This is a genomic window from Methanocaldococcus sp. (genome assembly GCF_024490875.1).
Taxonomy (GTDB): domain Archaea; phylum AGJL01; class Methanococci; order Methanococcales; family Methanocaldococcaceae; genus Methanocaldococcus.
On record NZ_JACCLX010000021.1, the window covers coordinates 1 to 57,671 of the forward strand.

General features: G+C 28.7%; 62 protein-coding genes, 1 rRNA gene and 1 pseudogene (1 of these 64 running past the window's edge). 44 read left to right on the forward strand and 20 right to left on the reverse strand.

What is annotated here, in order from left to right; translation table 11 throughout:
• Nucleotides 1-112: ribosomal RNA gene (gene rrf, locus HZY31_RS03795) — 5S ribosomal RNA — on the forward strand; the annotation flags it as partial.
• 81 nt (nt 113-193) lie between these two features.
• On the opposite strand, the gene cdhC is transcribed toward rrf, so the two are convergent.
• Genes cdhC through cdhA form a run of 4 tightly spaced genes read right to left on the reverse strand, consistent with a single transcriptional unit; the run spans nt 194 to nt 4,851 of the window.
• Nucleotides 194-1,615, reverse strand: coding sequence for a CO dehydrogenase/CO-methylating acetyl-CoA synthase complex subunit beta (cdhC, locus tag HZY31_RS03800; protein ID WP_297318134.1), 1,422 nt, complete (start codon nt 1,613-1,615; stop codon nt 194-196).
• 20 nt (nt 1,616-1,635) lie between these two features.
• Nucleotides 1,636-2,091, reverse strand: a complete 456-nt coding sequence (locus HZY31_RS03805; protein ID WP_297318135.1) for a 4Fe-4S dicluster domain-containing protein — start codon at nt 2,089-2,091, stop codon at nt 1,636-1,638.
• Nucleotide 2,092: 1 nt separating this feature from the next.
• Nucleotides 2,093-2,533 (reverse strand): CO dehydrogenase/acetyl-CoA synthase complex subunit epsilon, encoded by a 441-nt coding sequence (gene cdhB, locus HZY31_RS03810; protein ID WP_297318136.1) that lies wholly within the window; start codon nt 2,531-2,533, stop codon nt 2,093-2,095.
• A 29-nt stretch (nt 2,534-2,562) separates the two neighbouring features.
• Nucleotides 2,563-4,851 carry a CO dehydrogenase/acetyl-CoA synthase complex subunit alpha gene (cdhA, locus tag HZY31_RS03815; protein ID WP_463671219.1) on the reverse strand — a complete coding sequence of 763 codons (2,289 nt, stop codon included), beginning with the start codon at nt 4,849-4,851 and terminating at the stop codon, nt 2,563-2,565.
• 326 nt (nt 4,852-5,177) lie between these two features.
• Here cdhA and HZY31_RS03820 point away from each other — a divergent pair, with 326 nt between their 5' ends.
• The gene (locus HZY31_RS03820) at nt 5,178-5,783 is read left to right on the forward strand and encodes a TIGR00296 family protein (RefSeq protein WP_297318137.1); all 606 of its coding nucleotides are present in this window, start codon (nt 5,178-5,180) and stop codon (nt 5,781-5,783) included.
• Here HZY31_RS03820 and HZY31_RS03825 read toward each other — a convergent pair.
• From HZY31_RS03825 to mfnD, 5 genes are read right to left on the reverse strand one after another with little or no spacing between them, the layout of a single operon-like run.
• Nucleotides 5,780-7,099 (reverse strand): vWA domain-containing protein, encoded by a 1,320-nt coding sequence (locus HZY31_RS03825; protein ID WP_297318138.1) that lies wholly within the window; start codon nt 7,097-7,099, stop codon nt 5,780-5,782. The genes HZY31_RS03820 and HZY31_RS03825 overlap by 4 nt on opposite strands.
• Nucleotides 7,100-7,102: 3 nt before the next feature.
• Complete coding sequence (locus HZY31_RS03830) at nt 7,103-8,224, reverse strand: AAA family ATPase (protein ID WP_297318139.1); 1,122 nt, start codon at nt 8,222-8,224, stop codon at nt 7,103-7,105.
• Nucleotides 8,225-8,240: 16 nt separating this feature from the next.
• Nucleotides 8,241-8,993: a precorrin-3B C(17)-methyltransferase gene (cobJ, locus tag HZY31_RS03835; protein ID WP_297318183.1), complete on the reverse strand. Its 753-nt coding sequence runs from the start codon at nt 8,991-8,993 to the stop codon at nt 8,241-8,243.
• Between the two features lie 11 nt (nt 8,994-9,004).
• Nucleotides 9,005-10,024 carry a deoxyhypusine synthase gene (locus tag HZY31_RS03840; RefSeq protein WP_297318140.1) on the reverse strand — a complete coding sequence of 340 codons (1,020 nt, stop codon included), beginning with the start codon at nt 10,022-10,024 and terminating at the stop codon, nt 9,005-9,007.
• 11 nt (nt 10,025-10,035) lie between these two features.
• Nucleotides 10,036-10,917: a tyramine--L-glutamate ligase gene (mfnD, locus tag HZY31_RS03845; protein ID WP_297318141.1), complete on the reverse strand. Its 882-nt coding sequence runs from the start codon at nt 10,915-10,917 to the stop codon at nt 10,036-10,038.
• 78 nt (nt 10,918-10,995) lie between these two features.
• Between mfnD and HZY31_RS03850 the strand changes: the two genes are divergently transcribed.
• The 5 genes from HZY31_RS03850 to dacZ all read left to right on the forward strand — a co-directional run bounded on the left by HZY31_RS03850 (nt 10,996) and on the right by dacZ (nt 16,404).
• Nucleotides 10,996-12,078, forward strand: a complete 1,083-nt coding sequence (locus HZY31_RS03850; protein ID WP_297318142.1) for an SLC13 family permease — start codon at nt 10,996-10,998, stop codon at nt 12,076-12,078.
• Between the two features lie 9 nt (nt 12,079-12,087).
• A complete protein-coding gene (gene mfnA / locus HZY31_RS03855) occupies nt 12,088-13,266 on the forward strand; it encodes a tyrosine decarboxylase MfnA (RefSeq protein WP_297318143.1) in 1,179 nt (392 codons plus the stop codon).
• A 26-nt stretch (nt 13,267-13,292) separates the two neighbouring features.
• Entirely contained in the window at nt 13,293-14,534 is a 1,242-nt protein-coding gene (gene hisS / locus HZY31_RS03860) for a histidine--tRNA ligase (protein ID WP_297318144.1), read from the forward strand.
• A gap of 70 nt (nt 14,535-14,604) precedes the next feature.
• On the forward strand, nt 14,605-15,471 hold the full coding sequence (gene cofF / locus HZY31_RS03865) for a coenzyme gamma-F420-2:alpha-L-glutamate ligase (protein WP_297318145.1): 867 nt from the start codon (nt 14,605-14,607) through the stop codon (nt 15,469-15,471).
• 9 nt (nt 15,472-15,480) lie between these two features.
• The gene (gene dacZ, locus HZY31_RS03870) at nt 15,481-16,404 is read left to right on the forward strand and encodes a diadenylate cyclase (protein ID WP_297318146.1); all 924 of its coding nucleotides are present in this window, start codon (nt 15,481-15,483) and stop codon (nt 16,402-16,404) included.
• Here the strand turns inward: dacZ and purQ are convergent, their stop codons facing one another.
• The 6 genes from purQ to HZY31_RS03900 all read right to left on the reverse strand — a co-directional run bounded on the left by purQ (nt 16,405) and on the right by HZY31_RS03900 (nt 23,176).
• Nucleotides 16,405-17,097: a phosphoribosylformylglycinamidine synthase I gene (gene purQ, locus HZY31_RS03875; RefSeq protein ID WP_297318147.1), complete on the reverse strand. Its 693-nt coding sequence runs from the start codon at nt 17,095-17,097 to the stop codon at nt 16,405-16,407.
• A 34-nt stretch (nt 17,098-17,131) separates the two neighbouring features.
• Entirely contained in the window at nt 17,132-17,425 is a 294-nt protein-coding gene (locus HZY31_RS03880; protein ID WP_297318184.1) for a histone family protein, read from the reverse strand.
• Nucleotides 17,426-17,438: 13 nt separating this feature from the next.
• A complete protein-coding gene (locus tag HZY31_RS03885; RefSeq protein ID WP_297318148.1) occupies nt 17,439-18,062 on the reverse strand; it encodes an orotate phosphoribosyltransferase-like protein in 624 nt (207 codons plus the stop codon).
• Between the two features lie 237 nt (nt 18,063-18,299).
• The gene (locus HZY31_RS03890; protein ID WP_297318149.1) at nt 18,300-19,031 is read right to left on the reverse strand and encodes a 7-carboxy-7-deazaguanine synthase QueE; all 732 of its coding nucleotides are present in this window, start codon (nt 19,029-19,031) and stop codon (nt 18,300-18,302) included.
• 36 nt (nt 19,032-19,067) lie between these two features.
• Nucleotides 19,068-22,577, reverse strand: a complete 3,510-nt coding sequence (gene smc / locus HZY31_RS03895; protein ID WP_297318150.1) for a chromosome segregation protein SMC — start codon at nt 22,575-22,577, stop codon at nt 19,068-19,070.
• A 14-nt stretch (nt 22,578-22,591) separates the two neighbouring features.
• Nucleotides 22,592-23,176 (reverse strand): molybdenum cofactor guanylyltransferase, encoded by a 585-nt coding sequence (locus HZY31_RS03900; RefSeq protein WP_297318185.1) that lies wholly within the window; start codon nt 23,174-23,176, stop codon nt 22,592-22,594.
• Between the two features lie 96 nt (nt 23,177-23,272).
• Between HZY31_RS03900 and HZY31_RS03905 the strand changes: the two genes are divergently transcribed.
• From HZY31_RS03905 to HZY31_RS03940, 8 genes are all read left to right on the forward strand, one after another.
• On the forward strand, nt 23,273-24,925 hold the full coding sequence (locus HZY31_RS03905; RefSeq protein ID WP_297318151.1) for an ABC transporter ATP-binding protein: 1,653 nt from the start codon (nt 23,273-23,275) through the stop codon (nt 24,923-24,925).
• A 922-nt stretch (nt 24,926-25,847) separates the two neighbouring features.
• Nucleotides 25,848-27,440, forward strand: a complete 1,593-nt coding sequence (gene lysS, locus HZY31_RS03910) for a lysine--tRNA ligase (RefSeq protein WP_297318152.1) — start codon at nt 25,848-25,850, stop codon at nt 27,438-27,440.
• 64 nt (nt 27,441-27,504) lie between these two features.
• The gene (locus tag HZY31_RS03915; protein ID WP_297318153.1) at nt 27,505-28,290 is read left to right on the forward strand and encodes a hypothetical protein; all 786 of its coding nucleotides are present in this window, start codon (nt 27,505-27,507) and stop codon (nt 28,288-28,290) included.
• Between the two features lie 66 nt (nt 28,291-28,356).
• Nucleotides 28,357-29,178, forward strand: coding sequence for a 2-oxoacid:ferredoxin oxidoreductase subunit beta (locus HZY31_RS03920; RefSeq protein ID WP_297318154.1), 822 nt, complete (start codon nt 28,357-28,359; stop codon nt 29,176-29,178).
• A gap of 98 nt (nt 29,179-29,276) precedes the next feature.
• Nucleotides 29,277-29,813: a 2-oxoacid:ferredoxin oxidoreductase subunit gamma gene (locus HZY31_RS03925; protein WP_214400526.1), complete on the forward strand. Its 537-nt coding sequence runs from the start codon at nt 29,277-29,279 to the stop codon at nt 29,811-29,813.
• 9 nt (nt 29,814-29,822) lie between these two features.
• On the forward strand, nt 29,823-30,833 hold the full coding sequence (locus HZY31_RS03930; protein ID WP_297318155.1) for a histone deacetylase family protein: 1,011 nt from the start codon (nt 29,823-29,825) through the stop codon (nt 30,831-30,833).
• A gap of 29 nt (nt 30,834-30,862) precedes the next feature.
• Complete coding sequence (locus tag HZY31_RS03935; protein WP_214400524.1) at nt 30,863-31,033, forward strand: 4Fe-4S binding protein; 171 nt, start codon at nt 30,863-30,865, stop codon at nt 31,031-31,033.
• Nucleotides 31,034-31,035: 2 nt separating this feature from the next.
• On the forward strand, nt 31,036-32,211 hold the full coding sequence (locus HZY31_RS03940; protein WP_297318186.1) for an NAD(P)/FAD-dependent oxidoreductase: 1,176 nt from the start codon (nt 31,036-31,038) through the stop codon (nt 32,209-32,211).
• 3 nt (nt 32,212-32,214) lie between these two features.
• On the opposite strand, the gene HZY31_RS03945 is transcribed toward HZY31_RS03940, so the two are convergent.
• Nucleotides 32,215-32,652 carry a universal stress protein gene (locus tag HZY31_RS03945; RefSeq protein ID WP_297318156.1) on the reverse strand — a complete coding sequence of 146 codons (438 nt, stop codon included), beginning with the start codon at nt 32,650-32,652 and terminating at the stop codon, nt 32,215-32,217.
• A 157-nt stretch (nt 32,653-32,809) separates the two neighbouring features.
• Entirely contained in the window at nt 32,810-33,409 is a 600-nt protein-coding gene (locus HZY31_RS03950) for a ZPR1 zinc finger domain-containing protein (protein ID WP_214400522.1), read from the reverse strand.
• Nucleotides 33,410-33,591: 182 nt separating this feature from the next.
• On the opposite strand from HZY31_RS03950, the gene HZY31_RS03955 reads away from it, so the two are divergent.
• From HZY31_RS03955 to HZY31_RS04045, 19 genes are read left to right on the forward strand one after another with little or no spacing between them, the layout of a single operon-like run.
• The gene (locus tag HZY31_RS03955; RefSeq protein ID WP_297318157.1) at nt 33,592-34,230 is read left to right on the forward strand and encodes a helix-turn-helix domain-containing protein; all 639 of its coding nucleotides are present in this window, start codon (nt 33,592-33,594) and stop codon (nt 34,228-34,230) included.
• A gap of 4 nt (nt 34,231-34,234) precedes the next feature.
• Nucleotides 34,235-34,501, forward strand: a complete 267-nt coding sequence (ehaA, locus tag HZY31_RS03960) for an energy-converting NiFe hydrogenase A subunit EhaA (RefSeq protein WP_463671217.1) — start codon at nt 34,235-34,237, stop codon at nt 34,499-34,501.
• Nucleotides 34,501-34,995, forward strand: coding sequence for a hypothetical protein (locus tag HZY31_RS03965; RefSeq protein WP_297318158.1), 495 nt, complete (start codon nt 34,501-34,503; stop codon nt 34,993-34,995). Before ehaA ends, HZY31_RS03965 begins: the two co-directional genes overlap by 1 nt.
• Complete coding sequence (locus HZY31_RS03970) at nt 34,995-35,240, forward strand: DUF2109 domain-containing protein (protein ID WP_214400519.1); 246 nt, start codon at nt 34,995-34,997, stop codon at nt 35,238-35,240. The genes HZY31_RS03965 and HZY31_RS03970 overlap by 1 nt, the downstream gene beginning before the upstream one ends.
• 16 nt (nt 35,241-35,256) lie before the next feature.
• A complete protein-coding gene (locus HZY31_RS03975; RefSeq protein WP_297318159.1) occupies nt 35,257-35,535 on the forward strand; it encodes an EhaD family protein in 279 nt (92 codons plus the stop codon).
• A 12-nt stretch (nt 35,536-35,547) separates the two neighbouring features.
• On the forward strand, nt 35,548-35,817 hold the full coding sequence (locus tag HZY31_RS03980) for an EhaE family protein (RefSeq protein ID WP_297318160.1): 270 nt from the start codon (nt 35,548-35,550) through the stop codon (nt 35,815-35,817).
• A gap of 17 nt (nt 35,818-35,834) precedes the next feature.
• Nucleotides 35,835-36,296: an EhaF family protein gene (locus HZY31_RS03985; protein WP_297318161.1), complete on the forward strand. Its 462-nt coding sequence runs from the start codon at nt 35,835-35,837 to the stop codon at nt 36,294-36,296.
• A 9-nt stretch (nt 36,297-36,305) separates the two neighbouring features.
• Complete coding sequence (locus HZY31_RS03990) at nt 36,306-37,001, forward strand: EhaG family protein (protein ID WP_297318162.1); 696 nt, start codon at nt 36,306-36,308, stop codon at nt 36,999-37,001.
• Entirely contained in the window at nt 36,998-37,654 is a 657-nt protein-coding gene (locus HZY31_RS03995) for a proton-conducting transporter transmembrane domain-containing protein (RefSeq protein ID WP_297318163.1), read from the forward strand. Before HZY31_RS03990 ends, HZY31_RS03995 begins: the two co-directional genes overlap by 4 nt.
• 9 nt (nt 37,655-37,663) lie before the next feature.
• Nucleotides 37,664-37,864, forward strand: a complete 201-nt coding sequence (locus HZY31_RS04000; protein ID WP_214400513.1) for a hypothetical protein — start codon at nt 37,664-37,666, stop codon at nt 37,862-37,864.
• 32 nt (nt 37,865-37,896) lie between these two features.
• Nucleotides 37,897-38,775 carry a respiratory chain complex I subunit 1 family protein gene (locus HZY31_RS04005; protein WP_297318164.1) on the forward strand — a complete coding sequence of 293 codons (879 nt, stop codon included), beginning with the start codon at nt 37,897-37,899 and terminating at the stop codon, nt 38,773-38,775.
• Nucleotide 38,776: 1 nt separating this feature from the next.
• Entirely contained in the window at nt 38,777-39,022 is a 246-nt protein-coding gene (locus HZY31_RS04010; protein WP_297318165.1) for a hypothetical protein, read from the forward strand.
• 12 nt (nt 39,023-39,034) lie between these two features.
• Entirely contained in the window at nt 39,035-39,325 is a 291-nt protein-coding gene (locus HZY31_RS04015) for an energy-converting hydrogenase subunit EhaL family protein (RefSeq protein WP_214400510.1), read from the forward strand.
• A 17-nt stretch (nt 39,326-39,342) separates the two neighbouring features.
• Nucleotides 39,343-39,756 (forward strand): DUF1959 domain-containing protein, encoded by a 414-nt coding sequence (locus tag HZY31_RS04020; protein WP_297318166.1) that lies wholly within the window; start codon nt 39,343-39,345, stop codon nt 39,754-39,756.
• Between the two features lie 2 nt (nt 39,757-39,758).
• Nucleotides 39,759-40,205, forward strand: a complete 447-nt coding sequence (locus HZY31_RS04025; RefSeq protein WP_297318167.1) for an NADH-quinone oxidoreductase subunit B family protein — start codon at nt 39,759-39,761, stop codon at nt 40,203-40,205.
• A gap of 22 nt (nt 40,206-40,227) precedes the next feature.
• Nucleotides 40,228-41,358, forward strand: a complete 1,131-nt coding sequence (locus HZY31_RS04030; RefSeq protein ID WP_297318168.1) for a hydrogenase large subunit — start codon at nt 40,228-40,230, stop codon at nt 41,356-41,358.
• A gap of 10 nt (nt 41,359-41,368) precedes the next feature.
• On the forward strand, nt 41,369-42,586 hold the full coding sequence (locus HZY31_RS04035; protein ID WP_297318169.1) for a 4Fe-4S binding protein: 1,218 nt from the start codon (nt 41,369-41,371) through the stop codon (nt 42,584-42,586).
• Complete coding sequence (locus HZY31_RS04040; protein WP_297318170.1) at nt 42,564-43,055, forward strand: 4Fe-4S binding protein; 492 nt, start codon at nt 42,564-42,566, stop codon at nt 43,053-43,055. Before HZY31_RS04035 ends, HZY31_RS04040 begins: the two co-directional genes overlap by 23 nt.
• A 5-nt stretch (nt 43,056-43,060) precedes the next feature.
• Complete coding sequence (locus tag HZY31_RS04045; RefSeq protein ID WP_297318171.1) at nt 43,061-43,813, forward strand: 4Fe-4S binding protein; 753 nt, start codon at nt 43,061-43,063, stop codon at nt 43,811-43,813.
• 3 nt (nt 43,814-43,816) lie between these two features.
• Here the strand turns inward: HZY31_RS04045 and HZY31_RS08150 are convergent, their stop codons facing one another.
• Both HZY31_RS08150 and cfbD read right to left on the reverse strand, forming a co-directional pair.
• On the reverse strand, nt 43,817-47,212 hold the full coding sequence (locus HZY31_RS08150) for a replication factor C small subunit (RefSeq protein WP_463671218.1): 3,396 nt from the start codon (nt 47,210-47,212) through the stop codon (nt 43,817-43,819).
• A 67-nt stretch (nt 47,213-47,279) separates the two neighbouring features.
• Entirely contained in the window at nt 47,280-48,341 is a 1,062-nt protein-coding gene (cfbD, locus tag HZY31_RS04070) for a Ni-sirohydrochlorin a,c-diamide reductive cyclase catalytic subunit (RefSeq protein WP_297318172.1), read from the reverse strand.
• A gap of 105 nt (nt 48,342-48,446) precedes the next feature.
• On the opposite strand from cfbD, the gene endA reads away from it, so the two are divergent.
• Genes endA through HZY31_RS04120 form a run of 10 tightly spaced genes read left to right on the forward strand, consistent with a single transcriptional unit; the run spans nt 48,447 to nt 57,565 of the window.
• Complete coding sequence (endA, locus tag HZY31_RS04075) at nt 48,447-48,971, forward strand: tRNA-intron lyase (RefSeq protein ID WP_297318173.1); 525 nt, start codon at nt 48,447-48,449, stop codon at nt 48,969-48,971.
• Between the two features lie 27 nt (nt 48,972-48,998).
• Entirely contained in the window at nt 48,999-50,036 is a 1,038-nt protein-coding gene (comC, locus tag HZY31_RS04080; RefSeq protein WP_297318174.1) for an L-sulfolactate dehydrogenase, read from the forward strand.
• Nucleotides 50,037-50,054: 18 nt separating this feature from the next.
• A complete protein-coding gene (locus HZY31_RS04085) occupies nt 50,055-50,519 on the forward strand; it encodes a CBS domain-containing protein (RefSeq protein ID WP_297318175.1) in 465 nt (154 codons plus the stop codon).
• 56 nt (nt 50,520-50,575) lie between these two features.
• Entirely contained in the window at nt 50,576-51,574 is a 999-nt protein-coding gene (locus HZY31_RS04090; RefSeq protein ID WP_297318189.1) for a beta-ribofuranosylaminobenzene 5'-phosphate synthase, read from the forward strand.
• 4 nt (nt 51,575-51,578) lie between these two features.
• The gene (locus tag HZY31_RS04095; protein ID WP_297318176.1) at nt 51,579-53,300 is read left to right on the forward strand and encodes a tetratricopeptide repeat protein; all 1,722 of its coding nucleotides are present in this window, start codon (nt 51,579-51,581) and stop codon (nt 53,298-53,300) included.
• Between the two features lie 20 nt (nt 53,301-53,320).
• The gene (locus HZY31_RS04100; RefSeq protein WP_297318177.1) at nt 53,321-54,826 is read left to right on the forward strand and encodes an ATP-binding protein; all 1,506 of its coding nucleotides are present in this window, start codon (nt 53,321-53,323) and stop codon (nt 54,824-54,826) included.
• A 13-nt stretch (nt 54,827-54,839) separates the two neighbouring features.
• The gene (gene hisI, locus HZY31_RS04105; RefSeq protein WP_297318178.1) at nt 54,840-55,220 is read left to right on the forward strand and encodes a phosphoribosyl-AMP cyclohydrolase; all 381 of its coding nucleotides are present in this window, start codon (nt 54,840-54,842) and stop codon (nt 55,218-55,220) included.
• Between the two features lie 20 nt (nt 55,221-55,240).
• Nucleotides 55,241-56,317 (forward strand): 5-amino-6-(D-ribitylamino)uracil--L-tyrosine 4-hydroxyphenyl transferase CofH, encoded by a 1,077-nt coding sequence (cofH, locus tag HZY31_RS04110; RefSeq protein WP_297318179.1) that lies wholly within the window; start codon nt 55,241-55,243, stop codon nt 56,315-56,317.
• Nucleotides 56,318-56,334: 17 nt separating this feature from the next.
• Nucleotides 56,335-56,823, forward strand: a complete 489-nt coding sequence (locus HZY31_RS04115; RefSeq protein WP_297318180.1) for an RNA-binding protein — start codon at nt 56,335-56,337, stop codon at nt 56,821-56,823.
• A 1-nt stretch (nt 56,824) separates the two neighbouring features.
• Nucleotides 56,825-57,565 (forward strand): hypothetical protein, encoded by a 741-nt coding sequence (locus HZY31_RS04120; protein ID WP_297318181.1) that lies wholly within the window; start codon nt 56,825-56,827, stop codon nt 57,563-57,565.
• A gap of 31 nt (nt 57,566-57,596) precedes the next feature.
• On the opposite strand, the pseudogene HZY31_RS04125 reads toward HZY31_RS04120, so the two are convergent.
• A pseudogene (locus tag HZY31_RS04125) lies at nt 57,597-57,671 on the reverse strand (IS6 family transposase) (its annotated part continues 69 nt past the right edge of the window); the annotation flags it as partial.

Here is a 57,671-nt window from a genome sequence, read left to right on the forward strand (position 1 = left end):
GGCGGTCATAGCGGGGGGGATACACCCGAACCCATACCGAACTCGGAAGTTAAGCCCCCCAGCGATGCCCCGAGTACTGCCATCTGGCGGGAAAGGGGCGACGCTGCCGGCCTCCCATTATTTATTATACTACCTTTTATTGATTAATTTGGATTAATAAATATAGAAAAATTTAAAAATAATAAAAGAATGTTTATTTATTTTTTTTCTTTTCAAAATTTTCCTTAGTAATAACAATTTTCTCTGCCTTAATCACAGCATTATATAACACTATTTTTATCCCTGGTGGTAGACCTGCAAAAGTTCCTGGTAAGGTCATAGTTGGAATTCCTATACTTTCAACTTCTTTATTTTCTTCTGTATCTTCTGTTTCAGAAATTTCAGTAACTTCTTGTTCTTCTACTTTGGTTTCAGTAACTTCTATTCTTTTTGTACATGGATGTTCTTTCTCTTTTAAGAATTTAATTAATTCATCAGTATTAGAAACATCTTCTTCGGTAGCAATTTTATCATATAAATCTTTTGGTATAGCCTCTTTTACTCTTTCCTTTAACTCTTTTGGTAGCCATACAATTCTTTCCCATCCCTCATCTCCTTGCAAAAACTTTGGAGACATCATGTAGGCAATAGAAACTCCTAAAAATCCTGGAACTTGTTTACCTCCACTACATTGTCCTGCAAGAGATGAAAATGGAAGCCCTACTGGGGTTTCTCCTTTGAATCTTCTATGGACTACACCAAATCCATCTACTTCTGGAATATAGAATACAACAGCTTCAAAACAACCACAGGATGTACAAGGATTAACTAAGGCACTATGTAGAGATACTTCCTCAATAGCACCTTGTGATTTCTCTTTAACAACTTCATTAACTCCTGAATATACTCCCAATTTTTCATCTATTAACTCTCCCTTAGGAACTTCAAAAATTGGTCCATTAGGATCTATCTTTGATGCTGCTCTTGCATCTAAATAATTAATTCCTCCACATAAAGCAGGCCTATCAGGAGTTATAATACAGACATGAGTTGGAGCAAAACTCTGACACATTATACAACCATAAAATACATCTACATCCTCATCTCTTATAGATTTTGTTTTTTCATCTCTTTTTTTATAAATTTCTCTGGCTTTTTCTAACTCTTCCTTAACTTTCTCGGCATCTGTTATTAATATTACATCACATTTTTCTATAAATGGAAACTCTGCCTTAAACAATCTTTGAATAACATATCCTATATGTTTTAATCTTAAACCTTTATTAAATGAATCTTTATTTATCCTAATCCAAATCTGGTCTCTTTGGTTTAGGTGCATAACTCCTTCTATGTAGTTTATAAATTCATGAACCCTTCTTTCTAAAACACCTTCTAAATCCTCTTCTAAATTACTTCCACTAACTTTAATAATTATTGCAAAAGGATATCTACCTTTTTCTTCCATCTCATCTAAATCTTTTCCAACAACTTCTACTTTATCTTCTACATTTTCTACAACTTTAACCAATTCAAAACCATAACTCTTAGGTCCTGCTAATTCAACATACATATCTGGGCTTCTAACTCTCTCCCCTTCATTCATCGGTCCTACGGATACTGGAATACCATCAAACATAATTTCACCCATTTTATTTTTTAAATTTCATTTTCATCTTTTTTTCTTAAAATTTCAAATATTTTTTTTCTTTTTTCGTCTTTTAACATGTCAAGTGTTTCATCTGATACTAACATTAAAGCGTTATCTTTACAAACCTCTATACAGGCAGGAGTTATTCTATCAACATCTAAACAAAGTGTGCATTTGTGAGCCACCTTATTTTTTATAAATATTGCTCCAATAGGACATGCAATTGCACACATTCCACAGGCAATACATTTTTCTTTATTTACTATTGGAATATTTTCTTTAAGATAAATAGCATCTACTGGACAAATTTCCATACATGGGGCTTTTTCACACTGCATACAGAATAAAGGGACTCCATTAACTTTTCTTATTCTACTTTCTCCATGAATTTCTTTACATTTATTAATACAATCATAACATTTTGTGCATTTTTCAGGATTTAAAACAATTATTTTGGGATTCATCTTATCCCTCCAACAGTTTTTTTAAATAATCTATATATTCATCATTACTAAGATTTGGAAATGAATACAAAGTGTTTGGTTGATAATATTTGTCTATGGAAACTGTTACTATATTTGAAAACTGTTTTAAGTGTGTAACTGCTTGAGCCAAATAGTAGTAAGTTATCCCAGTAAATAATGCCAAGTCATAATTGCTATTTGCTAAAAATTTCATTATAGCCATTAAATTCATTTCCTCAGGTGTTTTAATTACTTTTAAATTATATTTCTCAATAAATTTATCAATAAGTTCCATTTCATCTTTGCTGAGATTTTCTCCTAAGATTAGAATAGGTTTTTTAGATCTCTTAATCATCATTTTTACAAGAGTGGGAGTAGTTATCTCAGCATGAGCCATATTACTTCCAGCAGTTGGAATGTAAGGAACAAACCTTTCATCCATTATCTCACCAATAGAAAAATTTTAAAAATTTAAAGTATCGTTGGGTTTTTAGGATATTTCTCAAATGGTTTCCATCCTTTTTCTTCTAAATAATTCATTATTTTGTCTTTCATCATAAATGGAATGTCTTTTTCAGTTCTGACAAATTTCTCTAAGTCAGGAGGCATTCTTCCAAAGTATTTCTCGTAGAGATCTACATAATGATAAATCTTATTAGCCCTACCTTTTGGAGTATCATTAGGTCTCATACACAACTTTGGAATCATACAGATACATTCTTTGTAATTTTCAGCAGTTACAATTAAATGTTCAGGAACTGGATCTATTTCCACTATTTCTCCAGTGGTTTTATCTTTAACTTTAAACTTCTCTCCATTGCTTAGATACAGCCTCCTATATTTAGCCCCATGAGGTCCTACAATTACAGGAATTCCCCATCTATTAACTCCTGTTGCTATTGCCGCGGCTTTTTGACTCATAGCCCCCCACGCAACTCCAACAGCTCCAACCTTGTTTAATATATAGTCGGCAACCTCAGCATAGTTTCCTCTTAATGGAACCTTAGCAAAGATGTTGGCTATTTTTATAGCCGCTCCAGTAATGTGACAGTTTGATAAACAGGAACCGCAATTTACCAATCCTCCTGCCCTAAATTCTCCAGGATATTTTTCATACAATGTCTTTCCATCCTTATCTTTCCACATTCCTATGGCCATTGCCGCACATCCTGTTGCTACAACTATATACTTTCTCTCTAAGAATTCCTTAGCCATTAAAGCAACTTCTTCCTCTCCATTTGGATGATTTGAACATCCAACGAATGCAACAACTCCTGGAATATCCCCAAATACAATTGGAGCTCCAACACTTCTAATTTCTACATCTTTAATTGGTCCTCTACCCGCTCTCATTCTGAATTTTAGATCTTTATAATATGCCTCTCCAACCTTTGTAGTCATACTAACTATTGGTAAATTTCTTTCACAGATAGTTTCACATCTACCACAGCCATAACATTTTTTATATAAATCAATGAATCCTTCAAAATTTCCATGTTTTGCTAAAACCATTGCCTCTTTAACATTAAATGCATTAGGACAGTTTCTATTACACCAACCACACTCAGTGCATTGTTTTGCCAATTCGATAACTTCATTTAAATCTGGCAATGTTTTTCTGTTCTTTCTCTCCTTGGCAACTAATTTAGCAACTTCAACTGCAACTTTACCAACTTTTTCTTCATCCAATATTAAACCAGCCCTATTTCTTATCAGATAACTAATAATTTCATCTTCACTTAAATGGGATATATCCTCTAAACCTAAGCACATTTTTTCGTTTGTTGCTATCAACACAGCTCCAGTTTTTAAAACCTCCTCTAATATATCTGTTCTAATACACTGTTCATCTATTACGACAACATCTGCAACTCCACATCTTACAAACATTAATTGCCTTGATAATGGTCCAACAATTTTTGGCTTTTCAGAAACTCTTGTAATATCTATGGCTGTACAGCAAATTCCACAAACTTCTATTTCATCCTCTAAATTATTCTCTTCTAAATATTCTAATATGTAACTTCCAGGAACTACATTATGCCCAATACATAAAATTACTGGCTTATTCTTATCTATGCAACCAAATCCCAATTCAATTAAAGGAGCATCCTCATTTCCTTTTGGCATGTTATATGCCACTATTTGTGCAATATCGCCTGCTTCTCTTGCTAAGTCATCAATCATTCCTGCATGTAACGCTTTACTTTCAAAATCTAAATAATCTCCTTCCTGTCCAGTATGTGCCGCTGATAAGAGGTGAGTTATTTGCTCTTCACAATAATCTAAAATTTTTTCTAAATCTCCTAAGGTCTTTGGTCTAATTCCAGTAACTGTTCTTGCTATTGGGGCCTCAACTTCTATTTCATTACTTAAGTTTATTGGATAATCTCTTCCTAATGTTTCAATTAGGTGATGAACTAAATGTCTACTATGTCCTGTATGACACGCTGCTCCAATACAACAAGCTATTAAAACAATCCTTCCCTGTTGAGCCTTTATATTTAAACCACAAGCTCCCTTTTTTCCTTTACTTAAATCACACTTTCCAAAGGTACAGAGACAACACAAATCACAAATTGGCATATAAAACGGAGGATACCTATCTAATAATTTAAAATCCCAATGTCTTAATGTAGGGATTTTTGGCATTGGTGTAGGTCCCATTGGCTCCCAATTATCATCTTCCTCAGTATTTTCTCCAAATTTTATAGTTCCAGAGATTTTAACATTTTTTAACTTTAATAATTGAGAAGTCATTGATTTTATATCCCCTTCAAATCTCACGATATCACCATAACTCATACCCAAATTTATCATTATTAATCATTAACGATTTTAATTGTATTTAATTCTATATGTTTCATATAAATACCTTGTTATGAAAAATTTTTATAGAGTATTACTCTTTCAAAATTTTAAATATTCAGTAGATTTAATTATATAAAATGTAAAAAAATTTTTATGTATATAACTTAATAATATTATTGAGACTAAACGCGATGATGAGTGCCGACTTCACTGAACTGTGATGATACCTGGGACATCTGAGCGTATTATTTTTTAATTTAATAGTAGGTGAAAATATGAGATTATTAACATTAGAAGAGGGAACTTTTGCTGTAAAATTTGCAAGGGCTGTTATTGAAAACCATTTATCTGGTAAAGAATTGATAGTAACTAACTATCCTGAGGTATTTAACGAAAAAAGAGGATGTTTTTGCACTTTACATACTTATCCTGAGAGAGAACTAAGAGGATGTATTGGAATTCCTGAACCAATATTACCATTAATAAAGGCATTAGAAGAAGCAGCAATAAGTGCGGCTACAAAAGACCCAAGATTTCCTCCGGTAACATTAGAAGAAATGGATTATATAGTTATAGAAGTTAGTATATTAACTCCTCCAGAACTTATAAAAGTTAATCATCCAAGGGAGTATTTAGAAAAAATAAAAATTGGTAGAGATGGATTGATTATAAAATATGGGATACACTCTGGACTTTTATTACCTCAAGTTCCTGTTGAATATGGTTGGGATGTAGTGGAATATTTAGCTCATTTATGTTTAAAGGCTGGATTGCCCCCAGATATGTGGTTAGATGAAAATGCAAAAATTTATAGATTTGAGGCACAGATATTTGAAGAAGTTGAGCCAAGAGGAGAGGTCGTTGAGAAAAAGTTAATTTAAATTAAACTTTTATAAATCTTTTTTGTTTCTTCATCTGCCAAGTCATAAACTTTTATAACTTCATCAGAAATCATTTTTAAGGTTTCTGTTGGAAAGGTTTCTACAAATACAGAGATTAATTTAACGTTATTTTCATTTTTAAACATATTAAATTCTTTTAAAAATTTATTACTCACTTCTGCATAACCGTCAGTTATAAATAAAATGTCAGCATTTTTAAAGGTGTTATTTTCTTTTATTATATTTACAGCCCTATATAATGGCTCCTCAAAGTTTGTTCCTCCTCCAAAGTATATTGAGGCAATTTCAATTATTTCATCAATATTTATATTTTTAGGGTTTATCTTTTTTTCAAATCTAACGCCGTCATCAAAGGCAATATAATAAAGGTTTCTATTTTCTCTTTTAGCAATTTCTATTAAGGATATTGCAACAGCCTTTCCCCATATCTCCCTTTCTCCATACATTGAACCACTGTGATCTAACAAAACTATAATAGGTCCTTTTTGTTTTTCCAATTTGTTGTATATATCATAAATTAAAAGTTTTTTATCTACATATCTCCTCAAAAAATCGTAGTATAATATTTCATCAGAAAAATTAACTATTTCTTTAGGCAATAACTTCTTTAAGTCTCTACCAATTTTTATTGAATAAACTTCTCCTGAATAGTGTCTAATTTTTGACTTATATTCATTTATTGCAATTAATCTTAACTTTCCTAATTTTTTTATTATTTCTTTAATTTTTCTATTTTGTAAAATTTTATCCGCTAACCTTATTTTATCTTCAACTGACAGTATTTTTTTATCTCCTTTTCCTTTACCATAGTTTTTAATTGATTTATAACCCTGTATCACTTCAAAAATTTCGTTTGAGATTTCTTTCATAGTTTCCTTTGCAGTTTCTTTTAATTTCTCCTCTAAATCTTTACTTTTTCCATTAGTTATAAAATTTTTTAATTCTTTATTTAATTTTTTAAGTTTTAAATTTTCGAAAAATTTTTCACAGAACATTATTGTGGCTGTTCCTGCATTAACTTCATCCAATTCAGTTAAAAGTTTGCTTTTCTCATACTCAATATTTTTCATTGCACCCTCTAAAATTGCCTTATTTATTTTAAATTTTTCTTCAATATGCTCGTTGAATTCAACAACATATTTAAAGAATGCGTAAAATGTATCTTCTACCAATTTTTCGTGAATTGGTTGATATTTTGAATAATAATCAAGAAGTTTTTGTAAATATTTACTGTTCTTTAAAAACCTCTCAAAACTTTTTTTATCATATGCATCATGTTTTATAACATTTTTCATAATCTAACCCTTTAACAACTCTTCAACATACTTTTTGACTCCTTCAACCTCTTTTAAAACATCATCAACTAATTCATAAGGTTTATTTTTTTCAATTGCCTTATTTTTAACATCTTTTAATGATATAACCATACTATTCAACTTACCTAAAATTTCAAGGCATTTTCTATACTCTATTCCACCCAATTGTATTTTATCTTTATCAATTTTTTTTATTTCGTTTATAAGATTATCTAATATTTCTCTCTGCTCTAATGCAAAACCAGCGTAATGATTAGAAACTTTAAAAATCTCAACAGAAACCTTAAAGAATTCATCTGGCTCGTTCCAATATATATGCCTTAAAATGTCTAAATCATTTACATCTGCCTTTTCTTTTTCATTTAAGTATGCAAAACATTTAACAGCCTTCACTGACTTTTTAAATCTTCTATCTGAAATTTTTATACCTTCACTTTCTAACGATATTTTTATTCTAATCAAACTTTCTTTTATGTCAGAAATATCTACTTTCAAAGCCTCTTTTTGCAACTTTTTAAGTTCATCAATATCTATAACAGTTTTTGGCTTATATTCCTCTTCTAAATCAATAAGTTTTGAAAGATTTTCATAACATTTTATACCTCTTACAACTTTCCTAAACAAAAATCTATCGTAAAATGCTAATAGTTCATTTTCCACTGGCAATTCGTTGGACGCTCCAAACAAACTTATTAAAGGAACTTTCTCTATTTTGTCTCCATTGTGATAGATTCTTTCATTTATAATGGATAGTAATGCATTTAATATACTACTATTTGCTTTAAAAACTTCATCTAAAAAAGCAATTTCAGCCGTAGGTAAATAGCCATTAGTTTTCCTAACAAATTTATCATTATCTTTTAATTCTTTAATGCTTAATGGTCCAAAAAGTTCATCCTCTGTTGTAAACCTTGTTACAAGTTTTTCAAAGTAATTGGCATTTAGATGAGAGGCAATAGCTCTAATTAATTGTGACTTAGCAGTTCCAGGATTTCCTAAAAACACAGTATGTTCATTAGCCAATATAGAAGTTAAGGCAATATCTATTTCTTCTCTTCTTTCTAAAAAATAATTATTTAATTCCTCTCTTATCTTTTCAAGCATACATTCCACCTAATTTTTACAAAATTTTATATTTATTGAGATAACCTCTTGGAGTTACCATCTTATTGTTTATAATTTTTGTTGAAGAATTACCAATAATTATTATTGTGTTCATATCTATAAATTCTAAGTATTTTTCTAAATTTTTATAAAATTCCTCAAAGTTTGTAATTAAATATTCTTCATTATCTCTTCCAGCATTTTTTACTATCCCGATAATGTAATTTATATCTTTTCCAAAATCTTTTAATATCTCCATTGCCTTTAAAAAAGGCTCTTTTCTTTTCTTACTTAGTGGGTTGTATATGCAGATAACAAAATCCCCTTTTAAAGCGTATTCAAATCTTTTTAATATAGTACTTAGTGGAGTTAATAAATCACTAAAACTTATAACAACAAAATCATGATTTAACGGACTTCCTAAAACTGATGAAGCCAATGAAGCGGCAGTAATTCCAGGAATTACCTTTATTTCTACATTGTAGTTTTTAATTGAATTTATTTCATATGCTAATGATGCTAATCCATAAATTGTAGGATCTCCACTTGAAACTAAGGCAACATCTTTATATTTAGATTCTTTTAAAGCATACTCTACTCTGTCAATCTCTTTCGTCATTCCAGTTGTATATATTGGCTTATTAAATCTTTCAACATATTTTTTGTAATTTTTATAGCACACTATTAAATCTACATTTTTTAAAACTTCTTCTGCCTCCTTAGTTATATGCAATTCGCTACCACTACCAATACCAACAACATATAGCATATTTTCAACCTTTATTCTTTCATCACACAATAAACCAATAATGGAAATATTATTGTAGCATCTCCCCAAATTTCCACATAATCTGCTTTACTTCCAATCTTTCCCCATGAAACTCCCTCTTCTGGGGGAGCACCACTTAAAGAACCGTCCCAAGGTAATGCTGTAGTTATATATATAGCATAGTCAGTCCCTTCCCTAAATAGGTTTGCATTTATAATACTATGCTTAGGTAGTGAGCCTCCTAAAACTATGCATGCAGTTTTTTTAGAATTTATGGCTATATCGTTTAATTTTACAATATCATTTGCTATATCTATCATCAAATCAGTGTCTTTTTTATATTTTTTAAAAAAATATAGCATATCTCCAATAGAACCGTCAGTTATGGCTGGACAAAATATAGGGATGTTGTTTTTATATGCCCAATACAATATTGACTTTTCTTTCTCTTTATCCTTTAATTTTTTGTCTATAAATTCCCCTAATTTGTATGTAAATTCACTTGCTGTAATAATCTTACCACTTTCTTTTTCTAATTTTAGTATTTCTTCAAAAAACTCCATCATATATTCCTCAAATGCTATGTATCTATCATTAGGGACAAAAATATTCCCAATCCTATTTATTCCCTTTTCTCTTAAAATTTTCCCACTTACATCCCAATCTCCCAATATAAAGGGCTTCAAGCATTTTATAAAATCCTCCTCTACTCCGCCAGCAGTCGTAACAATAACATCAACTTTTTTATGCTTTACAAGGTATGCTATAATCTCCCTTAGCCCAGAAGATACAATATTTGAAGTGTATCCAAAAAATATAGTTATCTCCTCTCCCTTTTTCCTTTTATCTTCAATTTCTTTCCAAATATTTATTGCCTTACCTATATGAGATGCCTGAAAACCAATCTTTAAGTAGTATTTTTTGATAACTTCTTCTAAGCTAATATTATCATCTAACCAAGGACCTTCAATTTCAATTCCTTTTATATCTACACTTTCTTTAAGCACTATATCTTTTGGATCTTTATTCATAATCTCACCAATTATTTGTCAATTGTAAAGTTTTCTCCTCTAACATTAAATTTTAGTTCTTCATTCTTTGCATTTTTTATTAATAATTCTCCTAAACTTGGTTTTGTTTTTAATCCATAGACAGTTGTTGTTATTCTTGGATTTATTTCAATAATAAAAATTTCATCATTATTAACTATGACATCAACTCCTACATAACCATTTAATCCATTTATATATTTAATACCTTTAATTACTTCGTTAAAAATTATATCTTTTAATTTGTGCTCAATATTCACATCTGCCCCAATAAAACCTCTATCATCAATATACTGTTTGTTTAAAGAGAGAGGGTAAATTTTATTTTTTCCGACAATTAAAGACACTGACAAATTTTCTCCATCAATAAATTCCTGAATTATATAATTATCATCTAAAATTTCAAATTTTCCACCACATCCATCTATCTTTTTTACTACATACTTTTTAGGAGGAAATGTTTTAGGAACATTTACAAAATCTTTAATTGCTAAGTATGTTAAATATTTATTTCCAGATATTTTTACACCTTCTGAAAAACTACCTAAATTTTTTACTGGATATTTTTCGATGATTTTCGTTAAATTGTATAATATATTATCTTCCTCTGGGGCTATTGTTAATACATAGTCAATTTTTTTATTTTTTAAAATGTTGTCTAATTTTTCTTCAACTTTCTTTTTATCTTCAATCTCTATTATTTCAAGATTATTAAAATTTTTATAGTAATCAACAAAATCCTTATAAATTAAAGATACAACTCTATCAATGTCTAAAAATTGTTTTAATAAAGTGTCAAACATCATTTTTCCTTCTTTTAAAATTCCTTCATCTTCAAACCCAGAGGCAATTGCATATTCAAAAAACAATATCATTTTTTACCACCTAAATAATATATTATATAAAATAATAATCCAAATAAAATAATAATCCAATGTATTGAGTGAAAGAATATGATTAAAAAGTTAAATGTTGATGAGATTATATTTATATTTTTTATTATTCTTTCTGTATTATTTTTAATATTCTTAATAAAGCCAATTGAAATAGTATATATTATCGAATGGAAAACTATTTTTAGTTTATTTTACATATTAGTAATTGTTAATATTTTAAAAGACTGTGGATTTTTGGAGTGGATTTCTTTAAAAATACTAAAAAAAACTGATAGAGTTTTTATTGTTCTAATTTTATTGACTTTAATAATGTCTATGTTTGTAACAAACGATATTGCTCTCTTTGTAGTAATTCCAATAACTTTGATTATATCTAAATATTGTGATATAAATTTAAGAAAAATTTTAATGTTGGAAGGAATTTCAGCAAATATTGGAAGTTCTTTAACACCCTTTGGGAATCCGCAAAATTTGTTCATATATCAACATTACAATATAAACCCAATAAATTTCATAGTAAATATGTTACCATTAGAAATTTTTGGACTTTTAATTTTAATCCCTTTTTTAGATTTTAAAAGAGCAAAGATAAATATAGAATTAATAAACAATCAAGAATTTAAAAAAGAATGGTTAATTTACTTAGTAATATTTATTTTAGTTGTTGTATCAATTTTGGGAATGTTTAACTATATTTATTTATTTCCAATAATTCTTTGTATTTCATTAATTAAAAGAGTAAAAATCGACTATCTATTTATTTTAACATTTTGTGCCTTATTCATAGATATTGAGGGTTTAAAAAGGTTAGGTATTATAGAGTTTTTTAAAATTAGTTATGAGAATGACATATTTATTATGGTTTATGCCTCAATATTATCTCAAATCCTTTCAAACGTTCCAACAGCCATTTTAATGTCAAATATATATAATAATTGGTTACCAATTGCCTATGGTGTGAATATAGGGGGAAATGGAACATTAATTGCCTCTTTTGCAAATTTAATAACTTTAAGATTATCAAAAGGAAACATATATTTAATTGAGTTTTTAAAATATGGATTTATAATTTATATATTACATTTATCTTTATTAGTTATTTATCTTCTATTTCAACAAGAATGTCTAACATATTTGTAAGTGAGATTTATGCAAGAAAAAGGCATAAGTGAAAAAGAAATTTATGAAGAATTAAGAAAATATAGAACATTAGATTTAAAGTATGAGGATGGAAAAATATTTGGCTCTATGTGTTCAAATATCCATCCAATTACAAGAAAAATCGTAAATATGTTTTTAGAAACTAATTTAGGAGACCCTGGACTATTTAAAGGAACTAAATTGTTGGAAGAGAAGGCAGTAAAATTGTTGGGAGAGTTGTTAAATAACAAAAATGTCTATGGGCATATAGTTAGTGGAGGCACAGAGGCTAATTTAATGGCTCTTAGGTGTATAAAAAATATATGGAGAGAGAAAAAAAGAAAAGGTTTAACAAAAAATGAACATCCTAAAATAATTGTTCCAGTAACTGCCCATTTTTCATTTGAAAAAGGAAGAGATATGATGGATCTTAAATATATTTACGCTCCTCTTAAAAAAGATTATACAGTGGATGAAAAATTTGTTAAGGATTCTGTTGAAGATTACGATGTAGATGGAATAGTTGGAATTGCTGGAACTACTGAATTTGGAACTATTGATAATATAGAAGAACTTAGCAAGATTGCAAAAGATAATGAAATATATATTCACGTGGATGCCGCTTTTGGAGGATTGGTAATTCCTTTTTTAGAGACAAAATATAAGAAAAAAGGTGTTAATTACAAGTTTGATTTTTCTTTGGGAGTAGATTCAATAACTATTGACCCTCATAAAATGGGTCACTGCCCCATACCAAGTGGAGGAATCTTATTTAAAAATATCAATTATAAAAAATATTTAGAAGTCAATGCCCCTTACTTAACAGAAACTAAGCAAACTACTATTTTAGGGACAAGGGTAGGTTTTGGTGGACCTTGCACTTATGCCGTTTTAAAATATTTAGGAAGAGAAGGGCAAAGAAAAATAGTTAGCGAATGTATGGAAAATACATTGTATTTTTATAAAAAATTAAAAGAAAATAGTTTTAATCCAGTAATTGAGCCAATATTAAATATTATTACTATTGAAGATGAGAATTATATAGAAACTTGTAAAAAACTTAGAGAGAAAGGAATATATGTTTCAATTTGCAGTTGTGTTAAAGCTTTAAGAATTGTTGTAATGCCTCACATCAAAAAAGAACATATAGATAATTTCATTGAAATATTGAAGAGTTTAATCACTTAAAAATAAAAAAATATAGGTTGATAGATATGTTTCAAAAGCCGAGAGGGACGAGAGATTTTACACCAGAAGAAATGAAAAAAAGGAGATACATTGAGAATAAGTTAAGAGAAGTTTTTGAGAGATATGGATATTTAGAGATATTAACTCCAACCTTTGAAAGTTTTGAGTTAATTGCTAAAAAAACTGGGGAAGAGATTAGAAAGCAGTTATATGTGTTTAAAGATCACGGCGGTAGAGAGATGGCTTTAAGACCAGAGATGACATCCCCAGTAGTGAGATTCTACATAAATGAATTAAAAATATTACAAAAACCTTTAAGACTTTATTATTTTGCTAACTGCTTTAGATATGAAAGACCACAGGCAGGAAGATTTAGAGAGTTTTGGCAAATGGGTTGCGAGTTAATTGGCTGTAAAGAGCCATTAGCAGATGCTGAAATTTTAAATTTAGCAATAGATGGTTTAATAAATATTGGTTTAGATTTTGATGTACATATAGGACACTTAGGAGTTTTAAAAGGAGTTTTAGAAAGGTTTAATATTAGTGAAGAAGAGGAAATTAAAATTAGGAGATTGATAGACAAAGAGGATTATGAAAATTTAGAAAATTATTTAATTCAGATTTTAGATAAAGAAAAGAAAGATTTAATATTTGAAATACTAAAATTTAAAGGAGGTAAAGAAATTTTAGAAGAATTAAAAGAGATTTTAAAAGATTTCCCAAAATCCATTGAGGCTATAAATAATTTAGAGGAGATTTTAGAGTATGTTATTTATGATAAATATACTATAAACTTTGGAATTGCGAGAGGTTTAGATTACTATACTGGAATGGTGTTTGAAATTTATGGAAAAAAAGGAGCTAAGCAAATATGTGGTGGAGGTAGATATGACAATTTAATAGAAACCTTTGGAGGAGAACCTACTCCAGCAGTAGGTTTTGCGTATGGATTTGATAGAATTATGATGAACCTTGATAATTTAAATATTGAAGAGGAAAGAATCTTAATAATTCCAATAAAAAAAGATAAGGAATTAATTAAAAAATCGTTAATTATTGCAGATAAATTAAGAAAATCTGGGAAAATTGTAGAATTGGAAATTATGGGTAGAAAATTAAGAAAAGCTTTGGATTATGCAAATTCGAGAGGCTTTAAAAAAGTAATTATTGTTGGAGAAAAAGAAATTAAAGATAATAAAGTAACAGTAAAAGATATGGTTACAGGAGAGCAGAAATTAGTTTATATAGATGAATTAACTAATGTATAAAAACAACCATAAAATTTTTATATATAATCTAAATTTTTATTAAGGCCTATTTTATTTTAAGGAGATGTTTATGGTAAAGATAACAATCATATCACCAGAAGGAAAGAGTTGTAGTGTTTGGAACTTAAAAAATGAAATTGAAAAATTAGGATATAAGGCGGAAATATTTTTACTTTCTCATCCAGAAGCATTAATGAGTTATGATTTTAAATTAGAAACTGACTTAATTCATTCAAGATGTGGAATTGGATGTTATTTTGACAGATTAACTCTTTACTCATGGCAATTTATAAATGCCTTAGAAATTGAAGGATATAAATTTGTTAATTCACTAAAAACTATATATTTAACTTCGGATAAATTTAAAAGTATTAAATTACTTGCAAAACATAAAATACCTACACCAAAAACAGCGTTAATTAGAGATTACGAAGACGCTGTAAAGTTTATAGAAAAATACAATTTAAGTTTTCCAGTAGTTATAAAAGATTCATTTTCAAAGTGTGGTTTGAGAGTATTTATAGCAAGGAATTTTGATGAGTTAAAAAATCTTACAAAAAATGCAATATGGGAAGGTAAATTAATACAGGAATTTATTGACTTTAAAGAAAATGGCTTATATAAAGACATGAGAATATTAGTTGTTGATGGAGAAGTTGTAGGGGGATATAGGAGGGTTAGCAGAGATTTTAGAACTAATCTTTACTTAGGAAACTATGTTGAAGAATTAAAAATAGATAAAGAACTCGAAGAATTAGCATTGAAATGTGCTGAATTGTCAGGGGCTATAATATTGGGAGTAGATATTCTACCAACTAAGGAATATTATTATGTTATTGAATTAAACTCTGCTCCTGGAACTAAAGGTTTTAAATATTTAGGAATAAATGCAGATAAAAAAATATCTGAGGCATTAGTTAAATATGCTAAACAATAAGGTGGAGTTATGATTTCTAAGTATATAATAAAGCATGGATTAGAGTTAGCACATGACATTAAAGCAGATGCATTTATGATATTTACAGAAACTGGAAACTCTTATGAAATACTAAAAAAACTACTAAAAAAAAATAATAACTCAAAAATATTAGATATTTTAAATATAAATAAAAAATTAAAGATTATTGTAGCCACACCAAATAAGGGAACTTACAAAAAAATAAGTAAAGAAAATATTGATAATGTCTATCCTTTATATATTAAGTATAGGGAGGACAATAGATGTATGATAATTAGTAGTGGTATAGTTCATGCACTTCAATTAAAGATTTTAAAAGATAATTATAGAATTGTTGCAGTAGTTGGAGAGCCAAAAGTTCCCGGTAAGTTAGATACAATAATGGTTGTTAATGTAAAAGATCATGTAAAAGAGTTAGAACTATACAAACTTTTTGAAGAGTTAGATGAAAAACAGAAAAAAACATTAAAAGAAATTTTAAAATTAGCTATGGAGATTGGAAGAGAAGGAAGAGAAGGAAAATATGTTGGAACAATATTTGTTATTGGGGATACTTTAAATGTTATGAGTATGTCAAAACCTTTGATATTAAATCCATTTGCAGGACATAATGCGAGTATCTTCGATGAAAATGTAAAAGGGACTATAAAAGAACTCTCATCAATAGATGGAGCATTTATAATTACTGATGATGGGAAAGTAGTTTCTGCTGGGAGATTTATAGAATGTAAGGGAGATATAAAAATTAAAAAAGGATTAGGAGCAAGACATGTGGCTGCAGCAAGTATAACAAAAAATACCAAAGCCATTGCCGTTACAGTATCTCAAAGTGGTGGGATAGTTAGAATATTTAAAGATGGCAAAATAGTTTTTGAGGCAGATCCAAGAGAAAATATTTTATTATTAGAATAACTAAATCTTTTTAGCATAATCTAACATACCTTTAAACATCTTCAAACCATCGTCTGAACCTAATATTTTTTCACTAGCTCTTTCTGGATGAGGCATTAGTAGAACACAGTTTTGATTTTCGTTACAAACTCCGGCTATATTGTCAATAGATCCATTAGGATTTACCTCTTCTGTCACTTCACCAGTTTCATCACAGTATTTAAACACTATCATATTATTTTTATACATATAGTCAAGAGTTTCATCGTCAGCGTAAAATCTACCCTCTGCGTGTGCTATTGGTATCTTTAAAACTTCTCCTTTTTTATAATACTGAGTAAATGGAGTTTTGTTGTTTTCAACTCTTATATATACCCATTTGCAGATAAATCTTGCATTTATATTGTTTGTTAATGTTCCTTTTGAAAAACCCGCTTCTAAACCAATTTGAGCCCCATTACATATCCCTAAAACTGGCTTCCCTTCTTCAACCATCTTTTTTAATCCTTTGATTATTGGAGTTCTTGCACTTATTGCTCCTGCCCTTAAATAATCTCCGTATGAGAAGCCACCAGGAATTACCGCCCCTTTATATTCATCTAAGTTATCCTTAGTAAAAAAAACAAGTTCTGGATTTCCACCGGCTAATTTTATAGCATGACAAACATCCAACTCACAATTAGTTCCTAAGAATTTAGTTACTGCAATCTTCATACTCTCTCCCGTTAATTTAGGAATTATTTTTTATTTATTCTAATTCGGAAGTAATTACATTCAACATCTCTTTAATTAATATAGGCATCTTGTCAGTTCTTTCACTGAGTTCTATAATTTTTCTCCTCAATCTTTCGTCATCACAATTTCTAATATCTCTCGCTTTAATTGTCTTCCTACCATCTTTTCTTGCATTTTGTTCAGCAACTTCTGTAGTTATTTTTATTATTTCTATTAATAAATTGTTTAATTCATCAACTGCCTCAGAGGATATATTAAAGTCAGTATATTGTTTCATTATTCTCTTTATTGTTGTTTTTGGTAACATTAAAACTACCTCCTTATTTTTCATCTACATTTACTACTCCCACTCTAATTAGTGGAATTAAAGGCACTTCTTCAATTTCATCCAATCCACTTTTATCAATTAAAACAATTATTAATTTTGGACTACAAATTTCTTTTAACTGTTTTATACATTCTTTTAAAGTACTTCCACTGGTTACAACATCATCTATAATTACTGCTCTTTTATAATTTACAGGAGAAAAGTTGTGAGAAATTGAACCAGATATTTTTTTACCTTTTTCAGATATATGTTTCTTTGGTATATATACAGTTAAATCTTTACCTAATTCAGTTGCCACTAATGTAGCAATAGGTACTCCACTCGTTGAAATCCCTACAACTGTATCAAATTCAAAATTTCTACTTTTTATTATATCAACAATTATTGAACTAATATGTTTTAATCTATTTGCCGAACTTCCAATGTTTCTCCAATCAATAAATATATCTACATTTTTTAAACTCAGAGATTTTTCCTCATTTTCCAATAATTTTTCAGCATTTAAAACCAAATATCTTGCAGTATCCATTGATACATTTAACTCCTCTGCAATTTCACCAATAGTTAAACCATTATTTTTCAGTTCAATAACCTTTTTTAATAGTTGTTTGTTCATAAATCTCCCTCATCATTTTTATTTTTTTCTAATAAAAAATTTAAATAAAATCATAATAAGTAATGTCCCAATAATTAATGTTTTATATGGAGGTTTTAAATTAAACATTAAGATAAGGAGAATTCCAAATAATATATACCATATATGCCAATATAATTTATAATTCTGTCTTTTGTTACTCTTTAATTTTAATATATCCATATTGCTACTACCTCCACATTTAATATTTTTATATAGTTATAATACACCCAAATACTTGTGCATTTGTATTGTTAGCATAACATTGTCCTTTAAATATTCTCCACACGCCTCCATAATTTTAAATAATTTTCTCTTAGAAGGGGGTTTTATATTTCCATAGGGCGTCACTGGTTGAATACACAAAGTTATATCACCAATATCGCTTAAATCTTTTGCTATTTCTTTTACAGTATTTATATTGGTATTTTCCATAATCACAATTTTAGCATAAACATCAGAATTCAAATTATAAAGATTTTTTATAGTCTTTATTTCATTTCTATATAATTTTATATATTCTTCCTCTTTTATATTATTAAAATGTTCTCTTAACTTTATGTCTATGGATGCTATATCAAAATAAAAAACTCTGTCTGGAAATATTCCATTACTTTCTAAGAATGTCTTATATTCTTTATCTTTTAAAATTTCAACTATTTCCTTCAATTCTTTAAAATAAAGTAGTGGCTCTCCTCCTGTAAAAGACACTGCAAACAAATCTGGAGTTTTTAACCTATCTACTATATTAACTATATTCTCAATATCCATATTTTTTAGTATCTCAAATTTCCCACTTCCCGGAGATTTTTCCACTCTATTTAAGTATTTTTTATGATTTTCATCGCAATATATACATTTTAAAGGACATCCAGCAAATCTTACAAATATAAACCTCCTCCCAATATACTTTCCTTCTCCCATTATTGAACTAAAAATTTCCCTTATCATCCTTATCTCTCCAATATTTTTATTTATTTTGATTTGTTACAATTTTATTCCAACTACCTTACTCAAACCGTTTTTCATATAAACTCCATAAACTACATCTGCTTTACTAACCATCTGTTCTCTATGGCTTATAACTATAAACTGACTTTTTTTAGAGGCGTTTTTAATCATATCTGCAATTAAAGAGACGTTTTTTACATCTAAGGCGGCATCAATCTCATCCAGTATATAAAATGGTGAAGGATTCAATCTTTGAATAGCAAATAAAAATGCTAAGGCAGTTAAACTCTTTTCTCCTCCACTCATGGTATCTAAACTTAATAATTTTTTACCCCTTGGTGAGGCATCGATTAAAATACCTCCCTCAAATGGATTTTTCTCATTTTCTAAGCTTAGTTTTCCAATTCCTCCAATCTCTTTATACACTTCCTCAAAGTTCTTAGCTATCTTGTTAAAAACTTCTATAAAGACGTCTTTCTTTTTATTTTCAAGTTCTTTCATTAATTGTAGATATTTCTTTTCATCTCTTTCGTATTCTTTCCTTTTTTCTATAAGCTCATTATATCTGTTTAAAATATAGTTATAATCTTCAATAGCTCTCATATTTACTGGCTCTAATTTTTTTATTTCATTTTCTATTTCTCCTATGTATATTTCAAGATCTTCAATGCTTTTATTATCTAATTCCTCATTTATATCTGTTTTTTCGCATAGATACAATTTTTTCTCTTCTTCTTCCAATTTACTCTTATATTTTGCCTTTTCAACTATAAGCTCATTTATTCTATTTTCAATAACTCTCACTTTATTTATCAAATCTTTTTTACATTTTTCTAAGTTTTCTATCTCTTTTTCTATATGTTCTCTTTTTTCAGAAAGTGATTTTATATTTTTAGATAATTCTTCAAATCTTTTTTTCTTTTCTTCTAATATAGATGAGTTTTTTTCAATGCTTTCTTTATATAACTGTATATTTTTCTTTAGCATTTCTTTTTTATTTGTTAGTTCTGAAATTTTGTTATTTAACTCTTCAATTTTTGGAATTAATATCTCTTTTACTAAACTAAGTTCTTTCTCAATCTCATTTTTTAACTTATCTTTTTCTTTTTCTAAGATTTTTAATTCTTCGTCAATCTCTCTCAATCTTTTTAGATATTCGTTATTTTCATATTCTTTTAATTCACTAATAACTTTTTTTCTTTTTTCAATTAATTCATTTATCTTATTCTCTAACTTTTCAATTTTACTTGATATTTCTTCTTTTTTAAGTTTTAAATTACCAATTTCTTCTAAAATTTCCTTATTTTTTAATTCCAACTCCTTTATTTTTAAATTGTTTTTTTCTATAATTTCTCTCCTTCTCATTTCATTTTTCTTAATTATTTCTAACTTGTTTTCAATTTCCATTTTTTTAGCAGAGCTCTTCTTTATTATCTCATTTAATCTTTCAATTTCACCTTTTACATTTCTCAATTCACTCTCAACAACCTTGATATTATTGGCTATTTCATTTAACTTACTCAAATCAATATCTACTTTAATTTTTGCTCCACTTTTGAATGTTCCCCCTCTTAACACACCACTGGGCTCTATAACCTCCCCATCCAATGTTACAAATCTAACTTTTCTATACTTCTCAGATAAAACTTTGGCAACATCAATATTTTTAACTATTACAGTGTTTCCAAATACATACTCGAAAATTTTTCTATATTTTTCATCAAACTCTACTAAATCAATTGCCCTTCCTATGACACCATCTTCATCTATATAATCTGCCTCTCTACCCTCAATTCTATCCAACGGTAGAAATGTGGCTCTTCCAAGTTTTCTCTCTTTTAGATACTTTATAGCCCTTACAGCGTCGTCTATTCTTTTAACAACTATGTAATTTAACCTATTTCCAGCCGCCACTTCAATTGCTGTCTTATATTCAACCTTGGTTTTTCCTAAATTTCCTACTATATCAATAACGCCCGGTAAATTGGCATTTAATATTTCTTTAATAGCTCTATCTAAACAAAACTCATCCATTTCTTTTAATGCCCTAATTCTTGCATTTTCTTTAACATATTGAGAATGCAATTCATCCAATTTTATCTGCAAATCCTTCTTTTTTTCTTCAAGTTCTTTTATTTTCTTTTTTGAAAATTCTATCTCTACTTTTAAGTTTTCGAGTTCTAAATATAGTGGCTTAGTATCAACGACTTCAAAATTTTCAAGTTCTTCCTTTAATTTTATAATAATTTCGTTATTTTTTTCAATTTCAAAGTATTTTTTATTTATTGTATTTTCTAAATCATTTAATTCTTTTTTTAATTTATAAAGTTCGTTCTGATTTTTTTCTATTTCATCAGTTAAATCTATTTCTAATTTCTTTAAATTTTTAATAATATTTTCACTTTCAGAGATTACATCCATTAATCTTTCTTTTTCATAATTTAAATCGTTAATCTTACTCTCAATTTCTTTAATCTTATTTTCTTTTTCAATTATTTTATTTCTATATTCAATTATCTTTTTTTGGGTATTTTCAATTTCATTCTTTTTAGTTTTAATTTCACTTTCAACTTTATTTAACTCCTTTATACTATTGTCCAAAACTTTTTTATCATTTTCAATATCTAACTCCAATTCTTTTATTGACTTATGTAGTTCTAAAACTTCCTCATTGCCTTTTTCATTTAGTTCGTTTATTATATCATTTAATTTTAACTTTAAATTTTCAATTTTAGCATTTATTTCTTTAATTTTTTCTATAAATTCATCTTTGAGACTTTCTAAACTTTTAATGTCATTTTGGATATTCTCTAAAATGATATTTAGATAATTAACTCTTTTTAAAATTAAAAGATATTTTGCTGATTTTAACTCCTCATTTAACTTTATATATTTTTCAGCATCTTCCTTTTCTTTTTTAAGTTTTTTTAAATTATTTTCTACTTCACTAATCCTTATGTCAATCATTTCAATTAATTCCCTTGCCTTTTTCAATTCTTCCTCTGCCTTTTTCTTCTTTTCGTCAAATTCTGCAATTCCACTAATTTCGTCAATAATTTTTCTTCTTTCAATTGGAGAAATATTTATAATTTTTAATAAATCTCCTTGCGATATTACCGTATCCCCTAACAAACCTAACTTTCTAAATAAGTCAATAATTTCATACTTAGATAACTTTTTTCTTTTTTCTTTGTCATTCTCTTTCCAAACTAAAAAATAGTCAGTTTCTCCACTTTTTTTAATTCTTCTCAATATTCCTACGCTATTTGCATTAACGTTAAATACATTATTATCATTTGAAAAATATAAACAAACCTCTGAATACTCTTCTCTCTTTCCGTTGTGATAAGTTATTAATTCTTTAAACCTGTTTGCTCTCAACTTTTTAGCAGAGGTTTTTCCTAAAACAAAAAGTATAGCATCAACTATGTTGGATTTTCCACTACCATTTGGCCCTACAATGGCTGTAAATCCTTGTGGAATGTCTAATGATAATTTTTTAAATGATTTAAAGTTTTTTAATTCTATTTTTTCTAAAGTAACCATTATTTTCACCAATATTATTCATACTTCAACTCCTGTATTGTATTTATATTTTTAAAGATTTTTTTAGATCTATCTAAATTTTCAGCCTTTATATAAAACGGATTTAAGTAAGATATAAAATATCTTAAAGATAAGTTATTATCTTCCATTAGTATTTTATTTAGAAGATGTAAAGAACTTCTTCTATATAGGGCAAATAGTGGCTCTATAAAACCATTCTCATGCTTTGGAACTATGCATAAATTACCTTTTTTAGATATTTTTATATAAGAGATTAATTTTATTATAGATTCTTTCGTTATGTATGGACAATCACACGGCAAAACAATAAACCACTCTGCATTTAAAACCCTCATACCGCACAAAATTCCCATAAGAGGGCCTTTATTTTCAATCAAGTCAAAAGATATTATGCAGTTATATTTATTTAAATATTCTTTTTCTTTATCTAAGTCAATAGAATTTTTTGCAAAAACTGTAACATAAGGAATATTCAAACTTTTTAAAATGTCTGATGGATAATTTATAAGATACTTTCCATTAAAAATTCTAAATGGTTTTTTTCCGCCAATTCTCTCTCCTTTACCACCAGACAAAATTATTCCTCCAATGATACTCCCACCCAAGAATGTTAAAAACTTTAATAATCTTTTGATAATAATAAATATATAAAATTTATATAAATGGTGATGATTATGAGCACAGCAGTAAAGGTAAAAAATTTAACAAAAAAATATGGGGATTTTAAAGCATTAGATAATGTCTCTTTTGAAGCAAAAAAGGGAGAGATTTTAGGAATTGTTGGAAAAAGTGGAGCAGGAAAAACTACTCTAATTAGAATTTTAAGAGGTTCTTTAGATTACGATGAAGGGGAAGTAGAAATATTGGGTAGAAAAGATAACTTTAAAGAGGTAACTGCTATTCATTTACAGAGAAATTTTGCACTATGGGCAGAGCCAGTAATTAATAACATTATAAGAAAACTTTACGCCATAAGAAACAAATCTGATGAATTATTGCCAATGGAAGAGGAATGGGAAGAGTATGAAAAAGAAGCCTTAGAGATATTAAAATTAGTTGGTTTAGAACATAAAAAGGATGCTTTTGCAAACATACTAAGTGGAGGAGAAAAACAAAGGCTAATATTAGGTAGGCAGATAGCTAAAATTTATGAAAAGGGAGAGGGAGTTTTATTATTGGATGAACCAGCAACAATGGCTTGTCCAGCATCTAAGCAGAAACTATTAGATGTAATTAAAAATATTAGAGATAAGTTAAATATAACTGTAATTATAACCTCCCATTTGCCAGAAGTGCATAGATATCTTTGTGATAGATTGATATTATTGGAAGATGGAAAAGTAAAAAAAATTGGAGATGTTGAAACAGTCTTAAATGAGTTTTTGAAAGATATGAAGCCACCTTATATAAGAACTCCTAAAATAAAAGACAATGATATAATAAAAGTTGAAAATGTCTCTAAGAGATACTATGTTATTCATGGAGGAGAAACACTAAACTTAAAAAATATCTCCTTCAATGTTAAAGAGGGGGAAATAGTGTCTATTATTGGGCCTAGTGGTGTTGGAAAAACTGTAATTATGAGATTGATGGCTGGCTTAGAATTACCTAATGAAGGAAGAATTATTGTTGATGGAGTTGATATAACCAAATATGGATGGGAAAGAATAGAACTTAGAAAGAGAATAGGAATTATGCATCAAGAGTTTTCTCTACCATATTATCAAACAGTTGAAAATTTATTAAAATATAGATTGGGATTAAAAGGAGAAAAGGCAATTGCTCATGCAAAAGTAAAGGCAGATGAACTTGGCATTTCTCCAAAGATTGTAGATGCAATTTATCAATTAATCGATGTCCCAGAGGCAGAGAGAATTTCAAAACTTCAAAAGATGGGTTTAACAGAAGATATAATTTATAAACTATTCCCACCAATTGTTGAAGATTTTAAGCCAGATGAAATTTTAGAGGCGTTAGATTTAGGTAAGGACATTTTAAAGAAAAAAGTTTCTGAACTTAGCGGAGGGCAAAAGGTTAGAGTGGCTATGGCTTTGCAGTTAATAACTAAGCCAAAGATTTTATTCTTAGATGAGCCTTTTGGAGATTTAGATCCAATAACATTAAGAGATGTTGCAAACTATTTAAAGAAAATAAATGAGAAATTTGGCACAACAATAGTTTTAGTGTCTCACTGTGTAGATTTTATTAAAGAGATTAGTGATAGAGCAATACTCTTAGATAATAATAAATTAGTTATGGAAGGAAAACCTGAAAAGGTTTGTGAAGAATTTATAAAAAGAAGTAATGCAAGGTTTATACGACCATAAGAGGCTCTACCTCTTATTGATATACCTCCCATAAGTTAGTTTTTATTTTTATTTATTATCCCTTCTCTCTCGCTAAAAATTGTTATTTTTTAATTTAGAGGGGTTTAATTTGAAATTTTTTAATTTTAAAAATTTTTATCCAATTTCAGAGGGTCTTTTATTTTGATTAATTTTAATATTTGACTTTACTAAATTATTGAGATTTTTAGGAGATTTTATTTAACTGTTTTTATCTCTAATTTTCCCCGATAATTAGGTTAATAACAAAAATTTTAAGGATTTTAAAGACAATAAACCAAAATAGAAAAGTATAAATAAAAGTTCGGAGGTATATAAATAACAAGGGTAATTGACCCTCCGAACTATAACCCCTATATAAAGAAGTATAATAAAGTAATTTTAGAAAATTATCTCTTCAAATTGTGTCCTGTTTAAAATCAAGCCCCAAAGGGGATGGAAATACAGAAATTGAAATTAAAAAAGTTAATAACTCACTAAAAAAGTTTAAAATCAAGCCCCAAAGGGGATGGAAATAGTTTATTTTTTAATTCAACTATGGCAACATCTTTAATGTTTAAAATCAAGCCCCAAAGGGGATGGAAATAAATCTTCTTTTGTGTTAATGGATTGATCTCTGACATCCTTACCAGTTTAAAATCAGGCCCCAAAGGGAAAGGCAAAAAGAGGCATTGCTTCTTTTAAGAAGCAATGCATCCCGGGTATCCCAATAGGGCGGAGCCCTATGGGTATATAATCAAGCCCCAAAGGAGATAAAAATATTTAAATTTTTTAATAGCATAAAATATCCATATATAGAAATATATAAATCATTAGGATATATAATATAACATTAATTTTTATATAGTTCAATAAAATAAGTAATTCCATCCAGTTTTTTAAAACAAAATTATTGAGGGGAATTATGCATTGGGCTGATGTAATAGCTAAAAAATTAATTGAAGAGAAAAAAGTAGATAAGTATGTAGTGGCTACTGGAATAACTCCTTCGGGACATATTCATATAGGAAATGCAAGAGAAACACTAACAGCAGATGCAATTTATAAAAGTTTAAAAAATATGGATGTTGAGGCAGAGTTAATATTTATAGCAGACACTTATGACCCTTTAAGGAAGTTGTATCCATTTTTACCAAAAGAGTTTGAACAATACATAGGAATGCCTCTAAGTGAAATCCCTTGTCCAGAGGGTTGTTGTGAAAATTATGCAGAGCACTTTTTAAAACCTTATTTAGAGAGTTTAGATGATTTAGGAATAGAAATAACAACTTATAGGGCTGATAAACTCTATAAAGAAGGATTTTATGATGAGAAAATAAAAATTGCCTTAGAGAATAGAGAAAAAATAATGGAAATTTTAAATAAATTTAGATCTACTCCATTACCAGATGATTGGTATCCTATCAATGTTGTTTGTGAAAATTGTAGAAGATTAAAGACAAAGGTTTTAAAATACGATAGTGAGAAAGAAGAAGTATATTATAAATGTGAGATTTGTGGATTTGAGGGAGTTGTAAAACCTTACAAAGGTAGAGCAAAACTTCCATGGAGAGTAGATTGGCCAGCGAGATGGAGCATATTCAATGTAACAATCGAGCCAATGGGTAAAGATCACGCCGCCGCTGGTGGCTCTTATGATACAGGAGTTTTAATAGCAAGAGAAGTTTATAATTATGAACCTCCTAAAAAGGTTGTTTATGAATGGATTCAGTTAAAGGTTGGAGATAAGGCAATTCCAATGAGTTCCTCAAAAGGTGTAGTGTTTGCTGTAAAGGATTGGACTTACATAGCTCACCCAGAGATTTTAAGATACTTAATTATGAGAAGTAAGCCAACAAAACACATTGACTTTGATTTAAAGAAAATTCCTGATTTAGTTGATGAGTATGATAGATTAGAGGAGTTTTACTTCAATAACAAAGATAGAAATGACTTAAATGAGGATGATTTAGAAAAAATAAGAATTTATGAATTATCAACCCTAAAAATTCCAGAAACGAAACCTTTTGTAGTTCCATACAGATTTTGTTCAATTATTGCTCAACTAACCTATAATGAAGAAAAAAATGACGTAGATATGGAGAGAGTATTTGAAATTTTGAAAAGGAATAATTACAATGTGGAAAATATTGATGAATTTAGCTTAAAAAAGTTAAAGGATAGATTATTAATGGCAAGAAACTGGGCCTTGAAGTATGGAGAAAAGTTGATTATAATTGATGAGAATGAAGCAAAAGAAATATATGAAAAATTGAAGGATAAGCAAAAAGAATGGATTAAATACTTTGCTGAAAAATTAAAGACTGCTGAATTTGACGCTCTAACTTTGCATGAATTAATATATCAAACAGCAAAAGATATTGGTTTAAATCCAAGAGATGCTTTCCAAGCGTCATATATGATTTTATTGGGCAAAAAGTATGGTCCAAAGTTGGGTTCTTTCTTAGCTACCTTAGGAAGAGATTTTGTATTAAGAAGATATTCTTTATTTAATTAAAATTTTTATATTGTGAAGTTGAAGGAATTAATCTTAATAATTATATTTTTACTTTGGTGGTAGAATGATAAAAATACATGCATTAGAAGAAGTTAAAGGGAATGTAAAAGATATAGTCGAAAAAGAATTTGAAAAATTATCTAAGGAATTAAAAGAAAAATATAACGCTAAACTTAGATATGTTGATGAAGATTTAGAAGAAAATGAAAATTTAAAGTTTTATACAAAAATTGGAGAGTTTGAAATAGAGTTTGGTAGTTTTAAAGATTATATAGATTTCTGTTTAAAGTATGGTGCTGACATAGAAGTTATAAAGCCATCAAAATTAAAACTCAAATCTAATGAAATAAACGAAGTTTTAGGTTTAGTTATAAGTTTTTTTAAAACCTTTGTAGAGACATACAAGGTTGGATTTAACGTATATATAGATGAAGAAAAAAAGAAAGAGATTAATGTAGAAGAATACAAAAAAGGAAAATATGACGAAGATGAAATAATTGATTTTGAAGATGAAGGATTTATAAGAGTTAAGGCAGTTTTTGAAGGTTTTGGAAAAAGTGAAGAAGAGGTTATAAAGAATTTGATAGCCTCTTTAAATATGGAAAATGTAATTATCAATAAAGTTATAACTCAAAATTTCAGTGACAAAAACTTTAATGGATTGATAGGAATTGACTTATTATGTAAACCTTTTGAAATGTTTGAAATTGCATATAAATATTTACCTGTTGCAATCTCTGTTCAAAAGGATGAGATTGAGTTAGATTTGGCAAATATTCAAGATATTGGAAATGAGTTGTCTGGCGCCGTGTTTGAATTAAGTCACACTGTAACAATGAGAAAGAGATAAACTAAAAATAATCCATATAAATAAATTAAAGCAAACAAATTAAAATAAAAATTTTGAGGTGATATATTGCATCCTTCTTTAAAGTATATGAGAAGGGACAGATTGCCACATATTTTCTGTTCTGGTTGTGGTAATGGAATAGTTATAAACTGTTTTTTAAAGGCTATTGAAGAATTAAACATTAAGCCAGAGGACTATATAGCTATATCTGGAATAGGTTGTTCATCAAGAATTTCAGGCTATCTGTATTGTGATTCTTTACACACAACCCATGGAAGACCTATTGCCTTTGCAACCGGTGTAAAAATTGCAAGGCCAGATAAATATGTTGTAGTATTTACAGGAGATGGAGATTTAGCGGCTATAGGAGGGAATCATTTCATTCATGGATGTAGGAGAAATATAGATTTAACAGTTATCTGTATAAATAACAACATATATGGAATGACAGGAGGGCAGGTTTCTCCAACAACTCCTTATGGAAAAAAAGCAATTACTGCCCCTTATGGCTTTATAGAGAATAGTATGGATCTATGTAAATTGGCTATGTCTGCTGGAGCCACTTATGTGGCAAGATGGACAACGGCTCATCCAATTCAACTTGTTAGAGCAATTAAAAAAGGCATTCAGAAAAAAGGATTTTCTTTTATTGAAGTAGTTTCTCAATGTCCAACATACTATGGTAGATTTAATATTTCAAAAAGACCAGCAGATATGATTAAATTTTTTAAAGAGAATTCCATTCATATAAACAGAGCTAAAAACCTAAGTGAAGAAGAACTAAATGGAAAAATAATAGTTGGAGAGTTTTTAGACATTGAAAAACCAGAATTTGTTGAAGAATTAAATAAATTAATAGAAAGACTAAAAGAAAAAAATAAGGAATAAATAAAAATAATCTGGTTGGGTAATTTATTGTTTTATTAACTTATTATACACTAAAATTTATTTTCAAATTAAAAAATTCAAAAAAGGAGAGGGACAAAATGAGAAAAGAAATAAGATTATCAGGATTTGGTGGGCAAGGGATAATTTTAGCAGGAGTTATCTTAGGTAGAGCCGCATCTTTATACGATAATAAAGAGGCAGTTCAAACGCAATCTTATGGACCAGAGGCGAGAGGAGGAGCAAGTAAATCTGAGGTAGTTATAAGTGATGAACCCATAGATTATCCAAAAGTTATAAAGCCAGACATTTTAGTATGTATGTCACAACAGGCATATGATAAATATAAAGACGACATTAAAGAAGGAGGGATTTTGTTAGTAGATGAGGATTTGGTTTCTACATCTGAAAAACCAGAAGTTGATGTAAAAATTTATAAAGTTCCATTTACGAGAATTGCCTCAGAAGAGATAAAACTTCCAATAGTTGCGAATATCGTTATGTTGGGAGCATTAACTAAATTAACAAAAATTGTCTCAAAGGAGAGTATGGAAAAAGCGATTTTAGATAGTGTTCCAAAAGGAACTGAAGAAAAAAACCTTATGGCATTCAATATTGGCTATGAAAAATTGATTTAGGGATGAATAATGTCAAAAATATTATTTAATCCAGAAGTTTTAAAGCATAAACCTAAATTTTATCATGTAGAGAATCCAGAAAGAGTTAAAATAATCTTAGAAAATTTGAAATCAAAAGGATACAACGATATAATTTTGATGAATGAAAAATCCACTATTGATGAGATTTTAAAAATTCACGATAAAGAGTATGTTGAAACTATTATTAATCTAAGTAATTTAAATTTTACATACTATGACACTGACACCTATATATGTAAAGGCACACTAGATGCGGCATTATCAGCATTTAAAATGTCCAAAGATGCTGTAAAGTTATCTTTAAAAAATAAAGATTTATATTTTGTTTTAACAAGACCTCCTGGACATCATGCTGGAATCTCTGGGAGGGCTTTAGGAGCTCCATCAAATGGATTCTGTATTTTTAACAATATTTGTGGTTCTGCATATTTATTAAAAAAATTTATGAAAAAAGTTATAATAATTGACTTTGATGTTCATCATGGAAATGGCACACAAGAAATTTTTTGGAATGATGAAGATATTATTCATATAGACTTTCATCAAAAAGGAATATATCCTGGAACTGGGGATATTTTTGATTTAGGAGGAGATAATGCAAGAGGGACTAAAATAAATCTTCCATTTAAATCACATTCTACTGATTCTGATTATATATATGCATGGGTTGAGATTGTAGATCCTATATTAAAATACTTTAAGCCAAAAATTGTTTTAGTTTCTTCTGGTTTTGATGCCTATATGAATGATGGCTTAGCATCTATTGATTTAACTGAAACATTTTATAAGTTTGCTGGCTATAAATTAAGTAAATATAGCGTTGTAAGTGTTTTAGAAGGGGGTTATGGGATTGGCTTAAAATATGGTCCAGTATCTTTTTTAGAAGGATACGAGAAATTAAATATAGAAGAAGACAAATATATATTTCCTTCCGAAGATACTAAAGTAATGGTTGATACAGTTAAAAAGACTATTAGTGAATATTTGGATATATTTTAAACCAAAACTATATTTAAGTGAGGGAAATTATGGTAAAGATAAATTACAAAAAATGTGGCTATTGTGGAGCGTGTGTAGGAGTTTGCGAACAACTGGCTATTAATTTAATAGAGCATATTATAGAGATTGATATAGAGAAGTGTAATAACTGTAATATGTGTGTAATCGTATGTCCATTAAATGCATTAGAGGGAGAATAATGATGAGAGAATTAAACGATACTTATGATGTTGTTGTAATTGGAGCAGGACCTGGAGGATGTATGGCAAGTTATGCTTCGGCAAAGAATGGGGCTAAAACTTTGTTAATAGAGAAATCTCAAGAAATTGGAGAGCCTGTAAGATGTGCTGAGGCAATTCCATCAATAGAAGAATTTGGTATAAAGCCAAAACCAGAATTTGTAAGAAATATTATCAAAGGAGGTATTTTATTTTCTCCTTCAGGAAAAAAGGTTATAGTTACTCAAGATAAAGCACAAGGATATGTCGTAGAAAGGAAAATTTTTGACAAGTATTTGGCTATAAGAGCGGCTAAAGCAGGTTCAAAAGTAGCTGTTAAAACAACAGCAATAGGATTAGAAAAAGATGGGGATTATTGGAATGTTATAGTTGAATTTTTAGGAGAGGAATACTGTATAAAAACTAAAATTGTTATAGCGGCGGATGGTGTAGAGAGTAATATAGCAGAGTATGCTGGATTAAAAGCAAAAAAGAAACCTTTGGAAATTTGTTCCTGTGCAGAATATGAAATGGCTAATGTTAAATTATTAGACAAAAATATGATGGAATTTTATTTTGGAAATGAAATATCCCCAGGAGGTTATGTTTGGATATTCCCAAAAGGAGATACTGCCAATGTTGGTTTAGGTGTGAGAGATAGAAAAAAGAAGGCAATTGACTACTTAGAAGATTTTATAGAAAATGGTATGGCAAAGGATAGATTAAAAGAAGCAACGCCTATAGAATTTAAAGTTGGAGGAGCGCCAGTTTCAGGACCTATTGAAAAAACATACACTGATGGAGTTTTAGTTGTTGGAGATGCTGCTGGGCAAATAAGTCCTCTAACTGGTGGAGGGATTAATTTAGCTATGGATTGTGGATTAATATCTGGAGAAGTTGCAAGTAAGGCAATAAAAGTGAATAATTGGAGCGAGAAAATTTTAAAGGAATATGAGGATAGATGGAAAGAGAAACATTACGAGTACTTAATGAATCACTTAAAATATAGAAAAATTTTAGAAAAAATGAGTGATGATGAATTAGATGCTTTAGCAGAAGCTTTAGGAGAGAGTTTAGATGGTATAGATTTGAAAAAATTTGTTAAAAGAATAATAACTAAAAAACCTTCCCTTTTAAAATACTTTAAGGATTTGTTATAAATATTATTTTTTTGGCTTTTTAACTACTAAAACAGGACAATGAGCATTTTTAATAACTCTTTCAGCAACACTACCTAACAATATTCTTTCTAATCCAGTTTTTCCAGTAGTACCCATAACGATTAAATCTGCCTCTTTTTTTTCAGCATATTCAACAATTTCCTTTGCAGGAACTCCCTCTATCATTTCAGCATGAACTTCTACATCATTATCTTCTGCCAATTTTTTAATCTTTTTTAATGCCTCTTCTCCTTCCTCTCTTAACACTTCACTTATCAATTCCCAAGTGCCTTCTGCTGGAATTCCAACAAATGGAGAGACATCAACTACATATATAGCATAAATAACAGCATCAAATTTTTGGGCAATTACAATTGCGTGCTTTGCTGCTTCAATTGAAACATCTGATCCATCAGTTGGAACAACTATTTTTTTATACAAGTTTTCACCATATATTGTTTTACTTAGAGATTATGTATATTAGTTATTTTGTAATTTATGGATATAAATCTTTTACCTTACATAGAAATAATAATACAACGGCAATGATGAAAAGAGGGTTATCTGAACTGTGATGAAACTTACCCGAACTGAGCCATTATTTCTTTTCTTTTTCTTTATCTAAATCCATAATTACAATTCCTTCTTTTAATTTTTCAACTTCCTCTTCACTCAATATCTCCTCCTCAACGCCTTCTCCAATAATTGCACTATGACCTAATGGATCAATTAGTATTAAAGTTGCCTCATCTTTTCCTTCTTTTAATTTTTTTATTCTCTCTCTAATTTCCTCTGCTTTCTTTTTTTGCTCTTCTGTTTCAGCCCATCTAATTAAAGTTTGTAAGATATTATCAACTCTATTTAAAACTCCTTCAACATTACTAACAAATCCCTCAGCCAATGGACCTGGTTTTATTTCAACTCCTAACTCAGGAATTTGAATATAGGCAGAGGAACTTCTAACAACTCTTTTATTTAAATCTTTTTCACTTTTAATTTTTAATTTATATCTTTTTGGTTCTCTAACTTCTAATGGAAATACATCGCTCCTTCTAAAATTGCATTTTTCACATATCATTGTTGTCTCCAATACAGGACCAAAGTATGGAATGTCTATTTGATGAGTAGTTATTACAAAACTTCCTTTACTTCCACAAACTGGACAGTCTAATCTCTGAACATTTTGAACATTCTCCATAACTATCACCTAAGGGAACTTTTAATCAATTTATTATATAAAATTTTCTATATGGTTTTTAGTAGATAACTTTTATATATTTCTTGTAGAATAAAATTATTCGACAGCGATAATATAAGCGATAATATAATGATTAATTATAAAAAATGTAGGAAAATATTTTCCTCTATGTTAGTGAGAGTATGTATAAAAAATTAGAAATCATTGAAAGGGCAATATTGTTAAATCCTCAATATATTCAAACATTCAGGGAAAAATTAAAAATTACTCAATCAAAATTGGCAAAAGAAAGTGGTATTAGTCAATCTCATCTTAGTATGTTGGAAAAAGGAAAAAGACAATCTACTAAACTTATAGCAACTGCAATAACTCTTGGCTTATTAAAATGTTTTTCCTCAAAAAATATTGAAAATCCAATAATTGAACTTTTAGACACTCTATCCCTATTAAAATTTGAAGATACATTTATTGAATTTGTCTCCGAGATAATAAATAAAGGTGAAAAAAGATATTTGAGAATTATAGATAATTATCCAATATTGATTATAAGTAGAGAAACCCTATTAAATGAAATGAGAAATAGATTAAAAGTTATGAGCATAGAAAGTATTGAACTGTCAAGAGGAAAAATAAAAGTTTTTGGCTATCATATAGATAATAAAAATGTTGAAATTATTTTGGACTGTTCAGACATTAGAAGATTAGAAAAAAAATTTATGGAAAAAACTGGAAAAAAAGTAATTATTCAAGTGTTTCCAAAAGATGAAGTTCCTCCAATCTACTCAACTAATAAAGATTGCATTATAATCCACTACTGGTGAGAAGGTGATTAATATAGTTTTATTATATTTAATATCTTTAATAACTTCAATTGTTGTTGCTCTACTCTTAAAAGTTCCTATACTACCCAAAAAAAAGCCTATTAGATTTAGTTTTGAAACATCTATAATATTCCCAACGCCTATATTGGCATTAGGAATTGAGGCAATTCTTAGGAATTTGTTTGGAAATTATATATATTTAGCTTTTATTGCTGGCTTATTTGGGGCTTTGTTGTCAAAGTATGCTCATAAGTTATTTGGTGAGGTATAATGGAAATTTTAGATATTATAAAACTTATAATTGCTGGAATTATCTGTTGGATTAACTTCGTTCTCATTGATACTTACTTTGGACTACCAGAAAAGCCAGGAGTTTTAGGGGCTAAAACAATTGGAGAAAAAATTAAAGAAATTGGTGGAAATCTGAATGGAGGATACTTTATGGGTAATATTGTATGTTCTCCAGACGCTTCGGCAGGAACTTTGTTGGCTTCAATTATGAACTATCTAATGGGTGTTGAAGGTGGGTTAATAACTGCCTTGTTAGTTTGGATAGGAAATAGACTATGTGCAGATCCAGGATACGCTGGGACTACTGGTGCTTTAACTATAACTTTAATTATCTATCTCTTACATCCAATAATTGAGGCAAAATATTTTGTTGGGGGAATGATTTTGGCAATATTTTCAATTCAAGGATTTGAGCATAAATATGCCTCTATATTACTTGGAAAAATTGCTAAAAAGATGAATAGAGGGGAATAATGGACATAATAGAAGGAGTTATTGGATTTATAGCATTGTTAATGGTTTTCAGAATATTTTTAACAAGAAGTAGAGCCAGAAAATTGTTATATTTATGCTGTTTGAGTTTTTGTATCTCTGCATTAATTGCTCTCTATGTAAAATCCCCTATGGGAGGAATAGTGGCAATAATATACTTTATATGTTCAACATTGACATCTAATGCCATAGCATACACAATAGAGCAAGTAAAAGATATAGAATAAAAATAAAGGTGAAAATTTGGAAATTTTATTAATTGTTTCAGTAGTTTGTTGTATTCTTGGAGGTTTAGGAGTTATATTGCACACAAACCCAATAAACAAGATAATAATGTTAGGCCTGTTAAATGTTGGCTTAATTGGAATGATTGTTTCATCTTACTATTTGGATATAGCAATAATCTCCTCAATCTGTGAACCAATATCAACAATAATACTACTCCTTGGATATATGAAATACTTGACAACATTAAAGAAAAAACAAAAATATGGAAGAGAGTTGCCAATATTGTCTAAATAAAAGGGGATAGTTATGGAATATATTGAATATTTACTGTATCTTGGTTATGTATTGTTAATTATTGGAACTATTGGAGCAATTGTTGGACCAAAATCTAACGATAAATTAATCAGATTACTAAATACAGAAGTAGCCACTTTTGGAGTTTGTTTTATATTTTTGGCTTATGATGAGGCATTGGCATTAATGACATTCATAGCAGTTAATGCAATTTTAAGTTTAATCTTAGTTAGGGCAATAATTCAAAATGCTGAATATGAAGAAGAATCTGATATTGAATAATAATTTTAGGTGGAATAATGAAAAAACTTGGTAAAATTTGGAATTATCTCTCAAAGCCAGAAGTCGTTCCAAGGATTTTCTCTATATTTTTGGCATTAATATTTATATTTGGATTATTAACTCCTCATTACCTAAATCCTAATCAACTCTATCCTAAACCAATTCCACACTCACAGACATTAAAAACTCCTTTAGCCCCTTATGACAGAGGAGGTATTCCTTTGAAAAAACCAGCATTGATAAAGGCACAGTATCCTGAATATGCTCCAAACATTGGAAAGATAACTGCCTATTTAACTCCAATTGCAGAATGGATTAAAAGTAAAACTTACTACTTTGGAACAACAATAGTTTCAACGCCTGGAGGTATATTGGATGAAATTCTTTACTATACAAGAGGGATGGATACAGTTCTTGAAAGTACTATACTGTTAGTATCATTTATTATATTCAGTTGGCTCTTATTCCATAAGGATTAGGTGATATTTATGGAGAATCCAGTTATTTATTTTTATAATCCGACAATATTAGTTGGATTTTCTATTGGTATTTTATCATTATTTGCAATTGGTTCGCAAAAAGATGATTTACATGCTTTAATATTAACAGATTTAGTTGAGTGTGCTATGTTAGTAATTATAGCAGGAGTAGATACAGATCTAGCTGAAGCATTAATTTTACCAGGTTTAGTTGTTAGTTTAGCAGAACTTTTGGCAGTTTCTGAGATGTTAATAAATAGAAAAATTATAAAATCTAAAAAGCCAAAGCCAAAAGTTTATAAATTATTCGAAGAGTTCAAACTTCCAATACATACAGGAGATTTAAAATACAATGTCCAAATGGAAGTTTTAAAAACATCTCCTAAGTTTTTTGCATTAGTTCTTATAATTTATGGAGCAATACTAAGTGGATTTACAGGAGGGGCGGTTATCGCTACTGGACTGTTATTTTATGCTTTATCTTTAAGAGTCAGAGGATTGGAATTATCTGAAGAGTTAAAAACTCTCTGGGAGGGAATGGCTGGACTTTCAGGAATTGCGTGGAGCTTATGGATTATAGGATTTTTAGGATTCTTTCTATTCCCAAAAAAATGGCTTTTATTCTTATTAATGGCTGGTTTAGGTTTAGTTTTAAAGGTTGGCTCAAAACTTGGACTTATTGGATTCATAGGTGAGGCAAAATGATTGAAAATATTAATGGCATTTTGTTAGGAATTGTTCCATTTGGTGATATTGTCTTTAACTTCACAGAATTTTCATTTATTGGATTTATAATTGCTATAATATTTACAGTTATTGCTTATCTAACAAAACCAGAAAAGCAGTTAGAAGCACAAAAATTTAGAGTTGAGGATAAATTGGAAATTGTTACTCTTAAAGAGTTAAAGATTAGAAGAATGATGGCTATATTTTGTGGATTGGCTACTGCTGGGGCTATGGTAACCTATGATCTATTTGACTTTGCATTATTCTTAACATTGGTAGGAATTGCAAACATTGGAATTATTTCTGCTGTAAAAAAAGAGCATGTTTTGAATGCAGGTTATCAGTATGGTTTAATAGCGATGATTTCTACACTTCCATTGTTTGGCTCAGCAGGGTTAATACTGGCAAAAACTGGAACTTTATCTATATTTGAGTTATCAAAGACTTCAATATCTTTATTGTTTGAAAAAATTATATTTGCCTCTGGAATGGCCGGCGAGACAGGAGTTGCTCCATTCTATGCCGCTAAGGCAGAGATGTTTAGAGCCCCTGGATCCCCATATATCTTAATGATACACTTATCTTCACTACTGTTAATTGTAAGGACTGTCGAAATTTTATTAACAATTTAAGGTGAGAATATGGATGAGGAGAGAAAATTGGGGCTTTATTTATTGATAATAGGAATCTTATGCGTTATAGGTATGATAATTTACAATGGATTGATAGTATATATTTTGTATGTTATTGCTATTCCTTCACTACTTTATGGAATTGGCTCATTCCTAATTCCAAAAACTCGTAGAAAAGGAGCAGGAAAATTACCATTTAGAGGTTATTAAAAATAAATTAAAAATAAAAATGGTGGTGTAAAATGAGTTCCTCACTATTGGGAACATTAAACTTAACATTATTTGCATACTTAGTTGGTTCATTGTTGTTAGGATTACATAGAAAAATAATGGCGAGAATTCAAGGAAGACCAGGACCACCAATTATTCAGTATCTTCTACATACCTTAAAATTCTATGTAAAGGAGATAACTTTTCCAATCACTGCTGGAAATCCTCTATACATATTTGTAGTTTTGTTAGATGTCGCTGTATGGTTATCAGCATTAATTATAGGAATTGACCTCAAATCTTCATTATTAATTATAATAGGAATTTATGTTTTACAAAAAATAGTTGAGCATGGATGTGGTTTGTCCTCTGGATCTCCTTATGGAAAATTAGGAGGGGTAAGAAGTGTATTCTCAGCCGCGGCAGAGGTTCCCTTATTTGCAGTAGTTGCGGCTATATATTTAACAACTCACTCAGTATTAATTTCAGATATTTTAAGATATCAAGAATTACACGGCAGTTTAATCTTTAAAATGCCAATTTGTGCATTTGCCTTCTTTATATTACTTGTATCAAAATCTCCATACAGTCCATTTGGAATAGTTAAAGGTAAAGATATAGTTAGTGGATACATGACAGAGCATTATGGTTTGTTGGCATCATTGATATACATTGCTGAATCTATTGCATATTTCGTATTATTGTGGCTGTTTATAGCAATATTCATTGGACCAGTAGTTATAAGTAATCCATTATTAACTTTGGCTGTTATGATTTTACTAACAGTAATATTGGCATTTATAAATGGTTTAACTCCTTTATTAGCCCCTCATCACTCAGTTATGCTTCAAATGACTATTGCAGGTTTGGTTTTGTGCGATGTCCTTTATAGATTATTTTTAGGGGGATAAAATGAGAGGATATATTTACTTCTTTACAATTGCATGCATTATAACAATAATTTATTGCATTCTAATAACTATATTCCAGTTAAATGTTAGTTTAGATCTATTCATATTCTTATTACTCTTAATATTAACTATATCAATCACAAATAGAAAAATAGCCCGCAAAATGGAAAATTTAGAAGTATTATTTATGCTTATAATTTTAATATTCTTTGCCTATGCGTTGTATAAACTTTACATTCCCGCATAAAGTGGTGAAATTATGGATTTATTCTATTTAAATTTAGCGATAATTTCCTTTATAATTGGCAATATTATTGGGTTAGAATACAGTTATAGAAAATACCCTAATCCCTATGTAGAAAAAAGTATTGATAAATTGGCGTTATCTTTGGCTATAATTGGAGGAATTTTGATAAACACCCCTTTATATATAATTGGAACTTTATTAATTGGCTTTCCATTAGGAATGAGACCAGGATATGGAAGAGTTGAGTTAGTTGTTGGAATAATTACTGCCTTAGTAGTGAGAGGCATAATTTCATTAGTTTAATTTATTTGGTGGTAATTATGGAAGAAACATTGAATATTGACAAAAAGTATGTTGAAAATTCGTTAAAGCAGAAGATAAATGTCCTTAAAGATAATAGATTTTTAATGGATGAAGTTTTTATTCCAATATCTAAGGCGTTAAAAATTGATGTTGATGAGGTAATTGAAATATTTCTAAAAAAATTGGACTTTACTTCATGTTATGAACTACACGCCTATGCAGAACAGGCAAGAATGGGATGTTTAGGTAGAAAGGTTGATATTGACTTAGGTTTATGTTGGCTATGTGATTTCTTTGGGTTAATTAAAAAAGAAGAGGCAGATTTAATTAGAAAAAAAGTTGTAGAACTTCATGTTTTGTATAAAAAACCTTATAAAGAAGCGTTAGATGAAGGAAGGAAATTGATTATTAAGTTGCTAAGGGAGGAATAAATATGGTAAAAAAGTTGTTTAGAAAGAGGTCAATCAATGTCTGTATTGTCAATACTGGGGGATGTAATGGATGCGACATAGAAATAGTTTCCTGTCTATCTGCGAGATATGACATAGAGCAGTATGGAATTTATGTTCATAACAATCCAAAAGAGGCAGATGTTTTGTTAGTTACTGGCCCTGTAACATTACAATGGGCTGAAAGATTAAAAGAAATTTATGAAAAAACCCCCGAACCTAAGATTGTTGTCGCAGTTGGAGCATGTGCATTGAGTGGAGGAATCTTCAAAGAGGGGCATGTAATTGGAGGAGTTCATAAAGTTATTCCAGTAGATGCTAAAATTCCGGGATGCCCTCCAAGACCCTCTGAAATAATTGAGGCAATATTGAAAGTGGCTCCAAAGGCGTTGGCAATGAGAGAAGAGAAGTTAAAAGAGAAAAATAAATGAAAAATTATAAAAGAGTGAAATTATGGCAACAGTTCCTATTGGTCCTATTCATCCAATATTAAAAGAACCTTTAAGAATTAAATTAATATTAGAGGGAGAAAAACCTGTTGATGCTGAAATTGAAATGGGTTATGTTCATAGAGGAATAGAAAAAATTATGGAAGGGAAACACTGTCATAAAGGAATTTATTTGGCTGAGAGAGTTTGTGGAATCTGTTCATTTATTCACACTATGACATTTGCTGAATGTATTGAGCATATTTCAAAAATAGAAATTCCTGATAAAGCAAAATATTTGAGAGTAATAGTATGTGAATTGGAAAGAATTCATAGCCATTTAATTGCTTCGGCAGTTTATAACTTATCAATAGAGCATGAAACTCTTGGAATATGGCTTTTAAATGTCAGAGAAATAATTATGGATTTAATAGAGATGATTACTGGGAATAGAATTAATATGGGTTATATTGTAGTAGGAGGTGTTAGAAGAGACATAAATAGAGAGATGATTGATGAAATAAATAAAAAACTCGACATTTTGCTTGAAGAACTAAAAAATATTATTGAAGTGTTTGAAAATGGACCATTAATAGCTTTAAGAAGCAAAGGGATTGCTATCCTACCTTATCACGAAATTATGAGAACGAGGGCTGTTGGACCAGTATGTAGAGGCTCTGGGCTTCCAGAGAGTGATTGGAGATTGAGACATTCAACATATCAAGAACTTAAATTTAAGCCAGTTTGGAGAAAAGAGGGAGATAACTTTGCAAGAATGATGGTTAGGCATGAAGAAATCTTAGAGAGTGTTAGATTAATTAGGAAATGTTTAGAATTGTATGAAGAGAGCCAAGGAGATATTAGAGTTAAAGTAGATATAAGAGGAGGCAAGGGTGAGTGGAGAAACGAAGCTCCAAGAGGGGAGGTATTGTATAAAATGGAAATTACTGATGGAGGGATTATAAAAAGAATAATGATCAGAACTCCAACTGTAATGAACTTAGAGGCATATAAGTATATGTTAAAAACCTGTCCAACAGTCTCTGATGCAGTATCTGCCTACGCCAGTATAGATCCCTGCATATCATGCACTGAAAGGACTATAATTGCTGTAAAAGATGGTAAGGAAGTTCCTATAAACTTTGGGCATATTTAGGGTGGTATTTATGGCATCCTCTTTATGGTATCTTTATGAATTTGTTAAAAAAAGATGGATTAAAAATTTTATTAATGCCAAGGCAAATAAAAGTTCTTATATTCCACCAGAAAGGTATAGAAAAGTTCCTTCTATTGTTAAATTTCCTGAGAGATGTATATCTTGCGAAGGATGTAAAGAAAGTTGTCCTGCCTTTGCAATTGAATTAATTTACAATGAAAATTATAACAAAAAAATTCCAAAAATTGATGAAGATTCATGTATTACCTGTGCCAACTGTGTCGAAGTTTGCCCTACTGGTGTCTTAGAGATAGATAAGCATAGAGTTGAAACTGAGGGATTGTTTTATAGCAAGCCAAAGTATCACAATCTTATAATAGATGAAGAAACCTGTGTCAGATGTGGAAACTGTAAGAGAGTTTGCCCAATAAATGTTATTGATATTAAGAATGGAAAGTATGTAATTGATATTAACTTATGTATTTACTGTAAAGAGTGTATAAAAGCGTGTCCAATAGAAAATGCTATAATAGTCGTTGATGAGAAAAAACTAAAAGAAAAGATTGAAAAGGCTTTTGAACTTAAAAATAAAAAGATTACCAATAGATTAGAAGTAGAAGAAAATAAAATTGAGGATATTCCTCACATAGTTAATAGTTTGTGTATAACTTGCGGAATTTGTAAGGATGTGTGCGTGGGGGAGATTAATTTAGTAGAAAAAAAAGTTGTCAATTGTGTAAAATGTGGTTTATGTATTGAAGTTTGTCCAACAACAGCAATAAGATTAAAAGTTCCAATAATTCCAAAGAGAAGAGATATTTGCTATGTTATTGATGAAGATTTATGTATTGGTTGTAGAATTTGTCAGAAAATTTGTAAGGTTGATGCAATTAAAATCAGTAAAGAGACAAAACTTCCATACATTGTTCCAGAATTGTGCGTTAGTTGTGGATTATGTGAAAGAGAGTGTCCAGTCAATGCTATAAAACCTGTTAAGCCAGAGGAGGCAAAAGAATTAGTCAAAGTAAGAATAATAGAGAACGAAATAATTGAAAAAATTGAAAATGATTTAATTAACTACACTAAGAAGTATGGAAAGGTTTTAGAAGAGATTGAAAAATTGGCAGTTAATAAACTGAAAGAGGAATTAAGAAAGAAAGTTTATGAAGAAAATAAGAGGATAAAGGAAATTAAGAGGGAGTTTTATGATAAAAGAAATAATATATAAACACTTAGAATTAGAAAATAAAAATATTGAAATATTCCCAAAGTTTAATTTAATATTTAACAAAAGAGAAATTATAGTTAAAGAAGATAGATGTATAACCTGTGGGAAATGTATAGAGATTTGTCCAGTTAATGCCATATCTTATGATAAAAGTGGCTTATTTATAAAAATTAATAGAGAAAAATGTATTTTTTGCGGAAAGTGTAAAAAAGTTTGCCCAAATGATGCCATTGTAATAATAAAACTAAAATGCGAGATTAATGAAACTGCAAAAATAGTTGAAATAAACAAATATGAATTTATTGAATATATTAAAGAAAGATGCGCCTCTTGTTTAGTATGCCTAAGAAACTGTCCATACAAAGCCATTGAAGAGTATGGATCTAAAATAAGAATTGATATAACTAAATGTGAGTTATGTGGAAGATGCGAAGAAATATGTCCTCTGAATGCTATAATATTAAGATAATTTAGGTGATTTATTTGATTGAAATAAAAAAATCTTTAAATGAAATTTTATCGAAGATTGATGGAGATAAAGATTATATTACAAAAGTTGCTCACAAAATAAAGCCAATAACTTACAGATCTCTATATGTTAATGAAAGTAAATGCGTCAGATGTAATCTTTGCTATAAAGAGTGTCCAGTAAATGCAATAGAAAAGGCGAAAATTAGAAAACCAGTGAAAATTATTGATGAGAAGTGTGTTAAATGTGAGATCTGTGTTCAAACATGTCCAGTTGGAGCTATATATATAATAGAAGGTAAGGCAGAGGTTAAAAATAGTGAAATACATTATTTAATAAAGGAAAAAACTATTCCCCATAGAAAAATTAGACTAAAAAATTATTACATAGATAAAGATAAATGTGTAAAATGTGGAATTTGTGCAAGATATTGTCCTACTAAGGCTATAAAAGTTAAAATAAGGAAGAGTATAGAGATTAATTTAGATTTATGTATGGGTTGTGGAGCTTGTATGGAAGTGTGTCCAAAAAAATGTATAAATGTTGAAAATGAGATAGGGGAAGTTATAAAAACAAAAGACATTGAAGTTAATAAAAACTTATGTGTTGGTTGTTTTGTCTGTGTTGAAGAATGTCCAGTCAATGCCATTGAAGAAGAAGGAGGCAAAGTTAAAATTAATAAGGATAAATGTATATTATGTGGAAAATGTGTAGAGGTTTGTCCAGTCAATGCTATAAAGATGGAAGAGAAAAAATAAAAATTATTTTTTACCCAGTAAAGCCATTTTTGCAAGTAAAGAACTTAACTGAATTCTTTCATTTGCTCCTTCTACTATTCTAAAATCAGTTTCTCCTATGTAATCTGCCAATTCAACCTTTTTTCTCTCATCAATGTTTAAATTATTTATCTCTCTAAACATCTGATTTAATATATCTTCTCCACTCATACCCCACTCAACCATAAGTTTATATAATAAATCTCTCGCCTCCATAAATTTGCCTTCTAATGCCAATTCCATCATTTTTTTAACTTCCTCAGGTCTTGCTCTTGAAGATACTTTATAGATAATTTCATCATCTATAACATTACTTAATGCAGCAGCAGTTTGTAATACATTTATAGCCTTTCTTAAATCTCCTTCACTAACATAGATTATTGCATCTAATCCACTCTCAGTTAATTTTAAATTCTCCTTTTCAGCAATCTCCTTTAATTTTTTTGCAATATCTTCTTTTTTAAGTGGTGAGAATCTGAAAACTGCACACCTTGATTGAATTGGAGGAATAATTTTACTTGGGTAATTACAGGATAGGATAAATCTACAAACATTTGAGTATTTCTCCATAATTCTTCTTAAAGCGTTTTGAGCATCTGCTGTCAAAGCATCACTTTCATCTAAGAATATTATCTTAAATGGTATATCTCCGATTGGTTTAGTTCTTGCAAATTCTTTTACTTTTGTCCTAATAACATCTATTCCTCTTTCATCAGAGTTATGTAATAAAATTGGGACATTTCCAGCAAAGAACATTTCATTATTTGGGACACTAACATCATATACATAGTCGTTATAATCAATAATTTCAATTTTTTTCACTTTTAATGCATGTAAATCAGTATAAGCCAATTTATGTAATAGATAGTATATGTTTAATTCTTCTTCGCTTAATTCTTCCTTATTTATCATTTTTAGGATTTCTCTAATTAATATCTTAGAAACTCTCTCTTTTTTCTCATAAAGTTGATGCCTTAAAACATATCTCCAATTTCCATTTATCTTATCTTCAATTTTTTTCAGCAATTTTATAACTATATCTGCTGGCAATAAATCACTTTTCTTCCAATTCATTCCTCCTTTCCATATCAGTCTAACTTCTCTGTTAAATATTGAACTCTCTATTCCTGATATTCTCGAAAGCCATGCGATATCGATTAATAAATCTTTTGAAACTGATGTTATTCTAATTACTTCATTCCATTTTCCACAGCCATCTCCATCAAATACCCCTTTTAAATATGCTACTCTTTCATTAATTGGCAGTTGATATATAAAATAAGGAACTCTTTTGTTTCTTGCTCTTTTGCCATTTCTATCGTAGAAATTGTCTCTAATAAACTTTGCAATTTGAGTATTTAAAATTCTTATCTGTGTTGCTGAATATCTTGACCTATCAAATCCTGAAGATGTTTTATTTTTATAGGATTGTAATTCTAATTTATCTACTATTGACTCCAATTTTTTAATTAACTCTGTTTCATGGTTTCCTAATGTGTATATAACTTGTCCAGAAGTGTTATTTTTAAAACCTACCGCCCCTTCCGCAGTGTATAAACCAAGCATCCATGCAATATCTTCATTTAGTTCTAAATTATCGACCACTCTAACTCTTGATGTTATTGCTTTTGGAGAGTATTCTTTTAAACTTATATTTTCCAAATCTCCTCCAATATTTGCAGTAAAACTCAATAAAAAGTCACCTACTTTAATATCACTTGCTTTTTTAGTTATTAGTCCATTTTCACTAAGCATCATTATAGCATGGTTTCCAGTTAATTCTAATACAGCCCCTCCTTCAAGATGAACTCTCAATATTTTTTCCACTTTATGCCTTATTATCTTTGAGACCTTTGCCCATCTTACTTTATAATTATCATCAACGGTTAAAACTTCTAAGTTATCTACATCTTTATATTCCTCATCTTCCTCTTTGAAATAAATTTTATCCAACTCTGCAAAGGTTGTTCTTTTAGTTACTCCATTAATTTTTACCAATATTGGAGTATCCTTAGAAACAGACGCATTAAGTTCTAAAAAGTTCTCCCTCCAATTTTCTCCAAATAAATCTCTTGCTAAACATAAAGCCGCGGTTGTATTGTGCAATATAGTTGGTAAATTACCTCCAACAAAGTTGTGATATTTTGGAACATGTAAATCATAGATTATGAAATCCCCATATAATTGCTCAATTTCAACAATTTCATCCCAATAGATTTCATTAGATGCTAAGAATAATAAATATCCTATACAATCTAACAATTTATTATCTCTAATTTTATCTAACTGGTTATATATCCTATTTAAAATAGCATTACACAATTTTCTACATTCATTATTGCCTAAAATATTGCTTTTTAATTTAACATTTTTAATTCCCAACTTTTCACAGATATAATTTATTTTTTTCACATCTACAATTATTTTATCAGAAATTTCTTCAAAAATTGTTATTTTATAAATATTATTTACTTTTTCCAATTTAACGATAACACCATATTTTAATAGTGCATAACTTAATTCTTCTGCAAAATCTTTATTTGTTGTAGGTAATATTATTTTATTATCCTTTTTGATTCCTTCACATTCAATATAAGCATCTAAAAATACTTTTAAAGTATCACTATTCATAATATTATTTGGAATCCTTTTATTGGCTAAATTATATTTTTTAATTACTTCTAATGCCTCTTTTGAAATTATTGTTATACAATTATCTCCCTCTATTATCTTAGCATCCTTAAATAAACTTTTTGTAAGTTCTAAGAACTTATTTATAATTTTTTTATCATTGTGGGTGAAGATAATCTTATCATCTTTAATATATCCTTCTGCTACATAATAGGCAATCCATCTAACTAAATCAATGTTTTCATTATCTTTATTATTATCAAAAACTACATATCTTGGTGTTGCTAACTTATCTCCAACCTTTAAATTTTCTGCCTTTTCCCATTTTATTTCTCCATTTTTGTTATTTATTAGTAGAGGATGGTAGGTTGTTACTTTTAATTCTCTTCCCATCTTAGTTTTTATCTTTATTAAAGCATTGGTTTTATCCTTATATACATACTGCACATTAAATTCTCTAACTTTTCCTTCTTCATCAACTCCTAAAACTTTTATATTATCAGTTAAAGTTGCTCCAAATTTTCCATTGCTTATTTCATCAACAACTTCTCCAATCTCTCTAATCTCCCCATTTACAATAACTTTTATATCTCCTGTTAAGCACTTTCCAACTCCTGGTGGTCCGCTAAACAAAAGATGGGGCATGCTCTTTTTTTCAACATATTTTTTTAATCTCTTTACTATCTCATCTTGTCCAACGATTTCATCCAATGTCTTTGGTCTATACTTTTCTACCCATGGCTCGTCCATAGTTTCACCACCAATTTATCTAATTTTTAAAATTAATTTTTAATTCTTTTATATTTACTTTACTTTTTTATCTTAATTCATGCTCTAAAATTTCTCCAAATCTTGATTTAACAATATCTCTTTTACCTAAAACTTTAGCATGAGCGTCAAATTCAACGATTGCATAGTCATAAAGTTCTTTTATAGGATAGTATGTCCTTGGACCATCACTTATAGCTATTTTAATAATATCCTTTTTTAAATTTTCAATTGGTAAGGCATGAGGAACCCCAGAAACTACTATTAAATCAATATCATCTAAGCTATTTAATATCTCAACAACTTTTTCTCCACTTATTGGATATTCATCTAATCCACCAGTAATATAATCTGGTCTGAATCTTTTTAATATATTTTTTGCATCGTTTCTAATTTTTTTAAGCCCCTTATTTTCATCTAAGTTTGCAATATTTACGCAGTTAAAATATTTATTTAACACAATTAGAGGATGGACAAATAAATAGGCAGTCTCTTTTTTAGCATTTAATACACAAGCTATTTTTGTATCTTTATTTTTCATAGATTTTAATAAATTAATAACATCCTCAGTATCATCCTCATAAGTTGGTTTTATATACTCTCTCTTAGCCATTCCCCTACTTTTTTCAATTTCTGTTGCTTTTTTTAATAAATATTTTTGCCTTTTAAATTCATCCTCATCGATTATTCCTAATTTTAGGGCAGATTCCATTGCCTTTATAGCCCCAACAGTATTATCTCCAAAACCACTATGAACTTCTACAGGAATTACTGTTGCCTTTTCATAGTTGACAAATTCCTCCAAGTTTTCTCCAATAATCATACTAACACAAGTCCCCACAATACCAATTAAAGGCTTTTCTTTATTTAACTTATTTTTTAAGTATTCTACTGCATAATCTAAAACCTTTTTTAAATTTTCTGAAGCTCCAAAAACAATGGCATTTTCATCAATATTTGATGTAAATACTCTAACGCCATCTAACTCTAACAGCCTCGCAGTTCTAAAGCAACATCCACTTGGTCCGTGTATAATTATAGCATCAACTCCAATGTCTCTAAGTTGATACATAGCCGCAGCAATAGGAGAAGGTCTCGGATGTATTATCATGCATTCACCTCAATATAGTAATAATATAAATATTTAATATAAATTAGTATTAGTTTTAGTTAAATAATTTTTCAAATTTTCAAATAATTTTAATTGGTGGGATTCGTGGGAAAAAAAATTGTAGGAATTTTAGATGGAGATAGAGTATTAATTTTTGATAAAAATGGCATATCTAAACTATCATCGAGGCAGTATGGAAATGTTGAGGGAAATTTTTTAATACTGTCATTAGTTGAGGCATTATATTTAATAAATTTGGGATGGTTAGAAGTTAAAAATAAAGATAAAAATATAATGAGTTTTGAAGAACTGTATGAATATGCAAAAAACATTGAAGAGAGATTATGCCTAAAATATTTAGTTTATAAGGATTTAAGAATAAGGGGTTATATTGTAAAAACTGGCTTAAAGTATGGAGCAGATTTTAGACTCTATGAAAAGGGAGCAAATATTGAAAAAGAGCATTCAGTTTATTTAGTTAAGGTTTTTACAGAAGATTCCTCTATACTATTAAATGAACTAACAGGATTCGTTAGAGTTGCTCATTCAGTTAGAAAAAAACTTCTCATAGCAATAGTAGATGCAGATGGAGATATTGTCTATTACAAGATGGATTTTGTAAAACCATAAAAATTATAAAAATTTTGAGGGATAAAAATGGTAATCTTAAAACCAGAAAATGAAAGAAAACTAATAATTGATATTTTAAAAAAATTTGGAGTTCCAGAAGAAGATGCTAAAATAACTGCAGATGTTTTTGTTGATGCAGATTTAAAAGGATTTACATCTCACGGAATTGGGAGGTTTCCACAGTATATAACTGCTTTAAAGTTGGGAAACATAAATCCAAAGCCTAATATTAAAATAATTAAAGAAAGTCCATCCACAGCAGTTGTAGATGGAGATTTTGGATTAGGTCAAGTGGTAGGTAAAAAAGCTATGGAATTAGCTATAGAAAAAGCAAAAAATGTTGGAGTTGGAGTAGTAGCAACAAAAAATGCTAATCATTTTGGAATTGCTGGCTATTATTCAGAGTTAGCTATGAATCAAGATATGATTGGAATAACTATAACAAATACAGAGCCAGCAATGGCTCCTTTTGGTGGAAAAGAGAAAATTTTAGGGACTAATCCTATAGCAATTGCATTTAAAGGAAATAAATATAAATTTTCATTAGATATGGCTACTGCATCAATAGCAAGAGGTAAAATTTTAGAGGCATTAAGAAAAAATATAAAGATTCCAGAAGGTTGTGCAGTAGATAAAGATGGAAAGATAACAACAGATCCAGCCAAAGCATTAGAAGGATGTATATTACCGTTTGGAGGTCCTAAAGGTTATGGTTTAGCGTTAGCTATTGAGATGTTGTCAGCTATTGGTGGGGCAGAGGTTGGAACTAAAGTTAGAGGAACGGCAAATCCTTATGAAAAATGCACTAAAGGAGATTTATTTATAGCTATAAATCCAGAGTTTTTTGTTGGAAAGGAGGAGTTTAAGAAAAAAGTAGATGAATTATTAGAAGAGATTAAAACATCAGAGCCAGCAGAAGGTTTTGAAATATTAATTCCTGGGGAGATAGAGGAGAGAAATAAAATGAAAAGAAAGAATGGATTTGAGATTGATGAAAACTTATACAATCAACTAAAAGAAATTTGCGATGAGTTAGGATTGAATATTAAAGATTATATTGAATAAAAATGAATGGTGAAAATAATGCTAATAAAAGATGTTATGAAAAAACCTATTGTAGTTTATGAAGATGATAATTTATGCGATGTAATAAAATTATTTAGAGAAAAAAAAATTAGTGGGGCTCCTGTATTAAATAAAGAAGGTAAATTGGTTGGAATAATTTCTGAAAGTGATATAATAAAAACTATAATTACCCATGATGAAGATTTAAACCTTATTTTACCATCTCCATTAGATTTAATAGAGTTGCCTTTAAAAACTGCATTAAAAATTGAGGAATTTATGGAAGATTTAAAAAAAGCATTAAAAACAAAAGTTAAAGATGTGATGACGAAGAATGTTATAGTTGCAAAGCCTGAGATGACAGTCAATGACGCGGCAAAATTAATGGTTGAGCATAAAATTAAAAGATTACCTGTTGTAGATGATGAAGGTAATTTAGTGGGAATAATTACAAGAGGAGATTTAATAGAAGCGTTAATTTAATTTTTATATTATTTTTTAATTATTTTAACTTAAAATAAAACAAGGTGAAAGTTTTGATTACAATTCAAACTCCATCAAGAATTCATATGGGTCTTATTGATTTAAATGGGTCTATTGGGAGAGTTGATGGTGGAGTAGGGTTAGCTTTGGAAGAGCCAAGTATAAAAATTAAAGGAAAAGAATGTGATGAAATAATAATAGAGTTTGATAGAAAATTATTTAAAAAATTTAATTGTGAGTATATAAAAAATATTGAGGATAGAATTTATAATATATCAAATAAAGTATTAAAAACTATCAATGAAGAGGGAATATATTTAAAAATATTGTCTTTATTTCCATCTCACTCTGGTTTGGGTAGTGGAACTCAAATATCTTTGGCTGTAAGTAAGTTAATAACTAAGATATATGGGAAAGATTTAAATACTTATGAATTGGCTAAGATTTCTGGAAGAGGAGGGACTTCTGGAATAGGTATAGGGGCATTTGAATATGGAGGATTTTTAATTGATGGAGGGCATAGCTTTGGTAAAGGTAAAGATAAGGAAGAATTTAAGCCATCTTCAGCTTCAAAAGGAGTTAAGCCAGCACCAATAATATTTAGACACGATTTTGATTGGGAAGTTATATTAATAATACCAAAGGGAGAACACATCTATGGAAAAAAAGAAGTAGATATATTTAAAAAATACTGCCCAGTTCCTTTAAATGAAGTTGAAAAAATCTGCCATTTAGTTTTAATGAAGATGATGCCAGCGGTTGTTGAAAAAAACTTGGAAGATTTTGGAGATGTTGTTAATAAACTACAATATTTAGGATTCAAAAAAATTGAAGTAAATTTACAATCAGATATTGTTAAAGATTTAATTTTTGAATTACATAAAGAAAAAGATAATAATGTATATTCTGGTTTATCAAGTTTTGGACCTACCGTTTACGCTCTTGGAGATAAAAAATTAATAGTTGAAAAAGCTAACGAAATTTTTGATAAGTATGGAATTTGTGGGGATATTATTATAACTAAGGCAAATAACAATGGATATAGAATTCAGTGATATTATGGTGTTTAAAAAATTTCTAAGTAAATTAATTTCTAAAGACGATTTAGATAATTGGATATTAAAAGCTGAAAAATATTTAGATGAAGGTAATTATCAAAAGGCGGTAGAATGTTACTTAAAAGCTATATCTGAAAACTGTATGAGAGCAATAGATTGGGCCAATCTTGCCTATGCATACTTTAATTTAGAAGAATATGAAAAGGCTCTTGAAGCAATAAATAAAGCCATTTCTTTATCTCCTGATAATTTAGAATTTATATATTTGAAAGGGATGATATTATATAAACTTAAAGATTATGATGGAGCATATAAATGTTTTATTGAAGCTTCAAGAAGAATTAAAAATAGTAATTTGTATGAACTTTTAGGAGAACTATCCTTAAAGTTTAAAAAATATGAAGATGCTTTAAATTATTATTTAAAAGCTTACAAATTAAATGAAAAGAAAATTGATGCATTATACAATGCGGGAAAGTTATATTTGCTCTTTGGAGATATTGATAACGCATACGAATCTTTTAAAAAGATTTTAGAAAAAGATCCAAATCACGAATGTAAAAGAATAGTTAAATACATTGACGAACTTTTTGAAATTATAGATAAAAACATTTATGAAGATATAATAAGGGCAGTTAATTTAATTGAAATTGGAAATTATATAAATGCATTGAAATTCTTGAATAAAATTATTTCAATAGATAAATATAATGACTTTGCATACTACTATAAAAGTGTTATATCTGAAATCTTTGAGGAATATCACAAAGCCCTTGAAAGTATAAGAAAGTCAATATCCTTATTTGAAAGAAGTATATTTTATGCTAAGTATGGAGACATTTTGTATAAACTCAATAATTCAGAATTTATAAATGCCTATAAAAAATCCATAGAAATATTCCCAAATCCTTATGCATACTTTGGTTTAGCTATTTACTACTATAAAAAAGGAGATTTTGAAAAATCAGCAGAATATTTTGATAAACTCTTAGAAATAACGACTTATGATGTTTCAAAAGATAGTGATAAGATAATACTCTACTCTCTAATTGGAAAGGCAGAGACATCTAATAATTTAAAGTATTATGAAGAGGCCTTATCATATTTAGATATTTTAATTAATAAAAATTTAGACGATATCGAATTATGGAAAATTAGAGGATATATATATTTCAAGTTAAAAAATTATAAAATAGCCTATGACTCTTTTATGAATGTATTGAAAATAAATCCTAACGATATCGATGCAATAAAATCTATAATAGTTGTTTATGAAAAAGCAGGGAAATATGATGAAGCAATATCAATGGCTATGAAACTAAAAAAATTATTAGATAATAAGGAAGAAGTTGATAAAATTATTAAAAAGTTGATGAATAAAGAGCCAACAAATTTAGAAATATATTCTCCTCTGCTAAATGTTCCAGTTATTTATTGTAAAATAGATAAGGTTCAATATCATCTTGCTACTCTCTATAAGTATATTAACATAAATCCTATATTAGCATACATTTATCTTTTTTTGATAGAAAATTTAAATATAATTGAAGAAATTTTTGATGAAGATAAGTTAAAATCTATTAATAATCTTATTGAGTATCTAAAAGAAAAATTGCCTGTTGAAATGTATAAATATAGTGAATCTCCCGAAAATTATAAGCCAAATGATGAAATTATTAATACTTGCAAGAGAGAATTGGCAAAATTTGGATTTATTTTATAACAAAAAATTAAGGAGAGAATATGAGGGTTATTGGAAAAACTTCAACAAATTATTTTAAATTTGAGTCATTAAAGAATGTAAGATTATGGGAGTATGTAATTACAAAAAATACTGATAATAAAGAGGTTTTAGGTATTGTAAAAGAAGTTACAGCTAAAAATGATAAATATATATGTGAGGCAAAAGTTATAGGAGTTTTAAGTGATAATAAAATACTTATAAATAGATATCCAATCAAACCAGATGAAAATGTTAAATTTTGTGATGACTCAATTTTAAATAATATTTTTTATGCTAAAAACGGGATTAGTATTGGGCATCTATTAACAAGAGAAAATGTTAGAGTTTATTTAGATACAAATTCTCTTGTTTCTCGTCATTTTGCTATTTTATCAGTTACTGGTGGAGGAAAATCTAATACAGTGTCAGTTTTATGTAAAGAGTTAGGAAAAAAGAATGCAAGTATAATTATCTTTGATACTCATGGAGAATACACTACCTTATATCACGAAGATTTAGAGGGAAAAGTTAAAGTAATTACTCCTAAAATTAATCCTTCATTGTTATCTCCTGACGAACTTTCTGATTTGATAGGAATAGATAAAAATGATTTTGAAAAAAGAATTTATCTTGAATATGCTTATTACACTATAAAAAATGATTCCCCAAATGTTGAGGGTTTAGAATTTATTGAAAAGTTAGAAAAGTTACTTTATGAGTGGAGTAAGTCAGCAGAGGTAGGTTGGGATATAAAATATTACAATCCATTAATGAGAAAATATGAACGAAGAAAAGTGAGTGAGCAAGATTTTCTTAACATTATTTCTTTATATAATTTAATTGGGAAATTTATGATAGATTTTTCATTGTATATTGGAGATAGAGATATCATAGAAGAATTTGAAATTGGTAAAATAAATGTTGTTAATTTAAGTGGATTAGAACTACATCAAATGAGAACAATTGTAGGATACATAGCTAAACATATATTATCAAAAAGAACTCTTTATTTAAAATCATTAAAAGAGCGTAACATTCCAAATGAGAGAATAAGAATGGCGGCTTTCTCCAATTTAGAAATTATAGATAAACACTACAAAATTGTTAAAAAACCTGTATTAATTATATTAGAGGAGGCACACATTTTTATACCAATAAGTGAAAAAACAGAATCAAGTTTATGGTTAGGAAAAATAGCAAAAGAGGGTAGAAAGTTTGGAGTAGGGTTGGGATTAATTAGTCAAAGACCCAAAGAATTAGATCCAAATATTTTATCACAAACAAACACTAAAATAATTTTAAGAATAGTTGAACCAGAAGATCAAAAATACATTCAAAGAGCTTCTGAAAATTTAGGGGAAGATTTAGCAAAAGATTTGGCATCTTTGGGAATAGGTGAGGCACTTATAGTAGGAACCGCAATAAATTTACCATCAGTTGTTAAAATAGATAAATTTGATGGTATATATGGAGGAAAGGATATAGATATAGTTGGGGAGTGGATGAATATAAGTGATGAATGGTAAAAAAGGGATAATTATGGAAAATATTGAAGAAATAATTAAAAATTTAAATTTAAAATTTAGAAATATAGATGGAGAGAAGTTAATTATTGCAATTACATGTGATGAAAATAAGAATGTATTAATGACTGCATTTATGAATGAGGAGGCATTAAAAGAGACATTAAAAACTGGTTATATGCACTACTACTCAACAAGTAGAAAAAAATTATGGAGAAAGGGAGAGGAAAGTGGAAATGTTCAAAAATTAAAGGAATTTTATAGAGATTGTGACGGAGATGCTTTGTTATTCATAGTAGAACAAAAAGGAGTAGCATGTCATGAAGGTTATTACTCATGCTTTCACTACAAATTAAAAGATGGTAAATTAACAATTTCTGAAAATTATTATAAATAATACTCTCAATGAGTGAAACTATGGACTTTGAAAAATTTAAAGAGAAAGAAATATCAAAAAAAGAGGCATTAGAATTATTTGAAGATAATGAAAACATTTTTGAACTATTTAAATTTGCTGATTCTTTGAGAAAAGAGGAAGTTGGGGATATAGTGACTTATGTAGTAAATAGAAATATAAATTTCACAAACATCTGTATTGGTAACTGTAAATTTTGTGCTTTTAGAGCCAATGAATATGATAAACATGCTTATTTTTTAGACATAGATGAAATTGTTAAGAGATCTGTTGAAGCAAAAAAATTTGGATGCACTGAAGTTTGTATTCAGGGGGGATTGCATCCTAAGATAGATACTTATTATCAGGCAGAGATTTTAAAGGCAGTTCATGAGGCGACAAAACCTTATGGAGATATACATATACACGCATTTTCTCCGATGGAGGTTTATTTTGGAGCAGAAAATGCTGGATTGACTATTAAAGAGGCTCTAAAAATATTAAAAGAAAGTGGATTAAATTCAATGCCCGGAACTGCGGCAGAAATTTTAGATGATGAGATTAGGGATGAACTGTGTCCTAACAAAATAAAGACAGGGGAGTGGATATATATAATTAAGGAAGCTCATAAAATGGGAATTCCTACGACTTCTACAATTATGTATGGGCATATTGAAGAGTATAGACATATAGTTAATCATCTTTTTATAATTAAAGAGATTCAGGAAGAGACTAATGGTTTTACTGAATTTGTTCCACTTTCATTTATGTATAAAAATGCTCCAATTTATAGAGAGGGAAGAGCAAGAGCAGGAGCTACTGGAATTGAAGATTTAAAAATGTTTGCTATTAGTAGAATTGTTTTTAGAGGACTAATAAAAAATATTCAGGCATCTTGGGTTAAATTAGGAAAAAAAATGGTTCAAGTATCTTTAAGATGTGGAGCTAACGATGTAGGAGGAACACTTATTGAGGAGAATATATCAAGAAGTGCTGGGGCAGAGCATGGAGTTTATATGAGTGTTGAGGAAATTAAAGATATGATTAAAAGGGTTGGATTAATTCCTAAGGAGAGAACTACGCTCTATAAATTATTGTAATAATTAAGGTGATGGAATTGAATATAAAGAGAAGATATTGTTTAAGTAAAAAGGATATAAAAAACTTAAAAAAAGAGTTAAATGAATTTTTTGAAAATTTAGATGATATTATTCCAAAAAAAAGTAAAGTGGAGGTAGTTATAACAGACAATTTTGACATTATATTGGTAGATAGAGAACCAATTGCCTTTAAAAAAGATAATAAGATTATTCCTACAATTAAGTTGTTGTTAAAATTTCTACCTAACAAAAATTTAGTTGTAGTTGATAGAGGGGCAATAAGATTTTTAATAAAAGGGGCAGATGTAATGGCTCCAGGAATAGTAGATGCAAATGAAGATATTAAAGAAGGAGATTTTGTATTTGTTGTAGATGAAGAACATAAAAAGCCAATATGTGTAGGAATTGCTTTAATGGATGGAAAAACAATGAAAGAATCTAATGAAGGTAGAGCCATTAAGAATCTTCACTATGTAGGAGATAAGATATGGAAATTTATGGGATAAAATGGATGATAAAAAGTATATATTATTTTTGTCTTTTGCTTTAATTTTATCATCGTTGTTGATCTATTTTTTGCATTTTTTAATATTTAGAGATATTAAGCATTTATTAAGTTATTTTTTGCTACATTTAGCATTTGTTCCTATTGATGTTTTAATTGTAACAATAGTCATTGAAAGAATTTTAGAGCATAGAGACAAAATAAACAAATTAAAAAAACTTAATATGCTTATAGGTGCATTCTTTAATACAGTTGGCGAAGATTTATTAAAAATTATCTTAAAGGCAGATAAAGGAAATATAAAAAGTATTTTAAAAATATCAAATGAATGGGATAACAAAAAATATGAAAAAATAAAAAAACTCTTAAAAAATTATAACTATGACATAGACATTGAAAAAATCAACTTATACGAACTAAAAAATCTATTAGATAAAAATAAAGAGTTCCTTTTAAGATTAATGGAAAATCCTCTATTGTTAGAACATGATGAGTTTTCAGAATTGTTATTAGCAGTTTTTCATTTAGCAGATGAATTGCATAAAAGAGAGGATTTAAACAACTTACCAAAAAGCGATTTAAACCATTTAAAGAATGATATTATTAGAGTTTATAAGTTTTTAGTTATACAGTGGCTAAATTATGTGAAACATTTAAAAGATAATTATCCATATCTATACTCAATATATTTAAGGTCAAATCCTTTTAACGAAGGTTCAGTAATTGTAACAGAAAACAATTAAATATTAATATTTATATGTTCATCCGAGATTGTCAAGATAAGGATAAGAGGTAGTTATAGATGGAGGCGAAAGAATTAAGCCAGGAGATAATGGTAATAAATTTGGA

Coding starts and splice junctions, on each gene's coding strand:
- HZY31_RS04030 (WP_297318168.1), top strand. CDS start 40,228: ATGGCAACAGTTCCTATTGGTCCTATTCATCCAATATTAAAAGAACCT.
- HZY31_RS03995 (WP_297318163.1), top strand. CDS start 36,998: ATGATTGAAAATATTAATGGCATTTTGTTAGGAATTGTTCCATTTGGT.
- HZY31_RS04020 (WP_297318166.1), top strand. CDS start 39,343: ATGGAAGAAACATTGAATATTGACAAAAAGTATGTTGAAAATTCGTTA.
- HZY31_RS03950 (WP_214400522.1), bottom strand. CDS start 33,409: ATGGAGAATGTTCAAAATGTTCAGAGATTAGACTGTCCAGTTTGTGGA.
- HZY31_RS04095 (WP_297318176.1), top strand. CDS start 51,579: ATGGTGTTTAAAAAATTTCTAAGTAAATTAATTTCTAAAGACGATTTA.
- HZY31_RS04025 (WP_297318167.1), top strand. CDS start 39,759: ATGGTAAAAAAGTTGTTTAGAAAGAGGTCAATCAATGTCTGTATTGTC.
- cdhC (WP_297318134.1), bottom strand. CDS start 1,615: ATGTTTGATGGTATTCCAGTATCCGTAGGACCGATGAATGAAGGGGAG.
- HZY31_RS04040 (WP_297318170.1), top strand. CDS start 42,564: ATGATAAAAGAAATAATATATAAACACTTAGAATTAGAAAATAAAAAT.
- HZY31_RS03985 (WP_297318161.1), top strand. CDS start 35,835: ATGAAAAAACTTGGTAAAATTTGGAATTATCTCTCAAAGCCAGAAGTC.
- mfnA (WP_297318143.1), top strand. CDS start 12,088: ATGCAAGAAAAAGGCATAAGTGAAAAAGAAATTTATGAAGAATTAAGA.
- HZY31_RS03930 (WP_297318155.1), top strand. CDS start 29,823: ATGTCAAAAATATTATTTAATCCAGAAGTTTTAAAGCATAAACCTAAA.
- HZY31_RS03970 (WP_214400519.1), top strand. CDS start 34,995: ATGGACATAATAGAAGGAGTTATTGGATTTATAGCATTGTTAATGGTT.
- HZY31_RS03850 (WP_297318142.1), top strand. CDS start 10,996: ATGATTAAAAAGTTAAATGTTGATGAGATTATATTTATATTTTTTATT.
- dacZ (WP_297318146.1), top strand. CDS start 15,481: ATGATTTCTAAGTATATAATAAAGCATGGATTAGAGTTAGCACATGAC.
- cfbD (WP_297318172.1), bottom strand. CDS start 48,341: ATGATAATACATCCGAGACCTTCTCCTATTGCTGCGGCTATGTATCAA.
- HZY31_RS04085 (WP_297318175.1), top strand. CDS start 50,055: ATGCTAATAAAAGATGTTATGAAAAAACCTATTGTAGTTTATGAAGAT.
- HZY31_RS03820 (WP_297318137.1), top strand. CDS start 5,178: ATGAGATTATTAACATTAGAAGAGGGAACTTTTGCTGTAAAATTTGCA.
- HZY31_RS03955 (WP_297318157.1), top strand. CDS start 33,592: ATGTATAAAAAATTAGAAATCATTGAAAGGGCAATATTGTTAAATCCT.
- HZY31_RS03830 (WP_297318139.1), bottom strand. CDS start 8,224: ATGCTTGAAAAGATAAGAGAGGAATTAAATAATTATTTTTTAGAAAGA.
- HZY31_RS03805 (WP_297318135.1), bottom strand. CDS start 2,091: ATGAATCCCAAAATAATTGTTTTAAATCCTGAAAAATGCACAAAATGT.
- HZY31_RS03990 (WP_297318162.1), top strand. CDS start 36,306: ATGGAGAATCCAGTTATTTATTTTTATAATCCGACAATATTAGTTGGA.
- HZY31_RS04005 (WP_297318164.1), top strand. CDS start 37,897: ATGAGTTCCTCACTATTGGGAACATTAAACTTAACATTATTTGCATAC.
- HZY31_RS03925 (WP_214400526.1), top strand. CDS start 29,277: ATGAGAAAAGAAATAAGATTATCAGGATTTGGTGGGCAAGGGATAATT.
- hisS (WP_297318144.1), top strand. CDS start 13,293: ATGTTTCAAAAGCCGAGAGGGACGAGAGATTTTACACCAGAAGAAATG.
- mfnD (WP_297318141.1), bottom strand. CDS start 10,917: ATGATATTGTTTTTTGAATATGCAATTGCCTCTGGGTTTGAAGATGAA.
- HZY31_RS04035 (WP_297318169.1), top strand. CDS start 41,369: ATGGCATCCTCTTTATGGTATCTTTATGAATTTGTTAAAAAAAGATGG.
- HZY31_RS03905 (WP_297318151.1), top strand. CDS start 23,273: ATGAGCACAGCAGTAAAGGTAAAAAATTTAACAAAAAAATATGGGGAT.
- cdhA (WP_463671219.1), bottom strand. CDS start 4,851: ATGACTTCTCAATTATTAAAGTTAAAAAATGTTAAAATCTCTGGAACT.
- cofF (WP_297318145.1), top strand. CDS start 14,605: ATGGTAAAGATAACAATCATATCACCAGAAGGAAAGAGTTGTAGTGTT.
- cofH (WP_297318179.1), top strand. CDS start 55,241: ATGGACTTTGAAAAATTTAAAGAGAAAGAAATATCAAAAAAAGAGGCA.
- HZY31_RS03840 (WP_297318140.1), bottom strand. CDS start 10,024: ATGAATAAAGATCCAAAAGATATAGTGCTTAAAGAAAGTGTAGATATA.
- HZY31_RS03885 (WP_297318148.1), bottom strand. CDS start 18,062: ATGAACAAACAACTATTAAAAAAGGTTATTGAACTGAAAAATAATGGT.
- smc (WP_297318150.1), bottom strand. CDS start 22,577: ATGGTTACTTTAGAAAAAATAGAATTAAAAAACTTTAAATCATTTAAA.
- HZY31_RS03965 (WP_297318158.1), top strand. CDS start 34,501: ATGGAAATTTTAGATATTATAAAACTTATAATTGCTGGAATTATCTGT.
- lysS (WP_297318152.1), top strand. CDS start 25,848: ATGCATTGGGCTGATGTAATAGCTAAAAAATTAATTGAAGAGAAAAAA.
- HZY31_RS04100 (WP_297318177.1), top strand. CDS start 53,321: ATGAGGGTTATTGGAAAAACTTCAACAAATTATTTTAAATTTGAGTCA.
- HZY31_RS03935 (WP_214400524.1), top strand. CDS start 30,863: ATGGTAAAGATAAATTACAAAAAATGTGGCTATTGTGGAGCGTGTGTA.
- cobJ (WP_297318183.1), bottom strand. CDS start 8,993: ATGCTATATGTTGTTGGTATTGGTAGTGGTAGCGAATTGCATATAACT.
- comC (WP_297318174.1), top strand. CDS start 48,999: ATGGTAATCTTAAAACCAGAAAATGAAAGAAAACTAATAATTGATATT.
- HZY31_RS08150 (WP_463671218.1), bottom strand. CDS start 47,212: ATGGACGAGCCATGGGTAGAAAAGTATAGACCAAAGACATTGGATGAA.
- HZY31_RS04010 (WP_297318165.1), top strand. CDS start 38,777: ATGAGAGGATATATTTACTTCTTTACAATTGCATGCATTATAACAATA.
- HZY31_RS03825 (WP_297318138.1), bottom strand. CDS start 7,099: ATGAAAAATGTTATAAAACATGATGCATATGATAAAAAAAGTTTTGAG.
- HZY31_RS04120 (WP_297318181.1), top strand. CDS start 56,825: ATGGATGATAAAAAGTATATATTATTTTTGTCTTTTGCTTTAATTTTA.
- HZY31_RS03980 (WP_297318160.1), top strand. CDS start 35,548: ATGGAATATATTGAATATTTACTGTATCTTGGTTATGTATTGTTAATT.
- hisI (WP_297318178.1), top strand. CDS start 54,840: ATGGAAAATATTGAAGAAATAATTAAAAATTTAAATTTAAAATTTAGA.
- HZY31_RS03915 (WP_297318153.1), top strand. CDS start 27,505: ATGATAAAAATACATGCATTAGAAGAAGTTAAAGGGAATGTAAAAGAT.
- HZY31_RS03940 (WP_297318186.1), top strand. CDS start 31,036: ATGAGAGAATTAAACGATACTTATGATGTTGTTGTAATTGGAGCAGGA.
- cdhB (WP_297318136.1), bottom strand. CDS start 2,533: ATGGATGAAAGGTTTGTTCCTTACATTCCAACTGCTGGAAGTAATATG.
- HZY31_RS03890 (WP_297318149.1), bottom strand. CDS start 19,031: ATGATAAGGGAAATTTTTAGTTCAATAATGGGAGAAGGAAAGTATATT.
- HZY31_RS04000 (WP_214400513.1), top strand. CDS start 37,664: ATGGATGAGGAGAGAAAATTGGGGCTTTATTTATTGATAATAGGAATC.
- HZY31_RS03880 (WP_297318184.1), bottom strand. CDS start 17,425: ATGTTACCAAAAACAACAATAAAGAGAATAATGAAACAATATACTGAC.
- purQ (WP_297318147.1), bottom strand. CDS start 17,097: ATGAAGATTGCAGTAACTAAATTCTTAGGAACTAATTGTGAGTTGGAT.
- HZY31_RS04015 (WP_214400510.1), top strand. CDS start 39,035: ATGGATTTATTCTATTTAAATTTAGCGATAATTTCCTTTATAATTGGC.